The sequence below is a fragment of the Reinekea blandensis MED297 genome (genome assembly GCF_000153185.1).
Lineage (GTDB): Bacteria > Pseudomonadota > Gammaproteobacteria > Pseudomonadales > Natronospirillaceae > Reinekea > Reinekea blandensis.
Genome location: NZ_CH724154.1, coordinates 1,383 through 45,767, shown reverse-complemented (window position 1 = coordinate 45,767; position 44,385 = coordinate 1,383). Strand labels below are relative to the sequence as shown.

Annotated in this window: 48 protein-coding genes; 20 read left to right on the top strand and 28 right to left on the bottom strand. The window is 52.8% G+C overall.

Features of this window, described 5'->3' with window-relative positions; all coding sequences use genetic code 11:
* Nucleotides 1-196: 196 nt before the first annotated feature.
* From MED297_RS22175 to dinB, 7 genes are all read left to right on the top strand, one after another.
* Nucleotides 197-328, top strand: coding sequence for a lytic murein transglycosylase (locus MED297_RS22175; RefSeq protein ID WP_202594571.1), 132 nt, complete (start codon nucleotides 197-199; stop codon nucleotides 326-328).
* A 50-nt stretch (nucleotides 329-378) separates the two neighbouring features.
* The gene (locus MED297_RS22670; protein WP_008047393.1) at nucleotides 379-1,134 is read left to right on the top strand and encodes a septal ring lytic transglycosylase RlpA family protein; all 756 of its coding nucleotides are present in this window, start codon (nucleotides 379-381) and stop codon (nucleotides 1,132-1,134) included.
* Nucleotides 1,135-1,374: 240 nt separating this feature from the next.
* Nucleotides 1,375-2,547 carry a D-alanyl-D-alanine carboxypeptidase family protein gene (locus tag MED297_RS17760; RefSeq protein ID WP_237613465.1) on the top strand — a complete coding sequence of 391 codons (1,173 nt, stop codon included), beginning with the start codon at nucleotides 1,375-1,377 and terminating at the stop codon, nucleotides 2,545-2,547.
* A 17-nt stretch (nucleotides 2,548-2,564) separates the two neighbouring features.
* Complete coding sequence (locus MED297_RS17755; protein ID WP_040557599.1) at nucleotides 2,565-2,837, top strand: YbeD family protein; 273 nt, start codon at nucleotides 2,565-2,567, stop codon at nucleotides 2,835-2,837.
* Entirely contained in the window at nucleotides 2,834-3,478 is a 645-nt protein-coding gene (gene lipB, locus MED297_RS17750; RefSeq protein ID WP_008047390.1) for a lipoyl(octanoyl) transferase LipB, read from the top strand. Before MED297_RS17755 ends, lipB begins: the two co-directional genes overlap by 4 nt.
* 3 nt (nucleotides 3,479-3,481) lie before the next feature.
* Nucleotides 3,482-4,456, top strand: a complete 975-nt coding sequence (lipA, locus tag MED297_RS17745; protein WP_008047389.1) for a lipoyl synthase — start codon at nucleotides 3,482-3,484, stop codon at nucleotides 4,454-4,456.
* A gap of 123 nt (nucleotides 4,457-4,579) precedes the next feature.
* Nucleotides 4,580-5,677, top strand: a complete 1,098-nt coding sequence (dinB, locus tag MED297_RS17740; RefSeq protein ID WP_008047387.1) for a DNA polymerase IV — start codon at nucleotides 4,580-4,582, stop codon at nucleotides 5,675-5,677.
* A 55-nt stretch (nucleotides 5,678-5,732) separates the two neighbouring features.
* Here dinB and MED297_RS21580 read toward each other — a convergent pair whose 3' ends face one another.
* Entirely contained in the window at nucleotides 5,733-6,152 is a 420-nt protein-coding gene (locus MED297_RS21580; protein WP_008047385.1) for a TetR/AcrR family transcriptional regulator, read from the bottom strand.
* A 237-nt stretch (nucleotides 6,153-6,389) separates the two neighbouring features.
* Here MED297_RS21580 and MED297_RS17730 point away from each other — a divergent pair, with 237 nt between their 5' ends.
* Nucleotides 6,390-6,749: a response regulator gene (locus MED297_RS17730; RefSeq protein ID WP_008047383.1), complete on the top strand. Its 360-nt coding sequence runs from the start codon at nucleotides 6,390-6,392 to the stop codon at nucleotides 6,747-6,749.
* A 12-nt stretch (nucleotides 6,750-6,761) separates the two neighbouring features.
* Here MED297_RS17730 and MED297_RS17725 read toward each other — a convergent pair whose 3' ends face one another.
* Together MED297_RS17725 and dksA are read right to left on the bottom strand one after the other, a co-directional pair.
* Nucleotides 6,762-7,190 carry a hypothetical protein gene (locus tag MED297_RS17725; RefSeq protein WP_008047380.1) on the bottom strand — a complete coding sequence of 143 codons (429 nt, stop codon included), beginning with the start codon at nucleotides 7,188-7,190 and terminating at the stop codon, nucleotides 6,762-6,764.
* A gap of 158 nt (nucleotides 7,191-7,348) precedes the next feature.
* Nucleotides 7,349-7,756, bottom strand: coding sequence for an RNA polymerase-binding protein DksA (dksA, locus tag MED297_RS17720; RefSeq protein WP_008047378.1), 408 nt, complete (start codon nucleotides 7,754-7,756; stop codon nucleotides 7,349-7,351).
* A gap of 321 nt (nucleotides 7,757-8,077) precedes the next feature.
* Here dksA and purU point away from each other — a divergent pair, with 321 nt between their 5' ends.
* Together purU and MED297_RS17710 are read left to right on the top strand one after the other, a co-directional pair.
* Nucleotides 8,078-8,932 (top strand): formyltetrahydrofolate deformylase, encoded by an 855-nt coding sequence (purU, locus tag MED297_RS17715; protein ID WP_040557598.1) that lies wholly within the window; start codon nucleotides 8,078-8,080, stop codon nucleotides 8,930-8,932.
* Nucleotides 8,932-9,810 carry a hypothetical protein gene (locus MED297_RS17710; protein ID WP_008047361.1) on the top strand — a complete coding sequence of 293 codons (879 nt, stop codon included), beginning with the start codon at nucleotides 8,932-8,934 and terminating at the stop codon, nucleotides 9,808-9,810. The genes purU and MED297_RS17710 overlap by 1 nt, the downstream gene beginning before the upstream one ends.
* A gap of 8 nt (nucleotides 9,811-9,818) precedes the next feature.
* Here MED297_RS17710 and mltF read toward each other — a convergent pair whose 3' ends face one another.
* Nucleotides 9,819-11,252, bottom strand: a complete 1,434-nt coding sequence (mltF, locus tag MED297_RS17705) for a membrane-bound lytic murein transglycosylase MltF (RefSeq protein ID WP_008047360.1) — start codon at nucleotides 11,250-11,252, stop codon at nucleotides 9,819-9,821.
* Between the two features lie 106 nt (nucleotides 11,253-11,358).
* On the opposite strand from mltF, the gene purL reads away from it, so the two are divergent.
* The 4 genes from purL (at nucleotide 11,359) to MED297_RS17685 (ending at nucleotide 17,305) form a co-directional block, all read left to right on the top strand.
* Entirely contained in the window at nucleotides 11,359-15,258 is a 3,900-nt protein-coding gene (gene purL, locus MED297_RS17700; RefSeq protein ID WP_040557597.1) for a phosphoribosylformylglycinamidine synthase, read from the top strand.
* Nucleotides 15,259-15,340: 82 nt separating this feature from the next.
* Nucleotides 15,341-15,691, top strand: a complete 351-nt coding sequence (locus MED297_RS17695) for a hypothetical protein (RefSeq protein WP_008047358.1) — start codon at nucleotides 15,341-15,343, stop codon at nucleotides 15,689-15,691.
* A 175-nt stretch (nucleotides 15,692-15,866) separates the two neighbouring features.
* Nucleotides 15,867-16,979, top strand: coding sequence for a S1 family peptidase (locus MED297_RS17690; protein WP_008047357.1), 1,113 nt, complete (start codon nucleotides 15,867-15,869; stop codon nucleotides 16,977-16,979).
* On the top strand, nucleotides 16,976-17,305 hold the full coding sequence (locus MED297_RS17685; protein ID WP_008047356.1) for a hypothetical protein: 330 nt from the start codon (nucleotides 16,976-16,978) through the stop codon (nucleotides 17,303-17,305). Before MED297_RS17690 ends, MED297_RS17685 begins: the two co-directional genes overlap by 4 nt.
* Nucleotides 17,306-17,320: 15 nt before the next feature.
* On the opposite strand, the gene MED297_RS17680 is transcribed toward MED297_RS17685, so the two are convergent.
* Together MED297_RS17680 and rsgA are read right to left on the bottom strand one after the other, a co-directional pair.
* Nucleotides 17,321-17,836 carry a DUF7931 domain-containing protein gene (locus tag MED297_RS17680; RefSeq protein WP_008047355.1) on the bottom strand — a complete coding sequence of 172 codons (516 nt, stop codon included), beginning with the start codon at nucleotides 17,834-17,836 and terminating at the stop codon, nucleotides 17,321-17,323.
* A 2-nt stretch (nucleotides 17,837-17,838) separates the two neighbouring features.
* Complete coding sequence (gene rsgA, locus MED297_RS17675; RefSeq protein ID WP_008047354.1) at nucleotides 17,839-18,861, bottom strand: small ribosomal subunit biogenesis GTPase RsgA; 1,023 nt, start codon at nucleotides 18,859-18,861, stop codon at nucleotides 17,839-17,841.
* 71 nt (nucleotides 18,862-18,932) lie between these two features.
* Here rsgA and orn point away from each other — a divergent pair, with 71 nt between their 5' ends.
* Complete coding sequence (gene orn / locus MED297_RS17670; RefSeq protein WP_008047353.1) at nucleotides 18,933-19,481, top strand: oligoribonuclease; 549 nt, start codon at nucleotides 18,933-18,935, stop codon at nucleotides 19,479-19,481.
* A gap of 103 nt (nucleotides 19,482-19,584) precedes the next feature.
* A complete protein-coding gene (locus MED297_RS17665; protein WP_161599316.1) occupies nucleotides 19,585-21,468 on the top strand; it encodes a diguanylate cyclase domain-containing protein in 1,884 nt (627 codons plus the stop codon).
* Between the two features lie 4 nt (nucleotides 21,469-21,472).
* Here the strand turns inward: MED297_RS17665 and MED297_RS17660 are convergent, their stop codons facing one another.
* The 3 genes from MED297_RS17660 to rnt are packed head-to-tail and all read right to left on the bottom strand — an operon-like array spanning nucleotide 21,473 to nucleotide 23,345.
* Nucleotides 21,473-22,366: a LysR family transcriptional regulator gene (locus MED297_RS17660; protein ID WP_008047351.1), complete on the bottom strand. Its 894-nt coding sequence runs from the start codon at nucleotides 22,364-22,366 to the stop codon at nucleotides 21,473-21,475.
* A gap of 32 nt (nucleotides 22,367-22,398) precedes the next feature.
* Nucleotides 22,399-22,701 carry an MTH1187 family thiamine-binding protein gene (locus MED297_RS17655; RefSeq protein WP_008047350.1) on the bottom strand — a complete coding sequence of 101 codons (303 nt, stop codon included), beginning with the start codon at nucleotides 22,699-22,701 and terminating at the stop codon, nucleotides 22,399-22,401.
* Complete coding sequence (gene rnt, locus MED297_RS17650) at nucleotides 22,698-23,345, bottom strand: ribonuclease T (RefSeq protein ID WP_008047349.1); 648 nt, start codon at nucleotides 23,343-23,345, stop codon at nucleotides 22,698-22,700. Before rnt ends, MED297_RS17655 begins: the two co-directional genes overlap by 4 nt.
* Nucleotides 23,346-23,554: 209 nt before the next feature.
* Between rnt and MED297_RS17645 the strand changes: the two genes are divergently transcribed.
* Genes MED297_RS17645 through MED297_RS22170 form a run of 3 tightly spaced genes read left to right on the top strand, consistent with a single transcriptional unit; the run spans nucleotide 23,555 to nucleotide 25,007 of the window.
* Nucleotides 23,555-24,427 (top strand): flagellar protein MotY, encoded by an 873-nt coding sequence (locus tag MED297_RS17645; RefSeq protein ID WP_161599315.1) that lies wholly within the window; start codon nucleotides 23,555-23,557, stop codon nucleotides 24,425-24,427.
* 2 nt (nucleotides 24,428-24,429) lie between these two features.
* Entirely contained in the window at nucleotides 24,430-24,771 is a 342-nt protein-coding gene (locus tag MED297_RS17640) for a hypothetical protein (RefSeq protein ID WP_008047347.1), read from the top strand.
* A complete protein-coding gene (locus tag MED297_RS22170) occupies nucleotides 24,744-25,007 on the top strand; it encodes a hypothetical protein (protein WP_237613464.1) in 264 nt (87 codons plus the stop codon). Before MED297_RS17640 ends, MED297_RS22170 begins: the two co-directional genes overlap by 28 nt.
* Nucleotides 25,008-25,013: 6 nt before the next feature.
* Here the strand turns inward: MED297_RS22170 and MED297_RS17630 are convergent, their stop codons facing one another.
* From MED297_RS17630 to MED297_RS17550, 19 genes are all read right to left on the bottom strand, one after another.
* Complete coding sequence (locus MED297_RS17630) at nucleotides 25,014-28,766, bottom strand: DUF6701 domain-containing protein (protein ID WP_008047345.1); 3,753 nt, start codon at nucleotides 28,764-28,766, stop codon at nucleotides 25,014-25,016.
* Between the two features lie 552 nt (nucleotides 28,767-29,318).
* Entirely contained in the window at nucleotides 29,319-29,729 is a 411-nt protein-coding gene (locus MED297_RS17625; protein WP_008047344.1) for a hypothetical protein, read from the bottom strand.
* Entirely contained in the window at nucleotides 29,726-30,604 is an 879-nt protein-coding gene (locus MED297_RS17620; RefSeq protein WP_008047343.1) for a type II secretion system protein, read from the bottom strand. Before MED297_RS17620 ends, MED297_RS17625 begins: the two co-directional genes overlap by 4 nt.
* Before the next feature lie 2 nt (nucleotides 30,605-30,606).
* Nucleotides 30,607-31,260 (bottom strand): prepilin-type N-terminal cleavage/methylation domain-containing protein, encoded by a 654-nt coding sequence (locus MED297_RS17615; protein WP_008047342.1) that lies wholly within the window; start codon nucleotides 31,258-31,260, stop codon nucleotides 30,607-30,609.
* 83 nt (nucleotides 31,261-31,343) lie between these two features.
* Complete coding sequence (locus MED297_RS17610; RefSeq protein ID WP_083779477.1) at nucleotides 31,344-31,922, bottom strand: pilus assembly FimT family protein; 579 nt, start codon at nucleotides 31,920-31,922, stop codon at nucleotides 31,344-31,346.
* Between the two features lie 65 nt (nucleotides 31,923-31,987).
* Nucleotides 31,988-32,533, bottom strand: coding sequence for a type II secretion system protein (locus MED297_RS22665; RefSeq protein WP_008047339.1), 546 nt, complete (start codon nucleotides 32,531-32,533; stop codon nucleotides 31,988-31,990).
* A gap of 125 nt (nucleotides 32,534-32,658) precedes the next feature.
* Nucleotides 32,659-33,189 (bottom strand): type II secretion system protein, encoded by a 531-nt coding sequence (locus tag MED297_RS21570; protein ID WP_008047337.1) that lies wholly within the window; start codon nucleotides 33,187-33,189, stop codon nucleotides 32,659-32,661.
* Between the two features lie 499 nt (nucleotides 33,190-33,688).
* Nucleotides 33,689-35,332, bottom strand: a complete 1,644-nt coding sequence (pgi, locus tag MED297_RS17595) for a glucose-6-phosphate isomerase (RefSeq protein ID WP_008047335.1) — start codon at nucleotides 35,330-35,332, stop codon at nucleotides 33,689-33,691.
* A gap of 370 nt (nucleotides 35,333-35,702) precedes the next feature.
* Nucleotides 35,703-36,083 (bottom strand): aspartate 1-decarboxylase, encoded by a 381-nt coding sequence (gene panD / locus MED297_RS17590; protein ID WP_008047333.1) that lies wholly within the window; start codon nucleotides 36,081-36,083, stop codon nucleotides 35,703-35,705.
* 137 nt (nucleotides 36,084-36,220) lie between these two features.
* Nucleotides 36,221-37,069: a pantoate--beta-alanine ligase gene (gene panC / locus MED297_RS17585; RefSeq protein WP_008047329.1), complete on the bottom strand. Its 849-nt coding sequence runs from the start codon at nucleotides 37,067-37,069 to the stop codon at nucleotides 36,221-36,223.
* A gap of 6 nt (nucleotides 37,070-37,075) precedes the next feature.
* Nucleotides 37,076-37,873, bottom strand: coding sequence for a 3-methyl-2-oxobutanoate hydroxymethyltransferase (panB, locus tag MED297_RS17580; protein WP_008047327.1), 798 nt, complete (start codon nucleotides 37,871-37,873; stop codon nucleotides 37,076-37,078).
* 59 nt (nucleotides 37,874-37,932) lie between these two features.
* Complete coding sequence (folK, locus tag MED297_RS17575; protein ID WP_008047325.1) at nucleotides 37,933-38,445, bottom strand: 2-amino-4-hydroxy-6-hydroxymethyldihydropteridine diphosphokinase; 513 nt, start codon at nucleotides 38,443-38,445, stop codon at nucleotides 37,933-37,935.
* Nucleotides 38,432-39,472 carry a polynucleotide adenylyltransferase PcnB gene (gene pcnB, locus MED297_RS17570; RefSeq protein ID WP_237613463.1) on the bottom strand — a complete coding sequence of 347 codons (1,041 nt, stop codon included), beginning with the start codon at nucleotides 39,470-39,472 and terminating at the stop codon, nucleotides 38,432-38,434. Before pcnB ends, folK begins: the two co-directional genes overlap by 14 nt.
* Nucleotides 39,423-39,782, bottom strand: a complete 360-nt coding sequence (locus tag MED297_RS22565; protein WP_008047322.1) for a poly(A) polymerase — start codon at nucleotides 39,780-39,782, stop codon at nucleotides 39,423-39,425. The genes pcnB and MED297_RS22565 overlap by 50 nt, the downstream gene beginning before the upstream one ends.
* A gap of 562 nt (nucleotides 39,783-40,344) precedes the next feature.
* Nucleotides 40,345-41,136, bottom strand: coding sequence for a glucosamine-6-phosphate deaminase (nagB, locus tag MED297_RS17565; protein WP_008047320.1), 792 nt, complete (start codon nucleotides 41,134-41,136; stop codon nucleotides 40,345-40,347).
* The gene (locus MED297_RS21565) at nucleotides 41,133-41,639 is read right to left on the bottom strand and encodes an amidohydrolase family protein (RefSeq protein WP_154650996.1); all 507 of its coding nucleotides are present in this window, start codon (nucleotides 41,637-41,639) and stop codon (nucleotides 41,133-41,135) included. Before MED297_RS21565 ends, nagB begins: the two co-directional genes overlap by 4 nt.
* Entirely contained in the window at nucleotides 41,627-42,289 is a 663-nt protein-coding gene (locus MED297_RS21560) for an amidohydrolase family protein (RefSeq protein WP_008047316.1), read from the bottom strand. The genes MED297_RS21565 and MED297_RS21560 overlap by 13 nt, the downstream gene beginning before the upstream one ends.
* Nucleotides 42,290-42,305: 16 nt before the next feature.
* Nucleotides 42,306-43,076: a GntR family transcriptional regulator gene (locus MED297_RS17555; protein WP_008047314.1), complete on the bottom strand. Its 771-nt coding sequence runs from the start codon at nucleotides 43,074-43,076 to the stop codon at nucleotides 42,306-42,308.
* On the bottom strand, nucleotides 43,073-43,948 hold the full coding sequence (locus MED297_RS17550) for a glucosamine kinase nucleotide-binding domain-containing protein (RefSeq protein ID WP_008047313.1): 876 nt from the start codon (nucleotides 43,946-43,948) through the stop codon (nucleotides 43,073-43,075). The genes MED297_RS17555 and MED297_RS17550 overlap by 4 nt, the downstream gene beginning before the upstream one ends.
* A gap of 101 nt (nucleotides 43,949-44,049) precedes the next feature.
* Here MED297_RS17550 and MED297_RS22345 point away from each other — a divergent pair.
* A partial coding sequence (locus tag MED297_RS22345; protein ID WP_008047310.1) for a hypothetical protein occupies nucleotides 44,050-44,385 on the top strand: 336 nt, incomplete at its 3' end.

Genomic DNA, 44,385 nt, shown 5'->3' with positions numbered 1-44,385 from the left:
TCTGTCGATGCTGTGATCCATGGATCGTTCCAATACTGAGGAAACGGTGGAAGCGTGTCAGCCCATATCAGTACGTCTTGAGGCGGATGAGACCACGCTGAAAATTACTCCTTTGCACGCGATCGCAAGTTTGCGGACGTGTCGCCGCGGGTTGGTTAATCGAAGATGCGTTTGATACCGACTGGTATGTTTTCCGGTGAGATTAGATACTGATGAAGGCCAGCAATACTGGTTGGGTTATCGGAACTTCTGGAGCATTTCCCGCTATAATCGATCTATTTCTTATACCATGGCCGTCGTTGATCTGGCAGCGGCAATAGCGGAGTAAACCAGCGTCATGAACCGTCATTTCTATTCCTTTGGTGAGCAGGCATTGCAGTGCTTGCTCTGAATGCCTGCTCAAGCAAGTTCGTTGCGCATGAAACACTGATCGATGATCCTCAGGCGAGTCGATACTCTATCGCTCAGGATCGGGCGCCTGACGTTGCCCTGACTGAAGATCAGATAGCCCTGACGACACCGCGAAAAGAGCCTTTGTCTCGTCATGGTAATAAATCCCCTTACACGGTTAATGGTCAGACCTATCGAATTATGGCCAGTGCAGATGGCTACCGGGAAGAGGGTATCGCGTCCTGGTACGGGGCGAAGTTTCATGGACACAGCACATCGAATGGTGAAACTTTCGATATGAATCTCATCAGTGCCGCGCATAAGACGTTACCGCTTCCGAGTTGGGTGCGGGTGACCAACCTGGATAATGGCAGATCGATAAATGTTCGGGTGAATGACCGGGGGCCGTTTCATGATGGCCGGATAATCGATTTGTCCTATGCCGCCGCGGTGAAACTGGGGTATCACGACAAAGGAACGGCGCGCGTGCGGGTGGAAGCGCTCACCGATCAGGTCCTCGATACGGCTTCGTACTATGTGCAGGTCGGTGCCTTCAGTCAGCAAGACTCGGCTATCCGACTGAAACAACGGTTAAGTGCAGACCTCAGAGATCGCGTCGCGGTTTATCACGATCAGTTTTATCGGGTACGAATCGGGCCTGTTCGTTACGATCGAGCCGTGGAGCTGCAACAAACCTATTCCGGTCAGGATTTCGGTAAGCCTCTGCTGGTGGCCATCCCCTGATAGCTCATTTCTAACGCTTTGCTGGCGGAGGACTTGATCGCCGCCTGTAAAGCCAGATTATCCTCAAACTTTTTACACGCTCTGCTCGTTCTAAATGGGGACTGTAAGATTCCCGATAAGCTCAGCCTGTGAGGGTGTAAAAAAATGAACGGCTGGTACAATGTGCGACCGTTTAGCACGAAGATCAGCCGCCCATTGGCTGCTCCAGCTCGTATCAGATCATCAAACATGGGAATCAGCGTGAACATTCATCGACACTTACAGCGTTTGGGGACTTTCTTAATCGGAATCACTGCAACCTGTGCCTTGGCAGAACCGATCATACCCGCCGCGCCACAACTGGCGGCCACTTCCTACATCCTGATGGATGCCGAAACCGGCCAGGTGCTTGTAGCGCACAATGAGCATGAACAGATGCCGCCGGCCAGTTTGACCAAGTTGATGACCAGCTATATTGCTGAACGTGAAATTCTGGAAGGTCGCCTTGAGCTGACCGATGAGACTCTGGTCAGCAAGAAAGCCTGGCAAATGCCGGGCTCGCGTATGTTTATCGAGGTCGGGGATTTGGTCACCATTGAAGACCTGCTTCGAGGTGTGATTATTGTGTCTGGTAATGACGCTTCTGTAGCATTGGCTGAGCATATCGCCGGCACTGAAGACCTGTTTGCTCAGTTGATGAATAAGTACGCCGAAAATCTCGGCATGATCAATACACATTTTTCCAACGCCTCCGGATTGCCTCCGGAAAATGGCCAGGAGCACTACTCCTCCGCTTACGATCTGGCCTTGTTGTCGCAGGCGCTGATCTACGATAACGCGGAGTTTTATCCGCTGTATGCTGAACGTAGCTTTAAGTACGGTCCGGTGTCGGCGCAACCGAATCGTAATCGACTTCTGGGAACCAACCCGGATGTGGATGGCCTGAAAACCGGTCATACGGAAGAAGCCGGATATTGCCTGGCCGCCTCGGCAGAGCGCGATGGCATGCGTTTGATCAGCGTCGTTATGGGGACTCGCTCGGAAGATGCACGGGCACAGGAAACTCAGAAACTGCTAACCTATGGTTTCCGGTTCTTCCGGACCGCAGAGGTTCATCAGGGTGGTGAGTCACTGCACACCATGCGTATCTGGGGTGGGGCGACTAAAGAGCTGTCATTGGGCCTGACGGACGATCTCAAACTGACCATCGCACGTGGCGCCGAAGACATGATTCGTACGGAGTTGAGCATTGACTCTGTGATCAAAGCGCCAGTGGCGGCTGGAGATGCATTGGGTGAACTGATTGTTTATGTGGATGACAAAGAAGTTTCACGACAGCCCGTCGTTGCGTTGAAAACGGTAGAGCAGGCCGGGTTCTTTGCCCGCATCTGGGATCTGATTCTTCTGTTTTTTACTAACCTGTTCAGCAGTTGAGGCACAGGAGGATGAACATGAACTCGGAAGATGCACCAAAAATTGAGTTTCCCTGCGATGATTATGTCATCAAAATCGTTGGTGATGCGGTACCGGAATATAAGCCTTTTGTGGCGGGCGTTCTGCAAAAATACGACAGCACGGTGCATGAAGCTCGTTTCTCTGAAAACCCAAGCAAAAACGGGAACTTTGTCAGCCTGACGATTCGGATGCGGATCGAAGAGGAAGGGCATCTTGAGGCTCTTTTTGTAGAGCTCAAGGGCAATAGCATGGTGAAAATGGTGCTATGACCGACGTTGCAACGTCGCACCCGGTCTTGATTTGTGATCTCGGGCGTGTGCCTTATGAAAGCACATGGCACAAGATGCAGAGTTTTACGCTGGAACGTACCGACGAAACGACCGATGAAATCTGGTTATTGGAGCATGATCAGGTTTTTACACAGGGCCAAGCCGGAAAAGCAGAGCATGTGTTAGCCCCTGGTGATATCCCGGTGGTTAAGGTGGATCGGGGTGGGCAGGTGACCTATCACGGTCCCGGGCAGCTGGTGGCGTATGTGCTGCTTGACATGAGCCGGATCGGTTCTGATGTACGTAAACTGGTCAGCGCGTTAGAACGTAGTATTGTGGACGTTCTGCAGACTTATGATATAGACAGTGCGGCCCGGCCAGACGCGCCGGGGGTCTATGTAGGCGATCGCAAGATCTGTTCACTGGGTCTGAGAATTAAGAAAGGCAAGAGCTTTCATGGTCTTGCCCTGAACGTTGATATGGATTTGGAGCCGTTTCAACGAATCAATCCTTGCGGATATGCGGGTATGGAGATGACACAAATCGTCGATTTTGTTCCAAGCCCGGATATGACACTCATTAAACAACAGTGGGTGGCGGCGTTTTCTCAAACGCTGAACCTAACTCCGATCTGGAAGTAACCTATGTCTGAATCCGTTAATGTCACTGCCAAGCCGAAAAAAGAACGGGGCGTTAAGCTCCGCGGTGCCGATAAGACTGACCGCATTCCGGTTAAGGTGATCCCAACCGAGGTCATGCCGAAAAAGCCGGACTGGATACGTGTGCGTATGCCGGCCTCACCAGAAGTCAGTCGGATTAAGAAAAAACTGCGCAGTCACAAGCTGCACTCGGTGTGTGAAGAAGCCAGCTGTCCGAACTTAGGCGAGTGTTTCAGTCATGGGACGGCAACCTTCATGATTATGGGGGACATCTGTACCCGTCGCTGTCCTTTCTGTGACGTCGCCCACGGCCGCCCCAATGCGCTGGACGAAAACGAGCCGCGTGAGTTGGCAGCTGCCATTGGAGACATGGGTCTTAAGTACGTGGTGATCACTTCGGTAGACCGTGATGACCTTCGCGATGGTGGTGCGCAGCACATTACCGATTGCGTAACTGAAGTTCGCAAGTCTAGCCCGGGCATTGTAATTGAAACACTGGTTCCTGACTTTCGCGGCCGGCTTGAGACGGCGGTGGAGATTATGGCAACGGGTGCGCCAGATGTGTTTAACCACAATCTGGAAACCGTCCCTTCACTGTATAAAAAAGTTCGTCCGGGTGCGGACTATCAGCATTCCTTGGACCTGTTGAAGGCTTTCAAACAGGCAAAACCGGAGGTTCGGACCAAATCCGGATTAATGGTGGGCTGTGGCGAAACACTGGAAGAAGTGAAAGAAGTGATGCGTGACCTTCACGCACACAACGTGGATATGGTGACGATTGGACAATATCTGCAACCGTCCAAACATCACCTCGCTGTGGACCGCTTCGTGCACCCGGATGAGTTTAAAGAATTGGAAGACTTTGGATACGAACTGGGCTTTCAGAACGTTGCATCAGGACCGTTGGTTCGATCCAGCTATCATGCTGACCTGCAGGCGAAAGGCGAAGACGTTCGTTAACGTTTTCTTAGGCCAAGCGGTCTTACAGCTTTAGACTCTTCAGAGAGCGTCACTCCGGTGGCGCTCTTGCTTTTTGGGCCTTTGTACTTACAATTAACTGTATAAGCATACAGGTTTGGTGCAATGTCCCGGAAAATCATTCACATCGATTGCGACTGCTATTACGCTGCGCTGGAAATGCGCGACTTCCCGGAACTGCGCGGTCGGCCGGTGGCTGTGGGTGGGCAGGGCCCCCGCTCTGTTCTTTCTACCTGTAACTATGAAGCGCGTCACTATGGTCTGCATTCGGCTATGCCCAGTCGTCGAGCTCTGTCTCTCTGCCCGGGGTTGATCATTCAGCCACACCGGTTTGATGTTTATCGGGCTGTATCAGAGCAGATCCGGCAAATTTTCAGCCGCTATACCGACCGGATAGAACCGTTGTCGCTGGATGAGGCTTTTTTAGACGTCACTGACTCAACCTGGTTTGGCGGCAGCGCGTCTATGTTGGCCGAGCATATTCGTCAGGAAATTGTTCAGGAAACCGGCATTACGGTGTCAGCCGGAATTGCACCGAACAAGTTTCTCGCTAAAGTTGCCTCAGAATGGCGAAAGCCTAATGGGCTGTACTCAATCTCGCCGGAGGCCGTTGATGAGTTTTTAAGCAGTCTGCCTCTGAAAAAAATAAACGGTGTCGGCAGTAAGTTCTCACAGAAGCTGGCGGAGCATGGTTTACACACTTGCGGTGACGTGCTTCGGTGGTCGTTGCCAAGGTTAACGCAGTATTTTGGTAAAAGTGGATTATGGCTGTATCAGCGGGCTCGTGGGATTGATCATCGACCTGTTGGCGTGCGCAGCGACCGTAAGTCGCTCAGTGTTGAACATACCTTCGACACCGATCTCGCCGGTGAATCGGCATGTTTGACCCAGTTGACCCCTCTATTGGACACGTTAAACCGACGACTGGCTGCGAAAGACCCATTACCGATCAAAGGTGTGTTTGTTAAAGTCCGGTTTAATGATTTTTCAACCACGACGATGGAGCGGGGCTTACCATGCTTGAGAGCCAGCTATGAGCAGCTGCTGAAAGCAGCGTGCCAGAAGAGTCACCGAGGCGTGCGGTTATTGGGTCTTGGGGTCCGTTTTGAAGAAAAACAAAGCAAGGATCAACTGGAGCTGTGGCCTGTTGCAACCGCACAAGGCAATCGGGCCAGTCTCGAATCGAGTTTGTTGAGTCAATGAAGACCGCTCAGGCATGGTTGTCGGCCTCAGAAACCATGCCTGTTGTCTTTCATCTTTAAAATGCCGCTGGCGTCTCACTGGTTTGTTGCATGAACACCTGCTCCATCAACTTACCGTTGAGCTGATACAGATCGTTGCCCAGTTGCGCCTTCAAAGCGCGATACGCATCGGTATCCGCCACAAACGGAAAATATTCTGCATTGGTAATAAAGAGCCGAAAATCATCCGGTCGTGCCAGCCAAAAGGCTGAATAGGCCTGATGTTTATCCGCAGCACTGTTCATGCTCTGCTCCAGGCTCGGAGCAACGGCTTCCCATAATCCAGCAACAATTTCCTGTTTGTTTTTGAAGTAGTAATAGATAGACGGGGCAGCACAGCCGGTTTCAGCGGCTATTTTTCTCAGCGACAGCTTATTGATGCCCTGTTCTGTCAGTACTTTTCTTGCAGACTCAAGAATGTTTTCTTTTTTAATCATGGCAGCTTACTTCGTTTAATAACACCGTTTTAAAAGCTAGCAGTGGATTGGCATTCTTGCTAATCAGAACGGTTTCTTTTTGTAACTGCGTTAGAGGCTGTTCACCCCGGATGAGAACAGTTCCACGCAATCAGGCTGAACCCTGTGATTAGTCATGTCTTTTGCTTGCAGGCAAAGGTAAACTGACTATTCTAACGTTTATTGAAAAGCTTAACGAAGTGCAGCGAGGAGCCAGTCATGGCCACAATTTTAATAGTTGATGATTCTCCCAGTCAGATTGCCCATTTCACCAAAATTCTGGAGAAGCATGGCTTTGACCATCTGGTTGCGGAAGACGGTGCCAGTGGTGTGGCAATGGCAAAGAGTGCAAAACCGGATTTGATCTTGATGGATGTTGTCATGCCAGAACTGAATGGCTTTCAGGCAACCCGAAAGTTAACCCAAGATCCGGAAACCAAAGACATTCCGGTGATCATGGTCACCACGAAAGATCAGGAGACCGATCGGGTATGGGGCCAACGACAAGGTGCCAAAGGCTTTATGGTAAAACCGGTCGATGAATCGGAATTGTTGGCTGAAATTAAAAAGTTCATCTGATCTGCAATGGCGTCACGCTGCGAACTGCTGGCTGGCGTCTAATGTCGCGTAAACCTGTCTTATGTGGCTAAGGGATTGACGCTCCTGATAGGATGTTGATCCCTTTAAGGCCTCTTCCAGATGTTGATCCAGGCTGGTATCGGCAGACCCTTCAAGCAATTGATTGACCGTCTGTATGTCCTCAAGCGAGAAAATCTGATAGTCAAACAGCTGTTGATTTAAACGGATAACATCTTCCGGTTGTTGCCGGCCGTTCGGAAACGACTGTGCTATCCAATCAAATACAACTTTAGATTGACTGAGCGAGACCCGGTCTTCGTTGACGGTCGGTTCTTGATGCGTGTCTGAGTCAGAAATCGCGTGACTTTCCGTCGACTCAACCCATCCGGCATGAGTCTGATTTGTCTGATAAGACTGTATCCCCTGGCTGATGATTTCCACGTAATGCTCGCTGTAGAGAACTTTTGTTACTGCACTTCAGCAAAGTTAATGCCGTTTCTCTGGTTCGCAGAGGAGCACATGTAAAACGAGGGGCGGGGTGGTTGAGGAGCGTATACAAAAAAACCCCGCAATCGCGGGGCTTTTTTAGAATGAGGGCCTTAGGCGTCTCGGAAATTACGTTCTTTCATTTCCTGGCGCTGCTTTTCTTCAGCGCACAATGTTGCGGTAGGTCGCAGCAGTAACCGTCTGATTCCAATCGGCTCACCGGTCACTTCACAGAAACCAAATTCACCTTCTTCGATGCGCTTCAGCGACTGGTCGATTTTAGGCAGCAGTTTTGTCTGACGGTCCAGAAAACGCAGCGCCATACGTCGTTCTTCTTCAATGCTGGCTTTATCGAGTTCGTCAGGCTCGTTCTCAAATGTGGCCAGCTGCTCACGTGCGCTCGCCAGAGATTCACGAACTTCTTTTGCCTGTTGACTCAACAGGTCGCGGAAGAACTCGAGCTGTTCTTCATTCATGTAATCGTCTTCTGGGGCGGCTAACAATTGTTCTTCAGTCAGCATAGCTGTTTCCCGTTTTATGTTCGCAGTTCTGATTCTAGTTTATTCAATCAGTTGCTGCGACTTCCGTTAATAGATAGCAGATGCAATCTTGCCTGAGATCATCTCATTGGCAGATTGTGCCCGGGGCGGCCGGAAGCCCGATACTAAAGGGTGCGCGAGGCAGATTCCAGTCGTCAAAGGACGGCGCATCATATATCATTGCCGCTTTTGTGGAAACAGTTTTTGGGCGGAGTTTTCAGTTTTTGGAAACCAGCGCAAAGTCCGGGATTTCGTGCCTTTCCGGCTTGGAAATCCCGGTGCAGACGATGTGGAGCAGTTTATATGGAGCGCGTTTTGCGTTTAGTAATGTCCTGTCCTGATCAGGTCGGGATTGTCGCCAGAGTGTCCGGATTTCTGGCGCAGTACAATGGCAGTATTCTTGAAGCGAACCACCATGCCGATCTGGAGCAGGGGTGGTTTTTTATGCGTAACGAAATTAAAGCCAGCTCGTTACCTTTTGGTGCCGACAAACTGGCTGAGACCTTTGCTCCGATCGCGAAAGATCTCAATATGAGTTTCCAGGTAACGGATACAGGCGCGCCAAAGCGGATCGTGCTGATGTGTTCAAAAGATAGCCATTGTCTGGCCGATATTCTGAACCGCTGGCACAGTGGTGATCTGGCCTGTGATATTCCCTGTGTTATTTCAAATCACGAAGACCTGCGCAGTCTGGTTGAGTGGCATGGTATTCCTTTTCATCATGTGCCAGTGGACCCGAATAACAAACAAGTACACTTTGATGAGGTTGAACGGTTGGTGGACGCTGCCGACGCGGAAACCGTTGTACTGGCTCGATACATGCAAATTCTGCCGGAGTCGCTTTGTCAGCGTTATCGTCATCGGATTATTAATATTCACCACAGTTTTCTGCCATCGTTCATCGGCGCCCGGCCCTATCACCAGGCGCATGACCGCGGCGTTAAGTTGATTGGCGCAACCTGCCACTATGTTACTGCCGATTTGGATGCCGGACCGATTATTGATCAGGATGTCGTGCGCATCACGCATCGAGATGTCGTTGAAGACATGGTTCGTTTGGGCAAGGACTGCGAAAAAACCGTGTTGGCGCGCGGCTTGCGCTGGCATTTGGAAGATCGTGTTCTGGTTCATGGCAATAAAACGGTGGTGTTTAACTGATGACTAACCTAGCAATCCGCCGAGGCTTCGCTCTGATTGGCGCAATCTCTTTATCTGCGATGAGTGTGGCTGTTGAAGTGCAGCCCAACGCACAGCTTCAGGTACAGGCTGAATATCATCGTCCCAGTAGTTCCGACTCTGGTGACTGGTCCATTCAAATGCCGTCCAGCCACTTTGGTATTTCAGCGGTAGAAACTCTTGCGTCCAGCCGTTTCTACGGGGTTCTCAGTTTTGCAGTGGCTCCGGACGCCAGCAGTTCCGTCGAACTGGGTCAGCGTTTTGCCTATCTTGGTTGGCAGCAGGGGTTCCTGAACATTCAGGCCGGGCAGATACCAACATTGGAGTATTCCTACCTGGAGTCGGCCGTAAGAGGTTTGATGTCATTGCCGACCCGTGGCATCGGTCTGAGCCAGAACTTTACGGACAGTGAGCAGCAGGCGGTGCGCCTGGAAGCCCGTTCCGGTGAGTACCTTCGCATTGCGACACAGTGGGTTCTGACCGAAGATCAGTCGGACTTGCCCTGGCACGCAGCCGCCAAGTTAGAGACGCCGGAAGGTCATGTCGCCGTCACCTATCGCAAGCGTCCGGACGAGCCTGCCTTCTGGGGGAATGAGATTACCTGGAACAGTGAAAATACCGAAATATCAGCCATCTGGGGCGCTCAGGACGGTACGCTCGAATGGGACCTGTTCCTGACGTTGAGTCCGGACGCGTTAGAAACCACTTTTGGTTATGGCCAGCGGCCGGATGACGTGACGCGTTGGTCTGTCGGGTTGTATCAGCCACTGTCACCCGCGTTGACCAGCTATTCTGAGTTAATTCACTGGTCTGACGAGCGTAACTGGCGTTGGACAAGCGGGTTTCAGCTAACGTTTTAGCGGCTGTTTTACTGTCCCGGAAAAACCGGGACAGTCGCTTCGGGTAACGCATCCAGCCGATCCGGTTCGACGACTTCCCCCTGTTGCGGATAAAGCTTCTTCAGAGTGTCGTAAAAGCGCCGAATGTTGGCTACGTATACGACAGGCTCGGCGCCACGCGCATAGCCGTGGCGAGTCCAGGGGTAGTAGTCTTTCAGGGCAAGCTTGGGCAGGTGTTTGCGTACATCAATCCACTTGTCCGGATCATCGCCCAGCAGTTCAGTGATCTTGCGGGCATCTTCCAGGTGGCCCAATCCAACGTTGTAGGCCGCCAGGGCGAACCAGGTTCGGTCCGGCTCGGTAATCCGGGCCGGGATGCGGCCTTTCAATGAGGTCAGGTACTGAGTTCCGGCTCGGGTGCTTTGCTCAGGGTCGAGGCGGTTGGTAATGCCCATATCGGCTGCTGTGTTCAGCGTAATCATCATCAGCCCGCGGACGCCGGTGGGTGAGCGTGCATTCGCTCGCCAATGGCTTTCCTGATAGGCCACGGCCGCCAGCAATCGCCAATCGATGCCATATTGCGCGGCGTACTCCCGGAACATCGATTCATATTGTGGCAGACGGGCGTTCAGGTGTTTTTCAAACGTCAGGTTGTCGACATAGTCGAACTCCAGAGCCTCACCAAAGTACCGGTCCAGCATCTGTGTGAGCATGCCGCTCTCACTGAAAAGCTGAAGGACATCGTTCACCCGGTTTTGCAATGTGGTGTCTTCTTCTGACTGAAAGATCACACTGATCGGGCGGCTTTCGGATGACAGGGGTTGGAAATCGAGCGTTGGAAAGACGGTCTGCTGCAGCTGGAAGTCCCGCTCATCAACAATGGCGGCATGAAGTTCCTGCATATCCACCAGAGTAAAAAGCTCCGCACTGAGTCGGCCTTGTTCATAAACGGCGGTCCGTTGGGGATCGTCATTCAGTAGCTGTTCGGCGGCCTGAGCGTGTGCCAAGGGGTCCAGTAAGCCGGTAGGCAGTAACTCCCGGTCATCACCATCGGGAGAGGAGACCAGACCGATGTCTGTGTAAGTGTACGGGATGCTGGTCGGGAAGCTGAGGTCGTTACCGTGGCTAGTGCCGGGCAGGGCCATATCCACAGCACCGACCTCCAACGCGCGATAAAGATCATCCAGGTCTCGAACGGCAAACACGCGGATCGGCAGTCCCAGGTGTCGTTCAAGTTCGAGAATCAGGTCATGTTCAAATCCGGTCAGTTCGTTGCCTTCCGGCCAATAGATGCCTTCACTTTCCCGAACCGCGACGGACAGATAGCCCCGGCTTTCGATTTGTTCCCAGTGATTTCGCCAGTCAAAGCCTCGAGCAACCACCGCAATAAAAATTGACCCGATGGACAAGATAAGCAGCAGTTTGACGACGTTCGCGACCGGATTAACCCAAAGTATGCGCATATGTGAATTTTCAGTTGGACCGTATCTGCCATTTTAACCTGAAATCCTATACCATACGCGCCGATTTTTACGATCCCTTCTAACCCGCTGATACAGGTTCTGATAGATGCTTACGCTTCGTGGAAACCCTTCTCTTTCCCCGTTTCGCCGGGAACGCCTTCGTCAACAATTGTCTTCCCTCGTTCCGGCCATTACCGATGTTTACGCTGAATACGTGCATTTTGCAGAGCTGCGCGAAACGCTTGATGAGCAACAGACAGTCGTTTTGAATCAGCTGCTGACCTATGGGCCGGATGCCCAGAAGGAAACGCATAACAGTCAATCGATTGTGGTGACCCCGCGCGCAGGGACCATTTCACCCTGGTCCACCAAAGCCACCGATATTGCCCATAACTCAGGACTTTCAAATGTCGTTCGTTTAGAGCGCGGTACGCGTTATTGGGTTTTGGCAGAGGCAGAACTGACTGACGCGGAACTGAAAGTGGCGGCAGCGGCGCTGCACGACCGTATGACTGAGTCTGTTTATTATCGTGACCCGGTCGAGGACGATTTATTTGCGCATCACGAGCCGCAGACGTTGACCCGTGTTGATGTGTTAGCCGATGGGTTTGATGCCCTGGCGACGGCGAACCGCACACTTGGCCTGGCGTTAGCCGAGGACGAGATGGCGTATCTGGTGTCGGCATACCAGGGTCTTGGTCGGAATCCAACCGACGTCGAGTTGATGATGTTTGCTCAGGCTAACTCAGAGCATTGCCGACACAAGATTTTTAACGCCGATTGGACCATTGATGGGGAAGCCTCGCCTTGGTCTCTGTTCAAAATGATTAAGAATACCTACGAGAACAACAGTAACGGGGTGTTATCGGCCTACAAAGATAACGCCTCGGTTATCGAAGGGTTTCATGGTGGGCGGTTCTACCCGGACGCTGAACACAGCTATCGCTATCACGAAGAAAACATTCACATTCTGTTTAAGGTCGAAACGCACAACCATCCAACCGCCATTGCGCCCTTTGCCGGGGCAGCCACCGGTGCCGGTGGTGAGATCCGGGATGAAGGTGCCACTGGTGCGGGGGGCAAACCTAAGGCGGGTCTGACGGGCTTTACCGTCTCTGACTTGCGGATTCCCGGTTTTGAGCAGCCTTGGGAAAGCGCTTATGGCCGCCCAGGACGGATTGTCAGTGCTCTCGATATCATGCTCGAAGGCCCGATTGGCGGTGCGGCCTTTAACAATGAGTTTGGGCGCCCGAACCTGGTCGGATATTTCCGTACCTTTGAACAGGCTGTCACCGGCGCGAATGGCTCTGAAGTTCGCGGGTACCACAAGCCCATTATGATTGCCGGTGGCTACGGCAACATTAAAGAAGAGCATGTCGATAAAGCCTGGGACAACATTCCAGTCGGTGCTCGCCTGATCGTGTTGGGCGGCCCGGCCATGCAGATTGGTCTTGGTGGCGGTGCGGCGTCATCTGTGGACAGTGCCGAAGGCAATGAAGACCTGGATTTTGCCTCCGTTCAACGGGGCAACCCGGAAATGGAGCGACGCTGCCAGGAAGTGATCGATCGCTGTTGGGCGCTGGGCGAACAGAACCCGTTGGCGTTCATCCATGATGTCGGCGCCGGTGGTCTGTCAAACGCCTTCCCGGAGTTGGTCGCTGACGGCGGCCGCGGTGGCGATTTTGAACTGCGCAATATTCCCAACGATGAGCCGGGCATGTCGCCATTGGCGGTCTGGTGTAACGAATCTCAAGAGCGTTATGTACTGGCTGTTGCTGAGGAAAACATGGCCCGCTTTGATGCGCTCTGTCAGCGTGAGCGTTGCCCTTACGCGGTCATCGGTACCGCGATCGAGGACGGCCACCTTACGGTGAACGATGAACATTTCAAAAACAAAGCCGTCGACATGCCATTGAGCGTGTTGCTAGGCAAGCCGCCTAAAATGTCGCGGTCGTTTGATCGAGTCAGTTTTGAGCGCGATACCTTTACCACCAAAGGCATTGATATTTCCGATGCGGTGGATCGTGTCCTGCATCTGCCATCTGTGGCAAGTAAAAGCTTTTTGATCACCATAGGTGACCGTTCTATTACCGGAATGGTGGCCCGGGATCAGATGGTTGGCCCTTGGCAGATTCCGGTGGCTGACGCGGCTGTGACTACGTCTGGGTTGGACACCACCACAGGCGAAACCATGGCGATGGGTGAGCGAACGCCGGTTGCACTGGTTAATCCTGCCGCCTCCGGTCGACTGGCGGTTGCCGAGACACTAACCAACCTGGCGTCTACCCACATTGGTGACATGGCGAAGGTGCGGTTGTCGGCTAACTGGATGGCCGCCGCCGGTCATCCCGGTGAAGACGAAGCTTTGTATGACACGGTTGCAGCCGTGGGCCTGGATTTATGTCCGGCACTGGACCTGACAATTCCAGTAGGTAAGGACTCGATGTCCATGCGCACCACCTGGCAGGAAGACGGTCGTGAAAAGTCGGTCACCGCGCCATTGAGCCTGATTGTGACTGGCGTAGCCCCGGTACTGAATGTTGAAAAAACCGTCACCCCACAGTTGAGTAATGACCCGGCGGGTTCCGACCTGATCCTGATTGATTTAGGGCGTGGTCAAAACCGTTTAGGTGGCAGTGCGTTGGCTCAGGTTTATCGCAAGGTCGGTGACGCTGCACCGGATGTCGACGATGCAGAAGACTTAAAAGCTTTCTGGGCGGTCATTCAGGGACTGTTGGCGGACGATCGTCTGCTGGCCTACCACGATCGGTCGGACGGCGGTGTCTTTACGACGCTGGTGGAAATGGCGTTTGCCGGACGCGTGGGTGTCGACATAGAAGCTGAGCGTTTCTCAGATGAAGATATTCTGGCCGCTCTATTCAGTGAAGAGCTGGGCGCGGTGATTCAGGTACGCAGCGATGATACGGCCGCCGTGCTGCAGCAGTTAACGGCCGCAGGCCTCGGTGATTGCTCGGCGGTGATTGGCCGCGTCAATGATGACGACTTTGTGCGCATCATCGCCGAAGGTGAAGAACTTTACGTGAAGCCGCGGACAGATTTACTGCGCATGTGGAGTGAGACCAGCTATCAGATTCAGGCGTTGCGGGATAACACCGATTGCGCCCAGCAGGAGTACGATCGTTGGTTAGACGCCAATGACCCGGGCCTGCATACAGCACTGACCTACGATGTTGACGAAGACATCACCGCCGCCTATGTGAACACGGGTGTGCGACCGAAGCTGGCCGTGTTGCGAGAGCAGGGCGTGAACGGTCAGTTGGAAATGGCCGCCGCGTTCGATAAGTCCGGGTTTGATACCGTGGATGTGCACATGAGTGACATCCTATCCGGCCGGGCTTCGTTGTCGGACTTTAACGGCCTGGTTGCCTGCGGCGGATTCTCCTATGGTGATGTCCTTGGCGCCGGCGAAGGCTGGGCTAAATCGATTCGGTTTAACGATGGTGCGCGCGCTCAGTTTGAACGCTTCTTTGCGGATCCGAAAACCTTTGCGCTCGGTGTTTGTAACGGCTGTCAGATGATCTCGAATCTGCGTGAACTGATACCGGGAACCGAAAGCTGGCCACACTTTGTTCGTAACCAGTCTGAGCAGTTTGAAGCCCGTACCGTGATGGTTGAAGTGACGCCGTCTCCGTCCCTATTGTTGCAGGGCATGGCGGGATCGCGCATGCCGATTGCGGTTGCCCACGGCGAGGGCCGCGCTGAGTTCCGTGATGCGAAGCATCAGGCATTGGCGGATCAGCAGGGGCTGCTGGCACTAAGATACGTCGACAACTATGGTCAGGTGACCGAGCAGTATCCGCTCAACCCGAACGGCTCTCCGGGCGGGATGAACGGGTTTACCAGCCAGGATGGCCGGATCACGATCATGATGCCGCACCCGGAACGGGTGTACCGTGCCGTGACCAACTCCTGGCGTCCCGACCAATGGCAGGATGATGGTGCCTGGTTGCGGATGTTCCGCAATGCCCGGGTCTGGCTCGGCTGACATGACCGACGGTTAACGGCTTCCAGGCGGTACCGTGTGTTTTTGGGAGCCGGAACCGACTGAAATGTGTCGAGGAGGCTGAATGGCGGAGTTTCTCGTTGTGTTTGTGGTGACTTTTCTGGTCGTAGGCGGTGTGGCACTGGCGATGATGCTGGGGCGAACACCGGTCTACCGGCCGGATGAAGCGCATGTGCAATCGGTACTGACTCGAATGCTCGATGGTGAGTTAACCGAGAATGAATGGGAGTTCTTTATCAATATGCCCATTCATCATGATCCTACGCTGGATGACGTTCGTGAAAAGTGCCGTCTGACCAATGAGGAATACGGCCTTTGGGCACGACACGGGCGTGCGCGGTTGAAAGAAGGCGGACAGATCCGTCTTCGCCATCTGCTGAATAATTTGGAGCAGGGTGGGGCGAAGTTGTTTTGAGCCCTCGCCTTGTGAGCGCCAAACAACTTTAGGTTCGTTTCAGGCTTTTTTTTAATTAACGCCCTCACCGTAGAACCTAAATCATTTGTTGAGTTCACAATCCTGCCTTTAGTGAGTCGCGAAATCGGCCAAGATGGTTTATTTTATTGTCCAGTTGATTTGAAGCGAATTTTTAATGATCAGACATGCTGTTTTAGCCACCCTGTTGAGTGCCAGTGCACTGGTTCATGCCCAGATTGACCCGCGTATCATCGACGGTGAGCGCGTAAATCCCGGGAACTACGATTTTTTCACGACGCTGCTGGTGGCCTACGATTGGCAAACCGGCCGCACGGGCTATGAACCGCCGAGTGGTAACCAGTTCAGCTGGAATGCGTTTTGTGGAGGGGCTTATATCGGCGATGGTCTGATTGTGACGGCGGCCCATTGCGTCGACAGCTTGCCTTCAACCGGTAATCTGTATGTCTTAGTCGGAAACTATACCGACAACGGCATGCAGTATGAGTTTTGCGCCGATCAGAATGTTAGCGTTTATCGGTGTGAAGGTAGTGCCTCTAAAGAAACGACTGTATCAAATAACTTCCATTTCACTGGCTGGACAATATACACCGGAAGTGACGATCCGATTCCTGTCCCCGTCGAGAACATTAAGGTTCATCCTTTCTATTCTGCGAATGCTTTCGATAACGATATCGCTGTATTGACATTGCCAGATACGTTTAATGGCATTGCGATAACTTGGCCTGCGAACTCGATTTCTTTGCCGTCGAGTGATCAGTTTTCGACACTTGCCGCCACGGGGACGCCGAATAATGTGCGTGTGATGGGGCATGGTAATGTCCTTTCCCACGAGTCCGATTTTGAAGCAAGCGCAGACCTCTTGCAGGTTGATCTGAAAGCGGCCAGCGACGCAACCTGTGCTTCGTTCTTCGGATCGAACTACGATTCGTCAACGATGATCTGTGCAGGTGACCCTGGTCAGGATTCTTGTCAGGGCGACAGTGGTGGCCCCCTTATCGACCCGGCAACCAACACCCTGCTTGGCGTCGTCAGTTTTGGGCCGGTGCCATGCGGAGATCAAGTGCAGAGCTACGGGGTCTACAGCGATGTCTACGCCTTCCGCAACTGGATTCGCTCCGGTGGCGTTCAGGTCGACGGCATGGCCGAAATCGCTGAAGATGGCACCGTCCATCGGATGGGCAATAACGACTCGCCGATTACGATTGGAGCCTTCGGTTTGGTTTCATGGTTGGCTGGAGTGTTATTGCTATTCGGGCGGCGTCGATGAAAAGGGTCGTTTGGGCACTGCTTTCGGTGTTATTACTCAGTCGCTGTACGTTGTTGCAGCCGGAAACTGAGCGCGCCGAGGTATTGTTCAACCCCGTCATCACGGCCAACCAGCTTGAGGTTTCGGTGATGACGTTTGGCTGTACTCAACCGGGGGATTTTTATCTGACCGTGACGGACGATCGGCGTGTTGAGCTGCGTCGGACACGGCTTGATGACTGCAATGGCACTCCGGAGCTGATGCGCTTGTCGTTCGACTACCCCTTTGGGCAACAGGTGTTTCGGTTCCGCAACGCCGTGCGGTTCAACAATCGTGTTCAGCCCTGATCGCTGAGTCTGCCGTCAGATGTTCACAAATCTGAGGTCCGGATGCTGCCGGGAATAGCGCCAATACTGATCAAAGGTATCCTGCAGTTGACTGACGGTTGGTCGATCGTCGTAATGGGCAAATCCAATAAACTCATCCTGTGTCTGACGTAACACGACACGAGACCGGTCCACAGTCAGAAACGTGTGTTTCAGTGGCACCTTATCAAGAATGTCGTCCTCGATAACGCGGGCTTCCATACGCGACAAACGTTTGATTAACGGAATCAGCGGATGTTTTTGCGCAATGGCGTCGCCGGGTTCGGTCAGCAGAATCCGGACATGGACACGGCGGTTTTTAATAACCGCTCTCTTAAGGGCATCAACGACCTCCGTATGCCCCAACCAGGTACGTTCAAGGTCGGTACTGACAATGTTTATGGTTCGCAACGCATTCGCCAGCACTTCACAACTGTGTTGGGCGAAGCCGTCTGCGGAATCGAGCCGGATGACTCCTGTTTCGGACGGTGTATCTGACGTTGGTTCGGTCATGACTACAGCTCCCTTATGGTGACTTCATCTACCGAATCCCGGATGGACAAAAAGCTGTCCAGGCGGCGGGCCAGAATGTCGCCTTCCTCAACAGCCTGTTTGACCCGGCATCCGGGTTCGTGGGTATGGGTACAGTCCCGGAACTTACAGGTTCCGGCAAAACGGTAAATCTCAGGAAAGCCCTTGTCCAGATCTTCCGGAGCGGTATGCCAGAGGCCGAACTCCCGGATGCCCGGGCTGTCGATGAGCTGACCACCGGTCGGGATATGGTAAAGCCTTGCCGTCGTGGTTGTATGCCGGCCTTTACCAGTCGATTCTGAGATCTGACCGACCTTCAGGTCTTCATCGGGCAGCAGCCGGTCAATGATCGACGATTTGCCAACCCCGGACTGACCAACGAACACACTGTTACCTGTTTTAACCAGGGATTGAATGGTTTCCAGACCTTTGTCTTCTTTGGCGGATGCGCGGACAGTTGAATAGCCTAAGGCTTCGTATTGCTCAAGTTCGGTTGCCATCTCCGGTGCCTGATCGAGCAGGTCCTGCTTGTTCAACAGAATAATCGGCAGAATATCGTCGTGTGCAGTCGCCACCAGGTAGCGGTCAATCAGATTGGCCGGCGTTCGCGGGGCGGGGGAGACCACCAGAATGATCCGATCAACATTCGCCGCCACCGGGCGCAGACGTCCTCGAGTGTCCGGACGGGTCAGAATGGAACGCCTCGGTTCCACCGCGCTGATCACACCGGTGCCATCGTCGTCCCGGTGCCAGATTACCTGATCGCCGGTGACGAGGGCTGGCAGGTTGCTGCGAACGTGACAGCGATATACTTCCCCGCTTTGACTTTCGACATCGATGGTGGCGCCATAGTGGGCAATGATCAGTCCACTTTCCGGATCGCTGAGCCCACCGTCGTTGAGTTTCTCATCGGCTTTGCGGTCTTTCTTCTGGGCTCGTTCAAGGCGTTCGCGTTGAATACGATCGATCCGGAACTGTTGTTGTCGGCTGAGTTTTCGTTTGCTCATGCGTGGCAGGGGGCATTCAGTTATACTCTGGCGCGCAGTTTAACTTCTTTTCTACCTAAAGGCCTGTATTGATGGAGAAAAAGTCCAACCTGATCTGGATCGACCTGGAAATGACCGGTTTGAACCCGGAAACCGACCAGATTCTGGAAATCGCTACCATAGTCACCGATAAAGATCTGAACGTACTCGCAGAAGGTCCTTCTCTGGTGATACATCAGTCGGATGCCGTGCTCGATGGCATGGATGAATGGTGCACAACCCATCACGGTGAAAGCGGGCTGACTGAAAAAGTACGGAACAGTTCTATTTCAGTGGCGCAGGCTGAAGCCGAGACACTGGCGTTTGTTGAGCAATGGGTAGAACCCGGCTGTTCGCCTCTGTGCGGTAACTCAATCTGGCAGGATCGACGCTTCCTGATCCGATATATGCCAGCGCTGGACAGTTATTGCCATTATCGCAACATCGATGTCAGTACCTTGAAAGAGCTGGCGGCGCGCTGGCGTCCCGAGCTTTTGAACGGTGTGAAAAAAGCCGGATCGCATCGGGCACTGGACGATATCAAGGAATCGATTGCCGAACTGGCCTACTATCGCGACTCATTTATGGTACTTGAGTCCTGAACATACTCTGCCGGTCCCGGATGACCGGTTCTAACCTATTCACCGCTGCATGGACGCCAAACCGCCCGACGGATGTCGGAAAGTATTAGTCAGGAACACTGAAGTGATCCATGCATTCTGTCGTCGTATGAAAGTTCTGATTGGTTGCCTGATCGTCTGCGCCGTTGTGCCTGTCATGGCTCAACCCTCGAGGACTGATCTACTGAACTGGTCCGAGCTTGAACATCGACTGTACGAAAGTCCCCATCAGGTTCTGAACTTACTCTCCGATAAAGTGATCGATGACTGGCCCTTGCGCCATAAGGCCCGTTATTTCCAGTTACTGACTGAGAATCACCTTATTTTTGCTGACTATGAGGCGGCCCAGGCGTCGTTGCAGCAGGGCTTAGACCTGAAAGAGCATGCCGACGCTTACACCTTGGTGAATCTATTGGTTTTGCAGGCCGTATTTCGCGAAGTGAATGACGAGTTGGCTGTGGCGGAGTCTGGATATCGGGCGGCACTCAGAGTCGCTGAGCAAAGTGGTGAGTTTGATGCGCTGTTGTCGGCGCTGAATGCGTTGATCGGTTACTTGTCTCTGACCCGAGACGAGTATGAGTTAGCGCTGGAATACGTGAATCGGGCCAATGACATCAGTGATTCGGTCACTCGACGGTTTCTGGTGGGTGATCTGTACAATCATTTCGGGAATATTCTCAGCTATATGGGCGACACCGATGGTGCTCTTCGGCAGTACGCCGTTGCGGAATCGATTTACACCACAGAGAACAACAACGTCAGCCTGTCCAGCATGCTCTACAACCGTGCAGCCGTGTTGGAAGAAGCCGGTGAGTTCATTGCTGCCCTAAGAACCTATGAGCTCTTTATGGAGCGAGCCGAGCGTTGGGGTGACCCGACTGCGGTGTTCTTTGGAAACATGGGCATCGCCAATATCTACAGCCTGACCGGTCGTTACGTTCAGGCGTATGAGGCTTTGGAAGAAGCCCGATCAGGGTTGTCAGTGATTCTCGACGCTGCTTATCGCTTTGATTTCTGGTTAACCTCAGCGTATGTGGCCGCCGATGTCGACGATTTTACGCTCGCTGAAGAGGCGCTTTCGCGATTGGATGTTTTACAGCAACGACTTGGCGGACCCGAGCCCTCTCAGACGCAGGCCGCTGTGATGGACGCGAGCAAATACATCGCCTATGCCAAAGGCGATATGGAACAGGCTTACGAACTCTCTGAGCAACTCAGGCAGGTTGAAGCGGAGCTTATGGCTCAGGAACAACAATCGCTGATTACTCAGATTCGCATCGACTCGGAAAATGCCATGTATCAGACCCAAACTGAGCGCCTGGCGAGCGAAAATCGTGAACAGCAGGAAACCATTGCCGCGCAAAACCGTATTCAACAGCTATTACTCATTGTCATTGCCGTGCTGATGTTGAGCCTGATTGCTGTGAGTCTGTCGTTGCATCGGAAAATGCGGCAGATGCGGATTTTACAGCAGTACTCGGCGATCAGTGAGTCGGTGAAAAGCGCGGGCTTTAAAATGATGGAGAGTTTGGCCGGGCTGATGTTCGATCAGTCAGAACGGCATCGATCGCCGCTGTCAGTCGTGGTGTTTGATGTTCATGATTTATCGGACGTGCGAGAACAGTTCGGTCAGCCGGCGGTAGACGCTGTTCATCGTTGGCTACAAGACATAGTGAAAGCGGAACTGGGTGACGAGGATCGTTGCGGGCAGATCAGTTTTGAACGGTTTATGCTTTTGTTGCCCGGAGCGGATCTTCGCGCTGCAAAACGTCTGGCACAGACGGTGATTGATCGGATAAAGGCGCAGTCGATACCCGAATGGCCACAACTGCATCCGTCCGTATCCGCCGGAGTATCAGAGCGTTCCCGCCACGATCGCAGTTCCAGCGTGTTGACCTATCGAGCGACTACGGCGGTGGATCTGGCCCGGGCCGGTGGTGCCGCTCAAGTAAAGACGTTGACGGTTTGATCGCTCAAAGCCGGCTGTACAATCGACCAATGTGATTCTGGAAGTGCTCCAGAAATAACCGGGTTTTCAATGGTAACTGACGGGACCGATAAACAACCGTCAGTTGCTCTGCGAGTGGCTTTTCCGCGAAACTCAATGGCTTTAACGCCCCTTGCCGAACGGCTGATTCCGCCAGATACGCCGGTAGACGGACAATGCCCTGGCCGCGTATGGCGGCGCGCATCCGAAGTTCCGGGCTGTTCAACGTCAATCGTCCCATCACCGGAACCGCAACACTGCCCGTTGACCGCCGGAACAGCCATTCGTGCTCGTTACTCTGCAATATACACGGGCTGTGACTGAGTTCTTTTAACGTCGTCGGGGCGTCAAACTGGGCATAAGGGGCCATGTAAAGCTCAACCGGAATACTCATTAATGAGCGGCCGATCCAATCGCTGGCGGTTAAGGGTTGCTGATGCAAAATGAAGTGCAGATCGTAGTGTCGTTCCAGTGAGGGTTCGTACCCCACATACTGGGTTCCCTGAATATTGATCTGTGGCCAGGCATCCAGGAACTCGGTAATCAAATCGGCCATCTGTTCGGTGAACAGTTCCTGTGGCCACAACAGCGAAAGGTCGCCTTTCGGGTGGCGTTGGTACGCGCCAATGGCGGTTTGAATTTCAGACAGCTCTTCGACCAATGTCCCGGCCTGGTCATAAAGCGCTTTACCGGCTTCGGTCAGTGCAAGCGTGCGGGTGGTGCGGTCGATGAGACGCACACCCAATCGTTCTTCAAACTCACTGAGTTGGCGCGACAGGGTCGATTTAGGACGTTTTGAAGCGTTGGCCGCCGAGGTGATCGAACCATGGTTAATAATATCGACAAAGAGAGCCAGTCCATTGAGGTCTGGTGGGTTCATAAAGCACGCTCCGCGTTCCTTTGATGCCCGGGTTATTCGCCCAGGCGTCGGTCCACTGCATCAACCTTGTCTTGAATGGTCTGATCCTTGTCGGTTCGGGTTCCGACTTTGATCGTCGAGGATATGCGAACGATGCCCTGATCGTGCAGTTCAGTATGGCATGCCTTAATTGCGGCGAACACCTCGTCCCATTCGCCGTATAGGTTGGTGCCATAACCGTGTAATTGAATATCAAGGTTGAAACGCTGCAGTACCCGATGGCATTGAGCGATCTCGTCAGCGACGGAGATGTTGCCATTGAACGGAATGACACAGAGGTCAGCCATGCATTTCATTCATTGTCTCCTGATTCTGCGTTCTCGGTGGATTCAACCGGTGCCGGTGGCCAGCCACCCAGAGTTTTCCATTGATTGATCATGTTGCAGAACAGCTCTGCAGTTTTACGTGTGTCGTATTCGGCATTGTGAGCTTCCTTATCAGAGAACTCAACGCCAGACGCCTGGCAGGCACGTTTCAAAACAGTCTGGCCATAAACCAGGGCGGATAACGCGGCCGTATCGAAGGTCGTGAATGGGTGGAACGGGTTACGTTTATTGTTCGCCCGTTCTGCCGCCGCAAACAGAAAGTTGTGATCGAAGTTGGCGTTGTGACCGACTAGAATGGCGCGTTTGCAGCCTGCGGCCTTCATACCTTTGCGGATCATTTTAAATATTTCTTTCAGCGCATCGCCTTCATCGACTGCGCCGCGCAGTGGGTTGTGTGGATCAATACCGGTGAAATCGAGTGCGGCCTGTTCCAGATTCGCGCCCTCAAAGGGTTCGACATTAAAAAACAGACATTCGTCTTGCTCCAGCCAGCCATCATCGGTCATTTTCAGCGTGACCGCGGCAATTTCCAGCAGCGCGTCCGTTTTGGCATTGAAACCAGCCGTTTCAACGTCGATGACCACAGGGTAGTAGCCACGGAAGCGTTCGCACATGAGGTTTGGGTTGGGGGTATCAGACACGCAGACTCCATCGAGAGGGGGGTAACAACTGGACGCACCATGTTAATGATCTGACTGTGAAATAACAGTCGAAACTGGTCTGAGCTTTGCAATACTGACTGTATTCATGACACAAAGGTAAAAAGCGGCAGGCTATGACCGATTACAGGCAGCTAGTTTCCCTATTTTTAGTGACAATATTGGTGAGCATCAGTGTGCCGGCTCGCAGTGCCGACTTCGGCACAGGTCTGACCGATACCGAGTGGCGCATTGAAGCCAACATTTATTTTTGCCGGTTTTATCAGCCGATCCCTCAATATGGCTTGGCCGTTTTTTTTCATCAAGCTGGCGAAACGCTGGAGTTTTATCTGGAATCGACCCGGAATCTGATGGCCGAAGGCCAGGCGGCCTTGACCGTTGAAGCACCTGCCTGGCGCTCCAGTGCCCTGACCACGGAATTGGGCTACGTCAATGTCCGCGATCGTCAGATCCCGATACGGGTAGAGACCGCCAGAGCCGGTCGCATGATGGATGAACTGGGGCTTGGTATGGCACCGACGCTGACGCGGAAAGCCAAGTTTGGCGATGACCGTGTTCGCGTGCAAATTTCGCCCGTCGATTTCAAAGCCTATTACAACGACTATCTCGCCTGCCAGGCCGGGTTGCTGCCGGTGAATTTTGAGCAGATCCGACAGTCCACGGTGCGTTTTGACGGGGGTGGCGATGGTCTGGACGCCCGTGCCCGTTCGCAACTGGATGACATTGTGACCTATTTGAAAGCGGACCCATTGATTACTGCCATCTATGTGGATGGCCACAGTGACAGTGTCGGCACGCGATACGACAACCGACGCCTGTCTGAGCGGCGCGCCTATCGGGTGACGGATTATCTCGTTAATGCCGGTATTGATGCGGCAATGATCCTGACCCGCTATCACGGTGAGCGGTACCCGATTGCCAGCAACGAAACAGCCGCCGGACGAGCACAAAACCGTCGGGTGACGTTGCAGTTTGACCGAATAGACGATGACCCCGAAGACCCGTTAGCCGGTCTTCCTGACTTTGAAGCGAGATAAGTATGACGTTTTGGCGAAGCCAGAAATCGGAACAGCAACCGGTACATTCCATCCTGATCGAAGATGGCATTCTGCACTATTACCGGCCGGGCGGTGCCTTGAGTCGATGTGATATTGACGATTTGGGAGCGGCCACGCTCAAGGTGTTGAACGATGAAGTTTACTGGCACCTGATCGATAATCAGGGTGCTTTTGTGCTAATACCGGAGCGTTGCCCGGACATTGGCCGTTTGCGCCGCTACTTATCTTCCTGGCGCGGATTCAACTACGACGGTCTGCTTAATTTTGATCCAGAACGGCAGAGTGAAGCGTTGTTGTGGCCCTTGCAGCAAAAACGGGCGTAAAAAACGCCCGCCAGTTTGCTTATAAACCCCGCCGATTAAAAGATAGCTCTCAAATGGACCGCTGCAAGTATCGCCGGGATGCCGGACCACCTGATACGCTCGACGAAAACACCGGAACGCCGGACCGCCATGTTTTCGATGTCCATTTGAGAGCCACCTTTCATCGTCTCCAGCTCGGTGGTAGCTTTGTCATCAGTCTGACGGGCGTAAAAAACTCCCGCCTTGCTATACTGTGAGATCGATTATCGACCTCCCGGAAGAGTAAACAGAATCGGCGCTCGCCCTTGATAGTTGCCGAACAGCAGTAAGGTTGAATCAGCTCTGAACACACCGCTGTTGTCCCAATCCCACGTCAGCCAGGCGGGTACATCACCGTTGACCTCAACCAACCCGGTGTCCGATAGCGTCAGCGTCCAAAGACCCAAGCCACTCTCAAGTGTGCTTCCTGAGCCGGTTGGCCCACTGAACTGGGTATTACTCAGATCGGGTGGACAGTTGAGCAGTGTACATACTTGAGAAGTGTTGTGTGTCAGACCGGCAAAAACGCCGTTGTTCAGGTCGTTTTCCAGCGCTTGCACTGAAAAGGTTGGTTCGCCAGCGTTGACCGAACTCAGGTATTCCAGAGTGATGGGGACAAAGGCGTTGGTGTTCGTGCCGTCTACCTGATCAGGTAAACTCAGGCGGGCGTAGTAAAGAGATCGATCATCAATATCCAATGTCACGTTCTGGCAAGCCGGTGATGATGAAGCCGACACACAGATACCGTCCGCGTCGGTAAAGGCTGACGCGGAAAGTGTTAGGGTGTCGATGCTTTGCAAGGTGTCATCAGCGGTAGGTAAACCGGTTTTACGGGACCAGAGCACATTGGCGAGATCGGCGTTGAAGGTCAGCACACCATCGGTGTCGTTGTCTCCGTCGATGGTCCAGATGAGGGATTCGCTACTGATTCCGGCACCGCTACTGCTGTAACCATTGCCTTCGGTGTTGGTACCTGCAGGAACGTCCAGTGGTGAAACCACGGAGTCAAAGTCAACAAACTCACCCACGTAATTTTGTAACAGCGTATCGTTGCGGCTGTAGGCCTGAACCTGATAACTCAAGCCGGTCAGTGGCTCTGTAAGTCCCTGATAAAGAGCACTATCGCTGCCCCATTCGGCATTGCCGGGCGTGTTCTCGCTGACTTGCAGATAAGCAGGTGTAAACCGCCCGGTGACTATTGGATCAGAAAGGCTGTTTACCGCGAACCCAGAGCCGAGATAGTTCTCGATTTGTGCCACCAGGTTGATCCGGCCAACTTCACTGTAGGTTATCCCAAGTGGCAGCCCGGACCCATCGACAGCGGGAGCCAGCGTTTCATCTATGCCATTTCCGTCGCGGTCTGCCGCTTGCCATCGGGTTGCGTCTGACTGGTTAACGGCATTACCAGAGAGTGTTCCGAATACCCCTCCTGAGGGAGCATTCAGGGTACTCAGACTCCAATCAACAGCATAAAGTCCGGTGGTTTCAGCAAAGTTCTGTAAGATGTTGCCGTTTACATCGAGCGCTCGAATGGCTGAGGTGAAGGGTTCTCCCGCGGCGGCAAGAACACCATTGCCGTCATTAATAGTCGAGCCGTTGCGAACATCAAAAACTTCTAACTGGGCTGGCCGTACCCGCAAATTGACCGTACCGCGGATAAACTCACCGCTGGGGTTACCATCGGCATCGGGCAGTTCGGTTGCTACGGCTAAAGGCTGGATGCCGACTTCGGGGGCGGATAGGCCAAAGGTGGAGGTACTGTTCGAGCCAAAGGTCAGCGTTTTCGACGTGGTTCCGGTATTCGATACGGCGGTTCCGCCTGAAACTGAATCGTCCCAGGTAACATTCGCCCCACTGACACAGGTGTTTGGATTGGAACAGGTCGTCCCGAGCTGTGAGGCCAGGCTGGCATTCGTGAACAGCGACTGACAGACGCCTGTATCCGGATCGGTGCGCAGGGCTCGCAGGTAGAAAGGCGAAGTGGCCTCTCCGGCGACCAGGTCGAAAGTGCTCACCGGTGATGCAGGTGCCGTGGCATCGGTAAAGAAACGATAGGCCGCATCAACGAAAGTGATGTCGCAATCGGACTGTTGAATACCATTGACGAAGCAAAGTACCGGGTCGGTACTCAATGGACGAATGGCCGGCGTAGAACTGATGACGTCGAAGGTGTAATCACCGGCAACGGTTTGTCGATAGTTGAAAACTTCACCACTGGTGTAATCGGTTTTTATGTTGGACGCTTCCCAGCCAGTGGCCGGTGCAAACTCGGTACTGATCAGGCCACTGATTTGTGTGTTGCAGTTTGGATCCATGCAGGCGCGTGAAGCCACCTGGACGGCTTCGCAGGTCAGCCCCTGGTCGACATTTCGATCCAGTTCATAATGATCTACGACGTCCACCCGTTCGATCACATCTGCGCAAACATTGAGATTATCAATCTCGTGTGCGTTGGTCGCGCCGCCGGTTGAGCCGGTTAAAGTCATGTACATACGAGTTGGAATGGCGTCCTGGCCTGTTTGTGCCAGCAGATCGAAGGTGGCTATCACATCGTTGAATCCGCTGCCGATATCCCGCTCAACTCGTACCCAGGCATTAACGCCGTTGGCGTGGTCAATGGTTACGCGATAGCGATGCCCCGTATTGTTTTCAATTGTCGGGTTCAGACTGGTGGGCAATACGTTACTGCCTGGCACTTGGCCATTTGAGGTAATGTAGTTGTAGCCATCGGTACCACTGCCGGAACCACGAATGGTGATGGTTTCTCGAACGCGGGTGGTGAACCCGCCGTCTTTATTGCCATCATTCCGGTTCAGGAAGTTACCGTACTCATCCAAACCGATGCCCATCCAGCCGCCGGCAAAACCGGAAATTCCGTCTTTTTGGGCATAGCCCAATGACCCGCCATACCCCCCTGGTTGAGGAACGATTTCTGAATCTGAAAATACCAGCGCCAGACCATCACCACCATCGGAGGGATCGCCGTAGGCATAGTAATCGAACTCAACAACGATGCGATTTCCTGCGCTGGGAAATAACCGGTATAGAGTGGCGGCTGTAGAGACGTTGCCGCTGTTATCGGTAATCCGCAGGCGGTTGTTAACGATGCGGGGCAGACCAAAAGCTCCACTGCGGCTGGTCACGGCCCAGTCGCTGTCCAATGAGGCACGATCAAAATTATCGGTGAAACAAACTGCTGGCGGTGGTGGTGAGCAGTCTCGGATGGAGCCATCGAGGTTTTGCCCGTTAGATTGCAGGGTGAAAATTTGTTGTGCTTGTGTATCAGTAAGTATCTGATCAAAAACGAGTAGTTCGTCGATCAGGGCATCAAGATACAGCGGAGAACCGGCGGTATCCTCGATTCTCCCGATGCTGTCAAAACTGTTGCCAATAACGTCAGCAATACCACTGCCACTGTAGTTTCCGCTGCCACGTTCGACGCCATCGATGAGAATTCGATAGGTATCGAGGTTGGCATCGCGAATCAAAACCACATGGTGGTAATCGCCATCATTCACACTGATTGTGGAAACCGCAGCATTGTCGTTACCAACCGACAGCCCGATGCGCCCGTTTTGGTTGAGCCAGCCCCAGAAGATGTCATCTACGCCACCACTTTGTTCGATACCAGTGACACCCGGTGAATTATACGGCTGATTACTTCCTGCTTGAGCTGTTTTAATCCAGAAACTCATGGTGGCGGTGTCGCGTAACGCGGATAAATCATCAGCCGTGATGAACTGATCACTGCCATTGAAACTGGCGGCGCGGCAGATGGCCCCGTCGGCATCGGTAGTGGTCAGACTGGTGGCATCGGCCACTGCGTTATTGTCATTACCCGAATAGTCAATGATTTCGTCGGCTCTGCCGTTCCAGCCGGGCTCATCGAAGTGGTATTCCAGGATAGGGACAGGGATTGAAATGTTTTCAGTAGCACTGAGGGTGACGTTGTCGAGAAGAAAGTATTCTGTATACAACCTAAAATCACTCCAGCTGAAATATGTCCCTAAATTGCCAGAGGATAGAAATCTGAATGAAAACCCGCTAGTGTGAAAGTTGCTCGGAATTTCAATGGACTCGGTGGTAAAGTCGGTCGGTGAAGCGTTTAAAGTTCTTTGGGTCGTCCAAGGGCTACTAGCATTCTCTCGAAACTGAACTTCAATCGTATACGATTCATTACCAGGCGAGCTTGGGCGATGCTCGAATGACAGCGAAGCTTCAGAATAAGAGCTTAGATCTGCACTTCTGCCTATGGCATTAGGTCCATTCTCCATGGCGACAAAGTAGTTCGATCCGCCATTGAATCGGGCAACCCGAACATCACCACTATTGGAGCTATTATTATCCTGAGTTTCGAACCAATCAGAAGGCCAGTTGGTATCACCGGTACTGCCCGAATAGTTTTGGGATTCAAAATCATCTGAGAGCACAGCGGCGTATACAACTGAGTTGCCCGCGAAGAGTATCAATGACGACAGGATGAAACTCGTCAAGAGCCACTGTCTCAGAAAATTACGAGATTTCACGAACTACAACTCCAACGTCGCCATCGTTTCCGTCCAAACATAATCAACACTGTCTACTGAGCCAGACTCGGCAGTCGCGCTTAGATAAATCAGTGTCACAGGCTGGGATGTCCGATGATATTCATGCTGTGTGCAAGTGACCAGCACAGTAAAGTCAGTATAGGCCGGAACCGCGACGTTCGCCGTCGATCCATCGCACCAAAGGTATGTACTGCTGATGTCTTCAATCAGGCGTTGAACGGACGCTTCAATACCCGCATTAGCCGCCTGTTCTGCACGGGTTTTTAGAAGACTTTGTGTGGTCTGTTGAGCGTTCCGTGTGCTCAGGCTCGCCAGCAAAATAACGGCGGCACCAATGATGACAATCAGAAAAATCGCGGCAATGAGGGCGACGCCTTGTTGTTTTGGCTTCATGACGCGTTCCTCAGTGGTATCGTGTCGATTAAGCGGATACTTTCATTGCCATCACCGATTTCAAGATCAATTCTCAGCGTGGGAGGGGAATAGGCCGAGCCAGGCAGTAGGCGGAACTCGCAATCCGTCAGGTTGGTGATGACCCGATCTTTGGTCGCGGTTGCCGTCCGGGCGCTAAATGAGCTCCCGATCGCCAGTGAGGTATAGCCGCTGACCCGATACAAAATCCCGTCTGATGTATCGCATTCATAGCCGACGGGCCCATCGAAGAAATAAGCACGGAAGTAGGGTGAGTGAGCACCGAAGCGATAGGAGGCGTTAACGCTGGTATTGAGTTGCACATTACTGACCGGGCTGCCATTTTCTCCGGTGCCCGCCGTGACTGATGCGACCGGAGCAAAACGAACATCGTTTGCGTTGGCCTGGGCTTGAGTCCAGTCCTGTCTAGCTTCCGTTGAAGAAAGTAAGCCAATGCTGACCCAGCCCGGTGCCGACGAAAAACGGCCAAAGATATCGAAACTGTTGTCATTGTTGATTTGCAACCGATCCTGGCCAGACAGCTGACGATTGCGATATCTGGCCGCATTCAGGTCGGCTCCGGATGCCGAGCCGAGAAATTCTACGACCTGATCTTTTGAATTGTCCGGTTCACTGGTGAACACGGAACTAGGTACCGAGCGGGCAAGATCCAGCGTTAGAGTCTGAAAAGCATACTCGCCTTGTTGCACCCAATAGGCGCGTTTGGTTGATTGTGCAACGGCACCGAACTTGTTGCCGATCAGAGGGGTAATCACCGCAGAAATGATGCCGAGGATGACGATGACCATGATCAGTTCGGTCAGCGTGAAGCCGTTGCGGGTTAGGTTCCTGTTCATCCTCAGCACCCCGTATACCGACTGGACGTATCGAAATAACTTGTCCGGTAACCGTTTAAAACCGTCAATTGTCCACGAGGATCCGAGACCGTAACCGTGACGAGCATTATAGATGCTGGGCAGTTATTGGTGTCGGCTGGATTACTGACCGAACCCAGTGTTAAGCCTCCTGACAGGTCGACAGAAATCGATACTGAGTACCCCGACAGTTCAGGAATACCTGTGCCATTCGGTGCCTGTATCGGCTGACTGAACCCGTTGTACTCATAGACGTTGTTAAACGCCAGCCGGTTTGTTGGATTCGCAGTGCGAGAACTGATGTCCCGGACGGCAGCGGTTGCCTGTGCCTGTGTGATGGACGGATCGACTCTCGGATCTGCCGTTGGATCAAAAAACGAACGGCTCAAAGCTTCTTCGAGATACTGGCGTGCCAGCGCATTGGCCTGTGACTGAATCATCGGGTCGACGTTGCGTTGTGTCTGTAAACCTAACCCTTGCAAGAGGGCAATCGAGGCGATGGAAATGATCACGATGGCGATGATCAGTTCAACAAGGGTGACGCCGGATTGGTGTTTGGCTGCAGGCTGCGGGCTGCGGGCTGCGGGAAAAACACCGTAATGTTTTGCCCTGTAAGAGCGAGCCCTGCTCGCGATCATGACTGGGAACCACTGGAAACCGTTTCCACTTGTCGAAAATAAACAGCTCCGGTTTTGCTTGCGAGCGGCCTTCTTCTCCATCATCACTGCACCGCCACGAATGCTGTTGTTCCGTCGATGGTGAGTGTCAGGCCATTTAAGGCTAACGAGCTGTTGTTCGGTATCGGGCTGACCCCGGACAGACTGGTACAACCGGTAGTGGTATCTGAAGGCGCGGATGTCAGCAGATAGAGTTGACCATCGGCCGTGAATATCAAACGTTGGAACGTACCAGAGGTGATGTCAGAACCGGCAACTGCATTCCCACTGAGATCGGCAAGGATGTCGTCATCGTTGCGATAAATAAAATTAAAATGTTCGTCAGCCGCACAGCTGGGTTGGTTGGTTTGTGATGAACAATCATTGTTGGTTGCGGCATCACGATCATCGTCGCGCAGGACAAACCAGCCGGTGGTGGTAATGCGGAATTCGTGAGCACACTGAGTGGTGATGGCGCGGTTGCGTGTCCAGGATAATGCGCTTTCTAATTCGGATTGGTTGAAGTAGGAGGTGAAGGTTCGAGAGTCAAAGAAACGGGGCATAGCTATCGCTGAAAGTGCTGCGATTAAAACTAGTACTATAATAAGCTCTATGAGCGTAAAGCCACCGTTTCTTGCTCTCATCAAGAATCCTCAACAGTAAAAAAGACTACGATCTAATTTCGTTGGGGGTCCTCGTTTAATAGATGTTAACTGCAGGTGTTATCGGCATCAGCCAAGCCTGAATCAGTTGTACCTTCTCCTAGGCTTCCAATGTCGGAAATGACAGGTGTAGAGTCGGTAGCTGCTTCTTGATAAGTGAAGCACGGAGAACCTATTCGACTTTCAAGTGCAATAAGAATCGAATCGTTTGCATCGGTTCTTGTTGTGCCAAAGCCCGTAGCAGTTTCATGAAGGACCAGAACACCATCTAGGCTCGCAGCTTCTGATATCCCATACCCTGTTCCAGAGGCTCCGTTTGGAGAAGCTCCAGCGCCATTAGCATCAGGATATCCATTTACTAGCGCTATAACTGTGCCCTCGAGAGATGTTTCCGTAGAATCAGAGTTCGCCAAAGCATTTGCATGTGCAATAGATGACGCGGAACGAACTGCGCCTAAAACGCCCTCAATTGCTGAGTTCTCAGCATTGTCACTCAAATCCGCAAACCGAGGCAAAGCAAACGCCGACAATATGCCCAGAATTACGATCACCATGATCAGCTCAATCAGAGTAAAACCTTGTTGTTTTTTCATATATATAAACCTTTTGGTCAGTAAACAATGGGCGAAAGTTTAGTCGTTTCAGTCAGTGCTGGAAAGCAAACTTAAGAAATTACTTTAACTTTCGCATGGATGTTGTGTTAAATCAGTTCGGTTCATTACGAGCAAGTGTTGCTACTGGCATCGTAGGTCAAAACCCCCGAAGAATAGTTTGGATCTTCATCGCCTGCCTGCGGTGGCTGGTAGCTGACACAGCGGTCACCGGCATGCAGGATCAGAATCGTGTCTGCGACATCCGTACGGTTAATAGTATTGCTGGCTTCGCTGTAAGTAACTGACACGCCAGGGTCAATTTCTAACAGATCAACCAGTCCAGCAAACGCCCCAGGCGCTGACGAGGTACGGATGTCATTTGAGCGTGCAGCCGGATAGTTTCTGACCATAAACACTTCGGTACCATCCACGTCTACGTCGCCATCACTATCTGCCGTTTGGGTTCGCGCATAAACGTTACCAATACGAGCGGCCGATTTAATAGAGGTGAGTGCTCCTTTTAGCACGGCCTCGGTAGCTTTTTCTTCCAGATTGACAAAACGGGGCAACACGGTTGCGGTCAGTACCGCCAGAATAACAATAACAATGACCAGTTCGACCAGGGTGAAACCCGAGCTGTGAAGACGTTTTTTCATGGTTCAGACGATTCCTGTTTTATCGGTATGACATGGAGAAGCCAGTAGACGGTTGACTTACCACTTGTCAGGTATAGTGCAATTAGTGTGACAGGTTTCGCATTATTTCTAAAAATGTATCACAGTCCAGTCAAAATGCTGGCTTCCGGGTAAAATTATGTAACTCAATGTAAATTTCGTGGCGCACTGAATCGATAAAGCTGACAAGCGATTGGCGGATTTGGGCAAAGGCTGACGTTTTTGGGCAGAAGGGGCAGTTAATAGCGGTTAGCTTCAAGCTGTTAGTGGAGGCCGCATGCACTTCCTGCTTAGGTTGAAGAACCACAGGTTTTAAGAACAAAAAAAGCTGGACACCAAGGTCCAGCTTTTAACAATAAATTGCAGCCCGCAGCCCGCAGCCCGCAGCCCGCAGCCCGCAGCCCGCAGCCCGCAGCCCGCAGCCCGCAGCCCGCAGCCCGCAGCCCGCAGCCCGCAGCCCGCAGCCCGCAGCCCGCAATTATCAGCTATTCGCTTTTCGGAACGCCGCGATCTGCGCTGCCGTAGAGCTGTCGTAAGCGTCAGTGTTGCCGCTTTCAATGGCATCGTAAACCGCGTTGCCGAGTACTTTGCCCAATTCTACGCCCCATTGGTCGAAACTGTTGATGTCCCAAACGATGCCCTGCACACAGACTTTGTGTTCGTACATGGCAATCAAGGCGCCAACAATTTCTGGTGTGACCTTTTCAAAGGTGATGCTGTTGCAAGGACGGTTACCCGGAATCACCTTGTGTGGCGCCAGCCATTTGGCTTTTTCTTCATCCATGCCTTTGGCGGTGAGTTCTGCAACCACTTCGGCTTCGGTTTTGCCTTCCAACATCGCCTGCTGCTGGCCCAGGTAGTTGGCGAACAACCATGGATGGTGATCGGCCACCGGGTTATGCGAGCGGTACGGCATGATGTAGTCAGCCGGAATCAGGCGGGTACCCTGGTGAATCAGCTGATGATAAGCATGCTGACCATTGGTGCCGGTGCCACCCCAGATGATGGCGCCTGTCTGATAGTCGATGTCACCGCCATCGCGTGTGACGCGCTTACCGTTGGATTCCATATCGACCTGTTGCAGGTGGTTTGGCAGGTCCTGCAGGTACTCGTCGTAGGTCAGTACCGCATGCGATTCGACGCCGAAAAAGTTCTGATACCAGATGCCCAGCATGCCCAGAATCACCGGCAGGTTCTCAGCCAGGGGCGCTGTGCGGAAGTGTTCGTCCATGTTGTGCGCGCCCTGAAGCAGCGCTTCAAAGGTCTCGGCACCCAGAACAATCATCTGCGCCAGGCCAATCGCTGACCAAAGCGAGTAACGACCACCCACCCAGTCCCACATCGGGAACATGTTTTCTTCTTCAATGCCGAACCCGGTTGCTGCCGGGATGTTGGTAGAAACCGCGACGAAGTGATTCTTCACTTCTTCGGGTTTGCCACCCTGCTGAAAGAACCACTCGCGGGCGGCTTCAGCATTCTTCAGGGTTTCCAGAGTCCCGAATGATTTGGACGCGACAATGAACAGGGTGGTTTCGTAATCGAGATCTTTGACCGTTTCGGCGAAATCGGTGCCATCGATGTTGGCGATGTAACGCAGATCATAGCCTTCCTGCCAATATGGGGTTAGCGCGTCAGAGACGACCTTAGGTCCAAGGAAAGAGCCGCCGATCCCGATATTAACAATGGTACGCAGTTTTTTACCGGTGCTGCCGGCAAAATCACCGCTGTGTACGCGAGCAGCGAACGTTTTCATCTTATTCAATGTCGCATTCACGGTGTCCATCACATTCTCACCACCAACATTAATCGGGCGGTTGGAACGATTGCGCAGCGCAATATGCAGAACGGAGCGGTTTTCACTCTGGTTCAGAACATCACCGTTAAACATCGATTGGATGGCTTCAGGCAGCTTTGCCTGTTCAGCCAGGTCGATCAGATGTTTCAGGGTTTCTTCGGTTACGCGGTTTTTGGAGTAATCCAATGCGATGCCCGCCGCATTGACATTGAACTTGTCATAACGCTGCGCATCCTGACGGAACAGATCGCGCATATGAACATCGGCCATGGATTTCTGATGATCGATCAGCGTCTGCCAGGCAGGCAGTTGCGTAGGGGACTGTGACATAGCTTGGATTCCTGAGCCATTGAAGAAATTGGGGTGTAATTTAATTACAAATCTGGCTCAAAAACCACCGCTGGGCCGTTTAATCCGGAAGTTTTTGACACCTGTCAGGTCTTTTCGGGGGAGGAATTTTGCAGGGATGTAGAAGGAGGCGGTTAGTTGTCAGCTATCAGATTTAAAGACCTGGAACTTTGACGCGAAAAGTCCTGACCTAGCAATCCGCTGATAGCTGGCCTTCATCAGAAGGTCGCTTGCAGGGCAGCTCTTAAAAGTGGTGCTGTCTCCCGCAGCCCAAAACAAAAAAAGCCAGCAATCCGCCAGCTTTTTAAACTATCTTCAACTTGCAGCTAATCGCTAACCGCCTGCAACTGTCTTACGCAAGTTGAACCGGAATGGCGTTCGCCGTATGGCTGACGCTGTTGTCGGCGTTCATATACACCATGCTGGGTTTGAACGTTTCCAGCTCTTTCTCGCTGAAGTTAGCATACGCGCAGATGATAATGCGGTCGCCGACATTGGCTTTCAGTGCCGCAGCGCCGTTCACCGAAATAATGCCTTCACCCTCTTCACCTCGAATGGCATAGGTTGTAAAACGCTCGCCGTTGGTGATGTTGTAAATCTGAATCTGTTCGTATTCACGGATTCCTGCCATGTCCAGCAGATCACCGCTGATGGCGCAGGAGCCTTCATAATCCGGTACCGCGTGGGTTACGCGCGCCTGATGTAACTTGGCTTTCAGCATGATGAGATCCACAGCTTTCTCCTCTGTAAAGTCACCCGAAGGTCAGGTCGCTCATCCAAAATCGGGGCCTATTGTACGGATGCGGCACCAATTTGAAACCAGCTTCATGAATTGTTGACCAATGAGGTGCTTTCGCCCCTCATTTGCTCTTATTGTTCCAATTCGACCGTAATATTATCGATTAATCGCGCTTTGCCCAGGAACGCCGCGGCCAGGATGACCAGGTGTCGGTCCTGTTCGGTGGCCGGTTCGAGGTCACTTTGACGCGAAATGTTGAAATAATCCGGTGTCATCCCGGCGTTGTGCAGGGATTCTTTGGCTTCGCGCGTCAGTTCGGCAAAGCTGCGTTTACCTGTGCGAATGGCGTCGGCCGTCTGTTGCAGCGTCTGGTACAGCTTTGGCGCAATTTCCCGTTCTTCTGCGGTCAGGTAGTTGTTACGTGAACTGTGCGCGAGGCCGTCATCGGCGCGTCCGGTATCGACACCAACAATCTCAATGGGCAGAAACAGATCATCGATCATGGTTCGAATGACGGTGAACTGCTGAAAATCTTTTAAGCCAAACACCGCAACGTCCGGTTGAACCTGATTAAAGAGTTTCAGAACGATGGTTGCCACACCCACAAAATGGCCCGGGCGACTGGCACCGCAGTGCAGGGTGGTAACCTTGTCGACGGAAACCCGGGTCAGGTCCGGCTTCGGGTACATAATGTCGTTGGTGGGTAGATAGAGCAGGCCGCAGCCATCAGCAATGAGATGTTTTTTATCGGCTTCCAACGTTTTCGGGTATGCCGATAAGTCTTCATTTTCGCCGAACTGAGTCGGATTGACAAAAATCGACGAGACGACAAAGTCCGCCTTTTCCCGGGCCTTTTTAACCAATGCCAGATGCCCTTCGTGCAGGTTGCCCATGGTCGGCACAAACGCGATGGTCTTACCGGCGGCGCGAACTTTTTGCAGTTCTTCGCGCAAAGACGTGAGATTTTCAGCAATGATCATGGCAGTTTACTCGAAAGCGTGAGCCGCGGTTGGGAAGTCTCCCGACTTCACTTCTTTAATATACTGATCGACCGCTGTCTCCCAGTTCCCCGCGTCGGCCATGTAGTTTTTGACAAAACGGGGCAGCCGGTGTTGTGTCAATCCCAGCATGTCGTAGCTGACCAACACTTGTCCGTCAGTGTCGGCGCCAGCGCCAATACCGATGACCGGAACTGACACAGTTTCTGTAATAGCTCGTGCCAGGTCTGCCGGAACGCATTCCAGCAATATAAAATCAGCGCCGGCCTCTACCAGAGCCAGGGCGTCATTAATCATGGTCTGGGCTGCGGCATCATCGCGCCCCTGCACTTTGTAACCGCCAAACTTGTTGACCGATTGCGGAGTCAGCCCCAGATGCAGACAGGTTGGAATGCCGGCGCGACTCATGGCCTGCACGGCATCACACAACCAGGCACCGCCTTCCAGCTTGACCATGTGCGCGCCCGCCTGCATCAGGCGACCAGCATTGTTTACCGCTTGTTCGAGATGGCTATAGGCGTTAAATGGCAGGTCCGCAACGATGAGCGCACCTTCATTACCGCGGCTGACCGCTTGGGTGTGATAGACCATGTCGTCCATGGTCACTGGAACGGTTGATTCCTGGCCCTGGCAAACCATGCCAAGCGAGTCACCGACCAGCAGGGTTTCAACCCCGGCTTTGGAAAACATGGATGCGAACGTAGCATCGTAGGCGGTCAGCATGGTGAACTTCTGTCCGTCGCTGACCAGCTGCTTGATTTGAGACACTGTGATGGTTTTCGGCATGAATCAGACGCCTGTTATGTGATCGAGGTGGCGAATGGTTGCGATTGTCCCGGTTTAAGTCAAGTTTCGACGTCAATTTCTCGGGGGTTTAGCCGTTCAACGAACTGGTCAGCGCATTGCTCTCGCCAATAAGTCAGTGTTTGTTGATGCAGCCGAATGTCGCCAGGTGCTAAATCGAGCCAGGGCTGGAGTACAAACGCGCGCTGATGAGCGCGAGGGTGGGGAACGGTCAACCGTTTGGTGTCGGAGGTGAAGTTTTCGATCCAGAGAATGTCGAGATCGAGTGTGCGGGCGCCCCAGCGTGCATCGCGGACTCGCCCATGCTGCTGTTCGATGTTTTGCAACAACGTCAGCAGCGCATCGGGTGGTAATTGAGACCAAAATGAGCACACGGCGTTAATGTAGTCAGGTTGGTCAGCCGGGCCACCAATGGGCGCAGTCCGATACCAGGGGGAACAACGAAATTCTTCCAAGTCGCTGTGCTGGCTGAGCGTAGCCAACGCCTGGCGGATCTGTTCTTTGGGTAACGCCAGGTTACTGCCCAGCGCAACGTACACCTCAGCTGTTGTCATTGGTCCGTTTGCGCGGTGGCCGACGGCGACGTTTGCGGGGCTTAGGCGTGTTTTTCAGATTGTCTTGCATCGAGACCCTCTGTTCAGGGTTATTTTCCTGATACTCAGTCCACCACTGGCCCAACCCGCCCAGTTGTTCGCCCGCTTCTTCACGCAGCAACAGGAAATCGTAAGCGGCGCGGAACCTCGGGTGCGCAAAAACCTGCTCCGCCCGATGTGCCCGTCGTTTAGGCAAGCGCAGTTGCAGTTCCCAGATTTCCTTCATCGGGATCGAGAACCGCTTAGGGATCGCAATGGTTTTCACCTGGCGCTCCAATACCTGTGCCATGGCTTTATGCCAGGCTGGCATTTCGGGTGACCCCATGTCCAGGTTGTGTTGCGCCTGTTCTCGAACCGCCGGCCACAATAATGCGGCATAAAGGAATGCGGGGGTGACCGGTTTTCCGGCATTAATACGCCGGTCAGTATTGCGTAACGCAAGCGACAAAAAGTTGGGGTAGTACGCGTCATCACTGTTTTGCATCACCTGATGGGTGAGGGGAAACAGTGGTTCAACCAAGTCGTAATCGCTCAACAGTTGCCAGGTTTGCTGACCGTGGCCGGACATCAGCAGCTTGATCACTTCATCGAACAAACGCGCAGGCGCAATGTGAGTCAACAAAGGGCCAAGTTCACTGATGGGGCCTTCAGTGTCTTCCGCCATGGTAAAGCCCAGTTTGGCGGCAAAACGCACAGCACGAAGCATGCGTACCGGGTCTTCACGGTAGCGGGTTTCGGCCTCACCGATGATGCGGATGATCCGGTCTTCCAGATCCTGCATGCCACGGGGAAATGCCCGTATGCTGAAATCCTTGGGCTGTGTAATACATGGCGTTGATGGTGAAGTCAACGTCGTTTGGCGTCGTCTTCGAGGTTGCCCGTAGACATTGTCCCGCAGCAGCAAGCCTTCTTCTGACTGCTTTTGATCACTGTGATTGTCATCCGCGGAACTGCGGAAGGTCGTGACCTCGATAATTTCGCCGGCCAAAGGTGACGTGCACAATACGAAATCGTCTGCCGATAATGCGGGAGTTGCTGAACAGTTTACGAACCTGTTCGGGGGTGGCATCGGTGGCGACATCAAAATCTTTGGGCGACAAGCCCAATTGCAGATCTCGCACACAGCCGCCTACCAGATAGGCTTCATGCCCTGAGTTTTGCAATCGATAGAGAACTTTCAGTGCATTGTGACTGATGCCTTTGCGAGAAACCTTGTGTTGATCCCGTTCAACAGTCACCAGGTGGCTGTCACTTTCTTCTGGCGTGGAAAGCCAGCGTTTAATCCATTGAACAACCATGTATCAGTATTCGAATTCGGTAAGGGTTTTAAGGAGCGCGCAGTGTATATAAAAAGTGGTTATTTAGCTACTCAAGGCGGGGGAAGACAGGCTGGCCGGCAATGATTGCCGGCCGTAACAGCACTTTCTGCAGGCGTTGGAGAGCTTATTCTTCTTGTGTTGGTTTTTATTGTTGTTTTTTTGCTCTGTTATAAGCTGCCCCTTTTTTTTGTTTTTAGATGGGGCTGCTGTGTCGAGGTGCCCGGTTTTTGTTTTTGTTGATGGGCTTTCCTGCGTTGCGCCCAGTATATTGCAGTGCCTGTGCCAGATTTTAAAAATCCTTAAAAAACAATGAGTTACGACGTATTGGTCATTTTGTAAGCAATCTGTAAGGAGCGCGATGTTACTTAAGGTTGCAGAAAGGTAACACAAACGAGGCCAGTGTTACGGCCAGAAAGGTGACGTTCACAAAACCGGTGACCAGAGGTTACCAAAACAAGGAGGATGATCGGGAAGTTGTCAAAAAGGTGGAATAAAGCGTCAAAAATAGAGCCCGGTAATCACAAGATTACCGGGGGAGAGATCAGGCGCGGATGGCGTCAAGCAAACGCTGCTGTTCCTGTTCAATGTATTGATAAAACGCGACGTCTTTCAGTTCCTGTGCGGCTTCCCGATCGACCACGACGGTCACTTTGGCATGCATCTGAAGAATGGAACCTGGGCTGGACGCGGATATCGGACCTTCAACGGCTTCTGCGATGGCTTTGGCTTTATCGGTACCGGTGGCCAGTAACAGAATGGAACGCGCCTCCATGATTGTGCCGATTCCCATGGTGATGGCCAAATGTGGCTGGAACTCACCCGGTGCAAAAAAACGTCGGTTCGCTTCCACGGTATCACGTGTCAGGGTTTTAACCCGGGTGCGGCTGACCAGACTGGAACTGGGTTCGTTAAATCCGATGTGACCATTACGACCAATGCCCAGCAGTTGCAGATCGACGCCGCCGGCCTGTTTCATTCGCTCTTCATAGGCGGCACAAAACGCCAGAGGGTTTTTGGACATGCCGTCGGGAACTTCGGTATTATCAAGGTCAATATCAACCTCATTGAACAGTTGTTTGTTCATGAAGTGCCGATAGCTTTGAGGATGATCTCCCGGCAAGCCCAGGTACTCATCCAGATTAAAGGTCCGCACCGACTTGAAGCTGATTTTTCCAGCCTGATAGTCACTGATCAGTTCCTGGTACAGGGGGAGTGGGGATGACCCTGTTGCCAAACCCAGGACGGACTCTGGTTTGGCGGACAGTTGTTCGCCAATGGTATCCGCTCCGAAACGGGCGACGGCTTGAGCGTCATCCAGTACGACAATTCTCATCTGTTTGCCTCTTGTTTAGTGAAAATCGGTTCGCCTTCCCGCCAGACTCCTTGAACGTTGTAGTCGTCATCCAGGTAACAGATGTCTGCAATCGCACCGTCACGGAGTTGTCCGTGTTGCTGTTCCAGCTGCATATAGCTGGCGGGTACGCGCGTGACCATTGCCAATACCTGTTCGGGCGGCAGGGACATGGACTGAATGCAGTAACGGATGCCGTCCAGTAACGTGATGGCGCTACCAGCCAGTCGACCTTCCTGATTGACCAGTCGACCGTCCTGTTCTTCAATCCGCTCGCCATAAAGCTCGAATGACTTCTGAGTGCTGCCAACGGTGGCCATGGCGTCACTGACCAGGAAGATCTTTTCAAATCCCTTGTTTTTAAGAGCCAGACGAATGGATCCCGGGTGGACGTGAATGCCGTCGGTAATTAAGCCGGTCCAGGTATCGTCCAGAGCAAATGCAGCGCCAACGACGCCGGGTTCCCGGCCAGTCATGGGTCGCATGGCATTAACAGGTGGGTGAAGCCGCTTTGACCTGCATCATGGGCGCGGAGGACATCATCGTAAGTGGCATTGGTGTGGCCAGCGCAGACGCGGATGCCCAGGTCGACGATGCGTTGAATGTCCTGACTGCTGACCTGTTCCGGAGCCAAGGTCAGGATCGATGGAATGGAGGCCATCGTCTGTAGCCATGTCCAGTCCGAGTCTGACAGTTCCCGAATGCGATCGCGTCGGTGTACGCCGTTTTTCAATGTACTGAAAAAAGGGCCTTCAACATGAATGCCGAGTACACCCGGGTTAGATTTTTGGGCTGCGCAGGCGGCTTCAATCGCCTTAGTCGTAACTTCGGGCGTGTCCGTTATGAGCGTTGGCATTAATCGCGTGACGCCATAAGGCACTAACGCGTCGGTCATGGTTTTCAGGGCGGACTCAGAGGGGTCGTTGTTAAACAGTATTCCGCCACCGCCATTGATCTGCAGATCAATGAAGCCGGGTGTGAGCAGTCCTCCGTCCAGACCTTTTTTCTGACAGCCTTCCGGTAGCTGATTCTCCGCGACAATGCTGTGTATGGTGCTGCCTTCAACGATTAAAGCGGAGTGATCAATAAATCGGGTCCCGTCAAAAATCCGGGCGCCGGTAAGCGCTGTCTTCATATCTTACCCTCGGGCGTTAATTCAGTTTTAATTCGGTTACAAAGTCGTAAATGTCGCCGCGGTACCAGGAGCGGGTAAATTCCACAGGGGCATTGTTTTGGCTGAACCCCTGGCGTTCGATGTACAACACCGCATCACCTGGAACGACTTTCAGAAAATCAGCGACGGCATTGTCCGCGTTTTGAGCCGTCATGGTCTGTAATGCACGGACTGGCCGAGCCTCATTTTTATCCAATGTGGTGTAGAGCGAATCCTGGACCTGTTCGGCGTCGGGAATGATGCTCGCCGGTACGCTGGCGATTTCATAAGCCATAGGCGTTTCGCTGGCGTAACGTACTCGGATAAACCGGCTGACCAGACTGCCCGGCGACAGGTTTAATGCCATGGCTTCTTTTGGCGATGCCTGAACAGTTGTTCGCGACACCCAAGTCGACGATGGCACCATGCCGCGTGACTTCATGTCTTCGGTAAAGCTGTTCAATACGGCCAGATTTTTATGAATGGACTGTTTTGATCCGCGTGTCACCATGGTGCCAGCGCCTTGGCGCTGAATTAACAATCCTTCGTTAACCAGGCTTTCAATCGCTTTTCGCACAGTGACGCGAGACACACCCAGCGCTTCGGCCAGATCACGCTGCGGCAGAATAAAATCGCCGTCTTCAAGCATACCTTCATGAATGGCCTGGCTCAGGGAGCGGGCTAATTGGGTGTAGAGCGAGCCTGCGCGGCTGCTGTCCGGACGCAAAAACTCCAGCAGTTCCTGTTCTTTTCGGATTTTGGTGTTCATGGTTTGATCCCTCGTTGTGCGTATCTCAGGGCACCGGTCAGTGCATCGCTCTGAGATGGGGTTAGACGGTTTTGAAGCTGCATTGGTAGCAATGGTGCTATCCAATCAGACAACCCCCCCATTAAACTCAAACTCAGATCATTTGTAACCAGCGAATTCATTTGTTCGCTCAGATAGTCAAGCTGCTGCTGGACAATGTTCAGGGCAACCGGGTCCCCGGCTTTATAGGCCCGGGTGACCAGCGGTGAAAACTGACCATAGTCACCGGAATTCGCAGAGCCGGACCAGGTCAGTAAGTTTTCACTGCTGTGGTTAAAGTGATCCCAGACCTGATTGGTCATGTCGGACGCTGGTGTCACACCATCGTGAGCGCGCAGCGCGGCGCGAACAGCCTGTTGACCGAGCCATGCACCACTGCCGATGTCGTCCAGCGGGAACCCCCAGCCACTGACGCGACGCCAATGACCGGACTCAAAAGCAATACCAATGGCCCCGGTTCCGACAATGTAAATTGCGCCGTCTTGACCATTATGAGCACCGAGGCAGGCGATTTGAGCATCGGTCAGCAGGGTGAAATGTTGAAATCCCTGCACCAGTGAGAGGAATTCGCTGGCACAGCTGTTAACCTCAGCGCCTGCGAGTCCGGCCACTATGATCGCCTGAGTCAGCTCGCTTGAGCTTAACCCCGCCTGCTGATTAGCGTCAGATATGGCACTCTGTACCGACTGCCAGGCTTGTTTGGCATTCTGGAAGACATTGGCGCTGCCGGAGACCGCTTCGCCCAAGGTGTTACCTTGAGTGTCGGCAATCCGGGCACGGCAACGGGTACCACCGCCATCGAGGCCAATGTAATAGTGTTGAGTATCGGTCATGATTTCGTATTTTTTGAATTATCGCGATAGAGTACGACCTTTATATGACTTTGACAATACCAATTTAATACCATTCTAGTATTTTTTTACCGGGAGATGATATGCAGGCCGAATTTTCAGTTGAGCAGCAGGATCAGACCTACTCAGCGCAACTCTCGTTATCCGTGCCATCGGATCAGCGAATCGAGTACCTCTGTTTTTCGCTGGCCATGCCCGCGAAGCCCGAAACACTGAGCGGAGGGGTATTGGTTGAGCGCCAGGGCGACTGGTACCGCATACGAGTGGAAGATCCCGACATGACTGAAATCGTCATTGCCTTTGAAGGTGTCGGTCAGCTGCCGAAAGGTACAGATTACCCCTACGGGATTTACGCGGAAACCGCCGGTGGACGCGTGGCGGTCCATCTGAAACGACCTACCCATTACAGGATGCAAACG

What these genes read in the sequence shown, in the direction of transcription:
- MED297_RS17755 (WP_040557599.1), top strand. Translation starts at nt 2,565, where the DNA reads ATGAACTCGGAAGATGCACCAAAAATTGAGTTTCCCTGCGATGATTAT.
- lipB (WP_008047390.1), top strand. Translation starts at nt 2,834, where the DNA reads ATGACCGACGTTGCAACGTCGCACCCGGTCTTGATTTGTGATCTCGGG.
- lipA (WP_008047389.1), top strand. Translation starts at nt 3,482, where the DNA reads ATGTCTGAATCCGTTAATGTCACTGCCAAGCCGAAAAAAGAACGGGGC.
- dinB (WP_008047387.1), top strand. Translation starts at nt 4,580, where the DNA reads ATGTCCCGGAAAATCATTCACATCGATTGCGACTGCTATTACGCTGCG.
- MED297_RS21580 (WP_008047385.1), bottom strand. Translation starts at nt 6,152, where the DNA reads ATGATTAAAAAAGAAAACATTCTTGAGTCTGCAAGAAAAGTACTGACA.
- MED297_RS17730 (WP_008047383.1), top strand. Translation starts at nt 6,390, where the DNA reads ATGGCCACAATTTTAATAGTTGATGATTCTCCCAGTCAGATTGCCCAT.
- dksA (WP_008047378.1), bottom strand. Translation starts at nt 7,756, where the DNA reads ATGCTGACTGAAGAACAATTGTTAGCCGCCCCAGAAGACGATTACATG.
- purU (WP_040557598.1), top strand. Translation starts at nt 8,078, where the DNA reads ATGGAGCGCGTTTTGCGTTTAGTAATGTCCTGTCCTGATCAGGTCGGG.
- MED297_RS17710 (WP_008047361.1), top strand. Translation starts at nt 8,932, where the DNA reads ATGACTAACCTAGCAATCCGCCGAGGCTTCGCTCTGATTGGCGCAATC.
- mltF (WP_008047360.1), bottom strand. Translation starts at nt 11,252, where the DNA reads ATGCGCATACTTTGGGTTAATCCGGTCGCGAACGTCGTCAAACTGCTG.
- purL (WP_040557597.1), top strand. Translation starts at nt 11,359, where the DNA reads ATGCTTACGCTTCGTGGAAACCCTTCTCTTTCCCCGTTTCGCCGGGAA.
- MED297_RS17695 (WP_008047358.1), top strand. Translation starts at nt 15,341, where the DNA reads ATGGCGGAGTTTCTCGTTGTGTTTGTGGTGACTTTTCTGGTCGTAGGC.
- MED297_RS17690 (WP_008047357.1), top strand. Translation starts at nt 15,867, where the DNA reads ATGATCAGACATGCTGTTTTAGCCACCCTGTTGAGTGCCAGTGCACTG.
- MED297_RS17685 (WP_008047356.1), top strand. Translation starts at nt 16,976, where the DNA reads ATGAAAAGGGTCGTTTGGGCACTGCTTTCGGTGTTATTACTCAGTCGC.
- MED297_RS17680 (WP_008047355.1), bottom strand. Translation starts at nt 17,836, where the DNA reads ATGACCGAACCAACGTCAGATACACCGTCCGAAACAGGAGTCATCCGG.
- rsgA (WP_008047354.1), bottom strand. Translation starts at nt 18,861, where the DNA reads ATGAGCAAACGAAAACTCAGCCGACAACAACAGTTCCGGATCGATCGT.
- orn (WP_008047353.1), top strand. Translation starts at nt 18,933, where the DNA reads ATGGAGAAAAAGTCCAACCTGATCTGGATCGACCTGGAAATGACCGGT.
- MED297_RS17660 (WP_008047351.1), bottom strand. Translation starts at nt 22,366, where the DNA reads ATGAACCCACCAGACCTCAATGGACTGGCTCTCTTTGTCGATATTATT.
- MED297_RS17655 (WP_008047350.1), bottom strand. Translation starts at nt 22,701, where the DNA reads ATGAAATGCATGGCTGACCTCTGTGTCATTCCGTTCAATGGCAACATC.
- rnt (WP_008047349.1), bottom strand. Translation starts at nt 23,345, where the DNA reads ATGTGCGAACGCTTCCGTGGCTACTACCCTGTGGTCATCGACGTTGAA.
- MED297_RS17640 (WP_008047347.1), top strand. Translation starts at nt 24,430, where the DNA reads ATGACGTTTTGGCGAAGCCAGAAATCGGAACAGCAACCGGTACATTCC.
- MED297_RS17625 (WP_008047344.1), bottom strand. Translation starts at nt 29,729, where the DNA reads ATGAAGCCAAAACAACAAGGCGTCGCCCTCATTGCCGCGATTTTTCTG.
- MED297_RS17620 (WP_008047343.1), bottom strand. Translation starts at nt 30,604, where the DNA reads ATGAACAGGAACCTAACCCGCAACGGCTTCACGCTGACCGAACTGATC.
- MED297_RS17615 (WP_008047342.1), bottom strand. Translation starts at nt 31,260, where the DNA reads ATGATCGCGAGCAGGGCTCGCTCTTACAGGGCAAAACATTACGGTGTT.
- MED297_RS17610 (WP_083779477.1), bottom strand. Translation starts at nt 31,922, where the DNA reads ATGAGAGCAAGAAACGGTGGCTTTACGCTCATAGAGCTTATTATAGTA.
- MED297_RS22665 (WP_008047339.1), bottom strand. Translation starts at nt 32,533, where the DNA reads ATGAAAAAACAACAAGGTTTTACTCTGATTGAGCTGATCATGGTGATC.
- MED297_RS21570 (WP_008047337.1), bottom strand. Translation starts at nt 33,189, where the DNA reads ATGAAAAAACGTCTTCACAGCTCGGGTTTCACCCTGGTCGAACTGGTC.
- pgi (WP_008047335.1), bottom strand. Translation starts at nt 35,332, where the DNA reads ATGTCACAGTCCCCTACGCAACTGCCTGCCTGGCAGACGCTGATCGAT.
- panC (WP_008047329.1), bottom strand. Translation starts at nt 37,069, where the DNA reads ATGATCATTGCTGAAAATCTCACGTCTTTGCGCGAAGAACTGCAAAAA.
- panB (WP_008047327.1), bottom strand. Translation starts at nt 37,873, where the DNA reads ATGCCGAAAACCATCACAGTGTCTCAAATCAAGCAGCTGGTCAGCGAC.
- folK (WP_008047325.1), bottom strand. Translation starts at nt 38,445, where the DNA reads ATGACAACAGCTGAGGTGTACGTTGCGCTGGGCAGTAACCTGGCGTTA.
- MED297_RS22565 (WP_008047322.1), bottom strand. Translation starts at nt 39,782, where the DNA reads ATGGTTGTTCAATGGATTAAACGCTGGCTTTCCACGCCAGAAGAAAGT.
- nagB (WP_008047320.1), bottom strand. Translation starts at nt 41,136, where the DNA reads ATGAGAATTGTCGTACTGGATGACGCTCAAGCCGTCGCCCGTTTCGGA.
- MED297_RS21565 (WP_154650996.1), bottom strand. Translation starts at nt 41,639, where the DNA reads ATGCGACCCATGACTGGCCGGGAACCCGGCGTCGTTGGCGCTGCATTT.
- MED297_RS21560 (WP_008047316.1), bottom strand. Translation starts at nt 42,289, where the DNA reads ATGAAGACAGCGCTTACCGGCGCCCGGATTTTTGACGGGACCCGATTT.
- MED297_RS17555 (WP_008047314.1), bottom strand. Translation starts at nt 43,076, where the DNA reads ATGAACACCAAAATCCGAAAAGAACAGGAACTGCTGGAGTTTTTGCGT.
- MED297_RS17550 (WP_008047313.1), bottom strand. Translation starts at nt 43,948, where the DNA reads ATGACCGATACTCAACACTATTACATTGGCCTCGATGGCGGTGGTACC.